The following is a 55738-nucleotide window of genomic DNA, read 5'->3' as shown; positions in this document are numbered from 1 at the left end:
CAATGTGGCGATTACCAAGACAATCGTCGAACTGGGCCATGCGCTGGGCTTCAGGATCATTGCCGAAGGCGTCGAAACCGAAGAACAGCATCACTTCCTGCGCAAGATCGGCTGCGACCAGGCTCAGGGTTACCTCTACGGACGCCCGATGCCGGCGCAGGACTTCGAACGCTGGCTGAATGCACGTCACTGCGCCCTGTGAGCTGGCGTAGACGCCAGACGGCACTACACTCTCCTCGTCCTCAACTAAAATGACTTCTGGAGCCAAGGCCGGCTCCAGCCGTTCGCCTGTCGGACGCAAAACACACGCACATCAACGGGTTACCAGGGAGGCAACAACGACCGCCATGCGACTGTACGACTTCATTCCCAAACACATGGAGCAGATTTTGTCGGCCTGGGAGAAATACGCCAGGACGATCGACACCGCTTTGCCGACGCTGGACACCAAAGGCTTGAGAGACCACGCGCAATTCATCCTGGAAACGGTGGCGCGGGATATGCGCGGCGCCCAGACCGAGCAACAACAGATCGCCAAGTCCGAAGGACGTGGCCCGCAGACCGAAGGCGACTCGCCCGCCGACACCCACGCCCGGACACGCCTTGTCGCCGGCTTCTCCATGGATCAGATGGTGTCGGAGTACCGCGCGCTGCGCTCCAGCGTGCTCCGGCTCTGGCTGGCACAGAACCCGCTCGATGACACTTATCGGGTCGATGACATGATCCGCTTCAATGAAGGCGTCGATCAGGCCCTTGTCGAGTCGATCAAGACCTACGGCGAGGCGGTCGAGGCGACACGCAAGACCGTCCTGGGCGTCCTGGGGCATGACCTGCGCTCCCCCCTTGGCGCAGTGATGATGGCCAGCGACCTGTTGCGTGAAAGCGCCCACCTGTCGGATCGCGAACGCAGGCTCGCAACGCAGATCAGCACCAGCGTGCGGCGCGCCGATTTGATGGTCAATGACCTGCTCGACCTGGCACGGGTCAATCTGGGCACGGGGCTGCCGGTAAACCTGGAGCCCTGTGAGTTGAACAGCCTTTGCACCTCGGTCATCGAGGAACTGCGCACCGGATTCCCCGAGGTGCAGATCGTGTGGCATGCGGGTGAGCCGGTCAGCGGTCAATTCGACCCGTTGCGCATGGAGCAGGTATTTACCAACCTGATTGCCAATGCCATTCGCCATGGCGATGCGCAGCAGGCGATCCACGTGACGCTCGAGCGCGACGACGGCCAGACGGTGTTCAGCGTGCAGAACAGCGGCGAACTGATTCCCGCCAATATCATGCCCTACCTGTTCAACCCCGAAGGCCGATATTCCAGCTATGCCAGTGGTGAAAAGGGCTCTTCGGCCGGGCTCGGGCTGGGGTTGTTCATCGCCGCGCAAATTGTCGAGGGTCACGGCGGCAACATCGAGGTGCAATCAACGCTCGATCACGGCACGACCTTCAAGGTGCTGCTGCCCTCGACCTGAAAGCGGCCCTTGCGCGGTTTCCATCAGCAGATGATCGACCACTTGCGAGAGTGCCTGGCGGGGCTGGCGACCGCTGCTGATGGAGGCTTGATAGACCACCCGTTGCCGTCCTGCGCTGGTGCCTTCGCGAATGACGTGCCGCAGGGCGCTGAACACCCCTTCCGCACCCAATGCGCCGGCTGTCGCGCCCAGCGTTTGCTCGGCCATGCGCAGCCATTGCTCTACGGACAATGGTTGCTCATGGCCTTCCATCAGGAACGCGGCGTTGATGCCTGATCTTTTCGCTCGCCAACGATTCTCCATCACTGTCCATCTTGATTGTTCCGAGTAACCCGCGCCCGGATGAGGCTGTGCGATGGCGTGGGCGACCATCACGCGGAACAACGACGCCAGGCTCAGGGCATCATCGAGCCGCGGACAGGCGTCGGTCATTCGCAACTCCAGCGTCGGATAGCTGGCCGACGGGCGCACGCCCCACCAGCAGCCGCTGGCTTTCCTCATGGCGCCCCTGGCGATGAGAAACGCGACGTACGCCTCGTACGCCTGCTGATCGGCCAGCAGTTCCGGCACGCCCATGCGCGGCCACTCATCACAGGCAGTCTGCCGGTAACTGGCAAAGCCGCTGTCGGCCCCCTGCCAGAATGGCGAAGAACAGCTCAGCGCCAGCAGCAAAGGCGTCCAGGGCAACACCTCGTTCATCACCCGGATGCGATCCAGCCCGGCCGGGACTTCCACGTGCACGTGCAGCCCCGAGACCACGCTGCGTTGGGCCACGTATTGGTAATCGTCGAACAGGTGCCGAAAGTGTGGCTGGTCAGTGGCGTGCTGGTCGCGCCAGTCTGCCAGGGGGTGGCTACCCGCGCAGACCAGGCCCAATTCAAAGCCGCGCAAGGCATGCTGCAGGGCGCCGCGAGCGTTGGCCAGGTAATCGGTGGCCTGTGCGAGGTGGGTGAATATTGGTGAGGCCACTTCGATCTGGGCCTGGAACATTTCGAAGGCGAAGTGTTGGCCCAGAGCGGCCTGGCACCGGTCAATCGCCGCCCGGGGGATCTGTCCGGGCATCTGGCGGGTGGCCAGGTCGGTGATGAAATATTCTTCTTCGATGCCGAACTTGAGGGGTTCGTTCATGGCGGTGGCCAGACACTGGGGTGTTTGGGTATGGAGCGTTTTTGGGGGTGGGAGGTTCAGGGGAAATGATGAGGTGTGTAGTGTTTGTGCGATCGCTATCGCGAGCAGGCTCGCTCCCACAGGGGATAAGTGAACCACACAGATCCAATGTGGGAGCGAGCCTGCTCGCGATGAGGCCCGCACAAACACTCAAGATGCTGGTTGATGCACCAGATGCCCATGCAACCGCTCAATATGCTCCGGCCCAATCCCGCAGCACCCGCCAACGATACTCGCGCCCGCCGCCACCCAGGCTTTGGACCAGTACAAATACGCCTGCGGCGTCAGATCCGCGCGAATCTCCAGCAGCGTGCTGTTGGCCTCAGCCTCGGCACTGACCGGTGGAAACGCATTGGCATAAACGCCCAGTTCAATCGCCTGCCCGAGGCTCTGGATAACCGACCGAGCCTCAGCCAGCGCCGCGGCCATCACCTCCGGCTGACTGCAGTTGAACAACACCGCTGAGGCACCCAACCCGGCCGCCACTTGCACCGCCTGCGCCACCGATTCGCCGGAGCGCAAGCGCGGCGCGCCGTCCACTTCATCCAGCAGCGTGTAGGACACCCACAAGGGCTTGGGCTGCGTGCCCAGGGCTTCGGCCACCGCTCGTACTTCGGCGATGGAGCTTTGCGTTTCCGCCAGCCAGACATCGACCTGATCGCGCAGGCCCTCGATCAACTGGCGGTGAATGGCAACGCTGCGCGCATGATCGAACAGGTCTGGCCGGTAGGAGCCCAGGGCCGGCGGCAGCGAACCGGCCACGGTGACCGGTTCGTGGTGCTCGCTGGCCGCCTGGCGCGCCAGGTTTCCCGCGCGTTCGGCCAGGGCCAGGCCCTGTTCGGCGAAACGCTGCTCGCCGAGGTGAAACGGCACCACCGCGTAGCTGTTGGTGGTGATGATCCGGGCACCGGCGGCGATGAACGCACGGTGCGCCTGCAAGACGAATTCCGGCGCTTCGATCAGCGCCAGCGCCGACCATTCCGGCTGACGGAACGGCGCGCCGATGCGCTGCAACTCGCGGCCCATACCGCCATCGAGCAAACGTACGCTCATCAGTGGGCACTCGCGGTCTGCGCCGGACCCGCCAGCCACTGATCGACGATGGCCGGGTTGGCCTTGACCCAGGCCTTGGCGGCGACATCGGCCGGTTGCTTTTCCTTCTCGATCTTGAGGATCAGGTCATTGAGCTGCGACGGCTGGATGGCGACGTTTTGCAGGAATTCGGCGATCTTTGGCGCACGCTTCTGCAGGGCGACCGAGGACAGCACGTAGACCTTGGCATCGGGGAACGCGCAGGTGATCTGGCTCTTGTTCAGCCAATCCGGGTCGACCGTCGGGCTGATGAATTTCCAGCAACCGTCAGCCTTGTACAGCGGGTCGCCTTTCTTGTTGTCCTGGGCATAACCGTCGAAGGCCGGCTCTTCCAGGCGACGCAGGTCGAAGGCGGAGAAAATCCAGTCCGGGGTGTAGGCATAGAACACCACGCCACGACCGGCCTTGTAAGCGGCGGCCAGTTTGGAATAGGTCACCGAGGCCTCGGTGGAGATCGACTCGAATTTATCGGCGAACTGGTAATCCTTGGCCTTGATCTCGCCGATGTAGGTCGACTCCCAACCTGCCGGCCCCACCAGCAACTGCGCCTTGCCGCCGCCCAGCGGTTCGAAGAGCTTGGCCACTTCCGGTTTCTTCAGGTCGTACACCGACTTGATCCCGTACTTGTCCTGCAAATAGCCGGGAATGTAGAAGCCCTGCTCACCGACGTAGGGCTGCTTGTTCGGCACCAGCGATTGGGTGCCGCCGGTGACGTACTTGGCCCAGGCGGCAGATTGGTTAGGCAGCCAGATGTCGGTCAGCACATCCACCGAGCCGTCGCCCTTGGACGCCGCACTGAACAACACCGGGACGTCGCCGGCCAGGTAGGAAACGTCAGCGCCCAGGCGAGTTTCCAGCACCTCGCCGAGGATGTGCTGGATGGCGATGGCGCCGGTCCAGTTCTGTTCGCCAATGACGATCTTGTCCTTGGCCATCGCAGGAGCGATCAGGGATGCCAGCAAGGCCGCGGTGCCGAGGGTGCGCAATAGAGGTGTCTTCACGATAAGTCTCACTTTCACTGGTAGAGGTGGCCTTGCTTGCGCAAGCTCGATTGAATGATTCGGTCGGGGATCAGCGCACACACGACAATCGCGATGCCGGCCAGCACGCCCTCGCCGCCCTTGATGTTGCGCAGCGCGGTCATCACGTCGTAGCCCAGGCCGCCGGCACCGATCAGCGCGGCGACCACCACCATCGACAGGCTCATGACGATGGTCTGGTTGATGCCCAAGAGCAGCGAACGGCGCGCCAGTGGCAGTTGCACCTTGATCAGCGTCTGCCAGGGGCTGGCACCGTGGGCGACGGCGGCTTCGACCGCGTCCTTGGGCACCTCCTGGATGCCCAGGAGGTCAGGCGGATCATCGGCGCCAGGGCGAAGATCACCGTGGCGATCACCGCCGGGGTCTTGCCCACCGAGAAGAACGCCACGGCGGGAATCAGGTAGACGAAGGTCGGCAGGGTCTGCATGACGTCCAGCAACGGCGTGAACAGCCGACGCACCAGTGGTCGCTTGGCCAGTACGATGCCGGTGGGCACGCCGATCACCAGGGCGATCAGCACCGAGGCCCCCACCAGCGCCAGCGTGGCGATGGTGTGCTCCCAGAAGCCGAACAGGCCGATGTACGCCAACGCCGCCGCACTGGTCAGCGCCAGGCCCCAACCCGCCGAGCGCCAGGCGAGGAACACCAGGGCCAGCGCCGAGACCGGCCAGGGCAGCCAGCCGAGGATGTTTTCCACGCCTTCGATCACCGTGCGCACAGCGACGATCACGCCGACAAAGGCGCCTTCGAAGGTGATCTGCGACCAGCCGATAAAATCGTCGATGCTTTGCGCGGTCAGCAGCATGGCCTGGCGATTGATCGGGAATTGCAGCAGCGCATGGCTGGTTTCCGGGGTGATCACCCGCCACACCACCAGCGCCTGGGACGCCAGCACCACCGCCAACGGCAGCAGCCAGCCTGAGGCCTTGGCGCGCAGGGCATGCCGGCTCAGGGTGATCGCGGTGAAACGGCTGGTGGCCAGCACCAGCAGCGCGACGATCACCGGCCACGCCGAGGCGCTGGCAACGCCCTGCCCCAGCGCGGCCAGGGCGCCGAGTTCAGCGGCGAAGGTGGCCCAGAACGAGGCGCCTTTGCCCCGAGCGGCCAGCGCCGCCGGCCCGAGCAACAGCGCTTGCCACCAGGGCAAACCGGCAAGGGTCGGCTGCTCGCGCAGTTCTGGTTGAGTGCTTTCAATGGCCGTGTTGCTCACAGCCACTGTTGCGATTGGGGCGGGCTGGCAGTCGCGGAAAAAGTCCGCCACTTCGGCGTCGGCGGGTTGTTCGAGCAATTGTTGCGGCGTGCCCAGTTGCACCAGTCGGCCGCGCCGCAGCACGGCGATGCGGTCGGCCAGGCGAATGGCTTCGGCGGGGTCGTGGGTGACCAGCAAGGTGGTGATCCCGCGCTCGCGCACCAGATCGAGGAAATGCGTTTGCAGGTCGCGGCGGATCGTCGGGTCCAGGGCGCTGAACGGCTCGTCCATCAGCAGGAAGTCCGGCTCGGTCACCAACGCCCGGGCCAGACCGACACGTTGCTGCATGCCGCCCGACAGCTCATGGGGATAATGTTCGCCCCAGCCTGCCAGGCCCACGGCCTTGAGCTGCACGGCGGCGGCCGCCAGCCGGATAGCCTCGGGCTCGCCGCACAGCTCCAGCGGCAAGGCGACGTTCTCCAGCACCGTGCGATGGGGCAACAGGCCGAAATGCTGGAACACCATACCGATACGCCGCGACCTGAGCGTGCGCAACGCGCTGCTGCTCAAGCCGCTGATGGCCTGGCCTTCGATCAGCACTTCACCCTGGGTCGGCTCGATCAGGCGATTGATATGGCGCAGCAGGGTCGACTTGCCGCTGCCCGAAGTGCCCATCAGGCACAACACTTCACCACGGCGCACCTCGAGGCTGACATCGCTGACCGCCGGCAGGGTCGCCGCGCCCTTGCTGCGCGGATAAGCCTTGGTGACGGCCCGCAACTCAAGCACCACATCAGCTGGGACAATGGACCTTTGCGCAGGCTCAAGGCCTGTCGCCAACGGGGTTTGAATAACTGACACGGCCGCTCCCTGCACATAATCTGACGCAAAAAAAAGCGCCTGGCTGGGCAGCGAGGCGCTCTGCATGGGCATAAAGCTAAACGATCTTAAAAAATTGAAATAAATAATATTTTGGAATTAGCTTAGTCGACGGTGAACCTACCGATCACCTCGTCCCACCCTGTAGGAGCGAGCTTGCTCGCGATGGTGGCCCAGACACCGCAGGGCGTCAGGCAGCCCTCATCATCGTTCACGACCATCGCGAGCAAGGCTCGCTCCCACAGTGGGCCAGGCCAGCCGCAAAATGTGTGACCGACACAAAACCCTGTAGGAGCGAGCATGCTCGCGATGGAGGCCCAGACACCGCAGGGCATCAGGCAGCCAGCGTCATCGTTCACGACCATCGCGAGCAAGGCTCGCTCCCACAGGGGGCCGGGCCAGCCGCAAGATGTGTGGTCGACACAAAACCCTGTAGGAGCGAGCATGCTCGCGATGGAGGCCCAGACACCGCGGGGCATCAGGCAGCCCGCATCATCGTTCACGACCATCGCGAGCAAGCCCGCTCCCACAGTGGGCCGGGCCAGCCGCAAGATGTGTGATCGACACAAAACCCTGTAGGAGCGAGCTTGCTCGCGATGGTGGCCCAGACACCGCGGGGCATCAGACAGCCAGCATCATCGTTCACGACCATCGCGAGCAAGGCTCGCTCCTACAGGGGGCCGGGTAAGCCGCAGGATTTGTGGTCGACACAAAAACCTGTAGGAGCGAGCTTGCTCGCGATGGTGGCCCAGACACCGCAGGGCATCAGGCAGCCAGCGTCATCGTTCACGACCATCGCGAGCAAGGCTCGCTCCCACAGTGGGCTGGGCCAGCCGCAATACATGTGATCGACACAAAAACCTGTGGGAGCGAGCCTGCTCGCGATGGAGGTTCAGGCGCCGCAGGCGTTCGGTCTGTACCACCACGTATCCACCCCGCCAATGGCTACCTCAGGATACAAAACACCCCACCGCTCGACACGCCGCCGACACACCCCGCCCGCCTAATGAGTTCACCGCACAGGCGCTGCACTCCTCGCTTCGCCGTGCCCTTACCGGAGAACAACAATGTCTCGATTCAAGACTGCTGCCCTCGCTACCGTCGTCGCACTCGGCGCCCTCGCTGGCATCGCCCATGCCGAAGAAACCAAAAGCTGGCAAAGCGGCCTGCACCGCACCGACCTGCTGCGCGCCGATCTGGGGGCCGCCGACCGCGAGGTGATCCAGGTGCGCGTGGACTTCGATGCCGGCGTGGCTGCGCCGAAGCATTCCCACCCTGGCGTGGAGATCGCCCACGTCGAGAGCGGCACGTTCGAATACCAGCTCGAAGGCCAGCCACCGGTGACGCTGAAAGCCGGCGACTCGCTGTTCATTCCCGAAGGTGTCGCGCACACGGCGAAAAACGTGGGCTCGACCACAGCGTCGGAACTGGCGACCTACGTGGTGAAGAAAAACACCCCGTTGCTGATCCTGTCGAAATAAGCGCCAACGCCCTGACGGGCCCACAAGGTGTGTGGCCCGTCGGTTGACCCGTCACATCAGAAATCGGTGATGCTCGATCCGGCGATACTCTCGGCGAACCCGCTGCCGAACAGCTGGGCCGGCGTTGCAAAGCCGGGACGACGCTCGCCACCCAACACCCGACGCGCAGCTTGCACCGCCGCCAACGGCGTATAGGTGTAGCCGTTGACGGTCTCGATCAGTGAACGCGCCACGCGGCCATCCGCCCCAGTGACTTCGGCCACCGCCCTGGCGCGATGCGCCGCACGTTGCTCAGCGCTCGGCCCCTCGGGCAATTGCGCTAAATCCCCCTCGGGAAAGGCCTCCCCGGTAATGTGCACGAACATGGCGATGTCAGGGATGCCAGTGGAGTGCCAACCCGTGACCAGGTCACCGAAAGACAGCGGCGCACACAAGACCGGGCCCTCGCCAAAATCAAAATGCCGGGGTTGCGCATCGGGCGTTGCCACCAGCGCTCCACCCACTCGCGCCAGCAGCCCCGCGCCGATGATCTCGCTGACACTCAGGGCCGATCCCCGAGACATGGAGCCTGCAACCTGCAGGGCCACCTTCAACGACTGCGGACCCTGCACACGCCGGGCGACATGCACCGCCAGGCAATCGGTGGGCACCACGTCCCAACCGACCCCGGGCAGGAGCATGACACCGGCACTGGCGGCCTCGGCGCCCAGTTGTTCCGCCAGCCGGTAGACGTTGATCTCGGCAGTGATGTCCAGGTAATCGACACCACACTCGATACAGGCACGCATCAGGGCGTGCGCCGTGCGGGCGAATGGCCCGGCGAAGTTCAGCAGTACATCGACCCCCTCCAGTGACTGCGAGGTCAGCTGATCGACCGCGAAGACCCGATAAGCAACCCCCAATCGGGCAGCCAACGGTCGCAGTGTTTGCTCGGTACGTCCGCCAAGCACCAGTTCCAGCCCCAGCGCCTTGGCCTGCTCTGCCGCCATGCGCCCGGTGTAGCCGGTGGCGCCATAGATCATGAGTTTTTTCATAGTGTGTGCTGCCAGTTCTTGTAGACGAATTCCAGGCTGTAACCGTCCGGATCGAGGACGTTGGCCGCGTAGTAATCGGGGTCGTAGTGCAGGCGTGCACCTGGCGCGCCGTTGTCGACGGCACCATTGGCCATGGCCGCCCGATAGGCCGCATCGACCTCGGCCTGGCTGCTCGCCACGAACCCGATATGCGCCGCCCGCCCTTCCACGACGCCCTCGCGCAACCAGAAAAACATCCGACCATTGGCGCCAAAGCCCTTGAGGTCCGGATGGCCTGGCGGGCCGTCCTTGCCGTCGTAGTCGAGCCGTGCGGTGATGCCCAGCGGCGTCAGGGCCGCGGTGTAGAAACGGATCGAGCGCTCGACGTCGCTGACCGAAATGAAGACATGATCAAGCATGGGAATTACCTCGCAGAAATCAGATGAAGTAGCCACCCGCGACTTCGATGGATTGCGCGTTGATCCAGCCTCCGTCTTCAGACAGCAAGGTGGTGATGACCCGCGCGACGTCCTGCGGTTCGCCGACCCGGCCCAAGGCCGTTTGCGCAGCGAGCAACGCTTCGAACTCATCATTCAGACCACCACCCAGCTCCGTGCGTATGGCCCCCGGCGACACCGAATTGGCGCGGATACGGCGTTCGGCAAACTCCTTGGCCATGTAGCGCGTCAGCACTTCAAGGCCGCCCTTGAACGCCGCATAAGGGGCCACGCCAGCCGTGGCGACGCGGGTCGTGGCGCTGGTCACGTTGACGATGCTGGCGCCCTCTTCCAGCAGCGGCAGCAGGGTTTGCGTGAGGAAGAACGGGCCTTTGAGGTGGACGTTGAGCAAACCGTCGAACTGTGCCTCGGTGACCGATTCCAGTGGATTGAACAAGCCATGGCCGGCGTTGTTCACCAGGCCACTCAGGGTGGTGACACCCCAGGTCGCCTGCAGGGTCCGGCGCACCGACTCACGGAAGCGCCCGAAACCACTGACATCGGCAACATCCAGCTCAAGCGCTACGGCCTTGCCACCAGCCAGCTCGATACGCTCGACCACGGCCCTGGCCGATTCGGCATTGCTCTTGTAGGTCAGGATCACGCCCATGCCGTTGCGGGCGCAGTGTTCGGCGGTGCTGGCACCGATGCCCCGGCTGCCGCCGGTTATGACGATTACGCTCATTCGCTGCTCCGTATCACTGGGTTGAGCCACCACAGTAACCAGCGCCCTTGCCGCGGGCGCAGCCGTTCCTGCCCGATTCCTGCCTGTTTCTGCTTTTTGCTTGCGCAGGCCTGTGCGCCTGGGTTCAGATGGCGGGCATGGAAAACTCACTGATCGAACTTCGCGCGCTGGCCGCACAGGCCGAAAACCGCCGTACCGAAACGGGCATCCCGCGCGTGGCCATGGTCCAGGGAAAAATCCCCGAGCACCTGCTGGCCGCGGTCTACGAACCGATGATCAATCTGATCCTGCAAGGCAGCAAGTCGATGACCATCGCCGATCGCACCTTGCACTACGATCCGGCGACCTATTTCGTCATGTCCATCGGCCTGCCCGCCGTGGGTCAGGTCAACCCCGGCGCCAACGGTGAACCTTACCTGGCAGTCAGCCTGACCCTCGACCCGATGGTGCTGGCGACGCTGCTGGCGGACCTGCCCGAACCTGCCGGGGCTCACGAACAGGACAGCGGATTCTCGGTGGCCGCCGTCACACCCGAACTGATGGACGCCTGGGTGCGCATGTTGCGCCTGATGCACCGTCCCGATGACATCGCGGCCCTGGCGCCCGCTTATGAACGGGAGATCCTGTACCGTGTGCTGCAAGGACCCAATGGCTGGATGCTGCGTGACATTGCTGCCCCCGACAGCGCCATGGCCCGCGTCAACCTGGCCATCCAGCGCATTCGGCAGGATTTCGCCGAACCGATCCGGGTCGAAACCCTGGCCCAGCTTGCGGCGATGAGCGTGTCGGCGTTCCACCGTCACTTCAAGGCCGTCACTGCCTTGAGCCCCTTGCAGTACCAGAAAAGAGTGCGTCTGTTGCAGGCGCGCACCTTGCTCGTGGCCAACGCGAAAAGCGTCACCCACGCGGCCTTCGAAGTCGGTTATGAAAGCGCGACCCAATTCAGTCGCGATTACGCGCGGGTATTCGGCCTGCCACCGTTGCGCGATGCGGCGCGGATCAACGGGCTATCGCGCGGAGCTTGAGTCAATCAGGCGTTCGCCCCGCTGCTGCCTCTTCCCGCAACACCCTGCCCACCTCGATCTGAATGGCATAGGCCGGCTCTTCCACCGCGTTGAAATCCGCGGTGTAGCGCTGGGCAAACCCGCCGACACCCCACTCCTGATACTGCTGCACGTGCTTGAGCTCATGGGCCCACAGCCCGATGTTCTGTTCGGCGTCTTCGGCGCTGCGAAAAATGATGATGTCGATCAACGTCACCGCGCCGATGTCGGGGTTTTGCAGCATGGCGTTGGCGGCGTTGAGCTGGCCATCGTCACTGATCTTGTAGCTCACGGCGTCGAGCACGCTGGCGTCGTACCAGCGCAGCAGCCGCTCACGCACAGGCGCCGGGATCGGTTGCACGCCGGCGCTGGCCGCTTCTGCGCGCGACTGCGTCAGCCACAGCGCCAGGGCGGGCGCGGCTACCTGATAAATACCGTCTGGGACACCGGCGATCTTGCCCAGGTCCGGGAGGCAGATGCAGCCGTTGAGGCACAGCTGTTTTTCTCCCGCCGGGCAGGCGCTGTCCTGCGCCGCCACGGAAAAGCTCAGGCAAAGCACCAGCAACGCGGCCAGGCGCAGGTGAATGGGCGGCATTGACGTTCCTGTCATGGAAATTGGCGTGCCTTCAAGCGTAGCCCTCACGCCGTCAATCGACGGCGAGTTGACAGTCAAATGACTAACTCATAATCTGCACACAACCATGCACACACAGATGTGTGGTACTTTGTTTTACCTTTCTGCCTACAACAATCAAAACAGTGAGGTCAAAAATGGTCAGGTTCTTCCCAGCGTCTCTCAAAACCCTGTTTGTCTGCGCCAGCCTCTGTGGTGCCTTGCTCGGACAGTCGGCCGCGCAGGCCGCCGAAACCTCGGTATGGCAAGACATTCAGAAAGCCGGCGTGCTGCGTTGCGGCGCGGCAGTGGCAGCGCCCTATGTCATGCGTGATGCCGGCTCAGGCGATTACAGCGGCTACTTCGTCGACCTGTGCAAGGACTTCGGCGAGAAGGTACTGAAGGTCAAGGTGCAGTTCGTCGACACCAGTTGGGACAACCTCGTCGCCGGCCTGCAGAGCGGTAAATGGGACCTTGCGATGGCCCTCAACCAAACGCCCGAGCGTGCGTTGGCGGTGGGTTTCAGCGCACCGGCCACCGACTATCAGGTGTCTTTGCTGGTCAACAAGGACAACCCCAAGGTGGCCAACGTCGCCGATGAAATCGCCGCACTCGACAAACCCGACATGACCTTCGCCGTCATGTCCGGCACTGCACAGGACAAGGCCATCACCTCGGCCATTCGCAACGCCAAGATCATGCGTTTGCCGGGCATGGATGAAACGCGGCTGGCGGTGATGTCCAAGCGCGCCGACGTGCTGGTCGATGCCAGTGATACCAACCACCTGTTCGCCCTGGCCAACCCCGACTGGGCCCGTGAAATCCTGCCCAAACCCGCCCTCGCCAAGCAGGGTGTGGCGTTCGGCATCCGCCGCGACATCTCGCCGGCCGATATGGAGGTGCTGAACATCTACATCAAGCAGCGCCGCGATAACGGCGAGATCCAGCAACTGGTGGACAAGGCTTCCCTACAGGTCAACGCCGCCAAGTAACCCGCCACCGCGATGAGCCGCTTGTGTTGAATCAACAAGCGGCATCGCGTTTCGCTTGCACACGGCAGCAGTGGCTGCCAGAGAGGGTCTGCCCATGCAAAGGTTTGAAAACAAGGTCGCCATCGTCACTGGCGCTGCTGGCGGGATCGGCTCAGCAATCGCCGCAAGACTGGCAGCCGAGGGGGCGACAGTGGTGGTCACTGACGTCAACCTGCAAGCGGCTCAAGAGGTGGCGCAGCAGATCGGCGACAATGCCCATGCCCTGGCCGCTGACATTTCCAACGGCGAAGCCTGCCGGACGCTGGTTGCACAGGTTGCCGCACAGTTCGGGCACATCAATGTGCTGGTCAACAATGCCGGCATCAACCGTCGTGGCAACCTGCTGGCCTTGAGCGAAGAAGATTGGCACACCAGTTTTGCCGTCAACCTGGATTCGATGTTTTACCTGTGCCGGGCGGTGTTGCCCATCATGATCGAGTCAGGGGCTGGCGCCATCGTCAATACCGCCTCGCAATGGGGCCTGTACCCCGCACCGGGGCACATCGCCTACAACGTCACCAAGGCGGCGGTGGCTTCATTCACCCAGAATCTGGCACGTGATTATGCGCCCCACCATATCCGCATCAATGCCGTTTGCCCCGGTGAAATCCATACGCCGATGCTGGAAGCAGGTGTGCGGCGCTCAGGACGGACCATCGAGGACCTGGACAAAATGGTGCCGTTCGGCCGTATTGGCAAGCCGCAGGAGGTAGCGGCACTGGTGGCCTTCCTGGCCAGTGACGAAGCCGCGTTCATGTGCGGCTCCCTGGTGGAAATCACCGGTGCACAGGCCGTGGCCTGATCAGGCCACAGCGGCCCGCCGGCCTTGCGCGCTCATGGTCCAGGCGACGCCACCCAACACCAGCAGGATGCCGATCGCCTCGTTGGCACCGGGCAACGCCCACAACATGAGGTAGCCATAAACCAGCGCACACAACGTTTCGAAGACGATCATCTGCCCGCTGAGCCCCAGCGGCAGGCGTTGTGCTGCGCTGTTCCACAAGCCGTTGGCCAGCCACGACCCGCAAATGGCCAAAAACAGGATCACCAGCACGAACACGGTCATGCGCCCCCCACTCAACGCCGTCGGCAGAATCTGCGGATTGAACAGGCACACGCCGATGCTGGCAAACAGCGCGACGATGCCCGTGGTCACGCCCTGCAGCGTCGACCATTCACTGGGGCTGAAGCGCAGCGTCTTGAGGTGCCCGGCATTGCGCAAGGCGAACCACGACCAGGACAGCACGCCCAGTCCTGCGAGGAATGCACCGAACGCCTTGTCGCTGTTGCCCTGGCCATGGAAGATGTCCATGATCGCCGGCACGTTGATCCACGCCGTGCCGACGCAGATCAACGCGAGCGAGATGTACATCGACCCGCTGCTGCCACCGCTGGTTTTCCTGCCCATGAGCATGATCGCCACCGGAATCAGCCCATTGATCAGGGAGGCGATCGCCACCCCGGCATACTGCACCGCCGCGCTCAGCAGGATGAAATAGACCAGGTTGCCGGTCAGCGCCAGCTCCAGCAACATCAGCACATCGCTCTTGCGCAGGCGCCCCAGGAGCTGCCGGGCACGAGGCAGCGCCACCAGCACGGCGAACAGACCATACACCAGGAAACGCGCGCAACTGATCACCACCGGGTGCACATCGGGGATCAATGAAGGCGTGACGATCACCGCCCCCCATAACGCACCCGCCATCATGGCGTGGACTACTGCTGTTCGCATCGCGGCTACCTTTCGAAGAATGTCACGATACTAGGAGAAATCCTTGCGTCGATGTAACGAAAACGCCGCATACTGACATTCCTTTTCGGCATACCTTGGGCACTCGAATGGCTGGACGTTTTCGGCATATGCCACCCCTCGACACACTGGTCGCCTTCGAATCGGTGGCCCGCCTGCAAAGCTTCACCCGCGCGGCCGCCGAGCTGTGTGTCACGCAGAGCGCCGTCAGCAAACAGATACGCACGCTGGAGCAGGCGCTGGGCGTCGAGCTGTTCACTCGCCAGGCGCGCGGGGTCAAGCTCAGCCCTTCGGGCCTGATGTACCACGATGAAGTGCTGCCCGCGTTGCACCGCATCCACACGGCCGGCCAGCGCGTCAGTGCCACCCGCGCCGCCAATACCGTCACCGTGCTGGCCACGCACGCCGTGTCGCAGTTCTGGCTGTTTCCACGGCTGCTGGGGTTCAGTGCGATCCATCCGGAGATCACCGTCAACATCAACGCGACCAATGACATCCTGCCGTTCATGGTCCCGGACTGCGACCTCGCCATTCTCTATGGTAACGGTGACTGGCCGGGCCTTGTGTCCACCTCGATGATTGCCGAGGTGATATACCCGGTCGCCCTGCCCGGCAGCCCCGGTACACAAGCCTCGACGCTGGATGAGCTGGCGAACCTGCCGCTGATTCAACTGACTTCGGCCTGGGACTGCATGGAGTGGAAAGACTGGTTCGCCCACTTCAACCACGCCTATCAATCACCGAAATCCGCCCCGACCTTCAACCAGCTGACCCTGACCTACGCGGCCACCCTCCAGGGTGCCGGCATCAGCCTGGCGTGGGATTTCATGGCAGCCGATACCGTGCGCAAAGGTGAACTGGTCCGGGTGACCGAGTTTGCGGCGGTCACCGGGCTTGCCGAGTATGTGGTTCACGATGCGGGCCGCCCTCTTTCGCCCGCCGCCACGTATTTCAAGGAGTGGCTGTTGCAGGAAAGCGCCAGGACAGGGTGATGGATCTAGCGGGTGCTCTCGTCAGCCAGCATCAACCCGGCCTGATCATGGCCGAGCAGATCGCAGAGTGCCTGGACGATGATCTGGTGATCCTGACGGTCTGGCAGGCCCGAGACCGTCACGCTGCCAATGATCCCAGCACCTTTGACGATGACGGGAAAACCACCGCCGCAGCTGGCGTAATCGGCCGGTGAAAGATGGTAGCGCTGTGAAATGTCCTGCTCCTCCACGGCAAGTTGATGGGCGATGCGATAGGAACTGCGCAGAAAACGCTGCACGGTGTTGGTCTTGCGCCGCACCCAATCCAGATTGTCAGAGGTCATGCCAGGCCTGGCAGCAAAAAACAGCGGGCGGTCGAACCGCCTGACGTCGATCACCAGTGGCCACCCTTCAGCCACGGCTCGCTCGTGCAAGGCGCAGCCAAGCTGCCACGCGGTGTTCTCGTCGAAATGCTCAAATTGCAGGGTTTGTTCCTGGCGAACCATCACGGCCAGATCATCTTGCAGGTTCATTGTGATTTCCTTGAGGGTGCGGGGCGAACGTCGCGAAGAGTTCGCCCCTGGGGTTCAGCGGATGTAACTGCCTCCGTTGACGTCCAACGTGGCGCCATTGAGCGAAGCCTGGGACTTGCGCAGCACGAAAGCCACCAGCTCGGCGACCTCCCCAGGCTGGGCAATTTCACCGATCGGAATGTCCGCGACGGCGGCCTGCTTGCCATGTGTGGCAATGAACTGCTCAGCCATGTCCGTGTGCACCCAGCCGGGAGCGATGGCCACGGCGACCACGCCGTCAGGTCCGAAGGAACGTGCAATGGACTTGGTCAGGTTGATCAGCGCCGCCTTGGTGGCGCCATAGGGCAACGCTTCGGCCGCGTAGCCGCGCTGGCCGGCACGGCTGGCCATGTTGACGATGCGCCCGCCCTCGAACTGCTGGAAATGGCGGATCGCTTCCTTGCACAGGTCGGCGGCGGCGAAGAAGTTGACCTGGAACTCCTTCTGCCAGGCAGCGGACCATTGCTCCGGCCCGGCGTCGATGGAAATTTCGGTACGAATACCGGCGTTGTTGACGAGCCCATGAATCCGCCCGGCGACAGCGATCGATGCGTTCCACAACTCGAAGGCGCCCAACGGTGTCGAAAGATCACCTTGTACGACGAACCCGTTGCCGCCAATGCGCTCAAGCAGGCGTTCAGCCGCGACCTTGTCCCGCCCGTAATGAATGATCACCCGCGCGCCTTCGCCAGCCAGTTGCGCCACGATCGCCGCGCCGATACCGCCTGACGCCCCCGTAACCAGGACGGTTTGTCCTTGCAGTGGTTGAGCCATGTGTACCTCCATCAATTCGTTCAGGAAAGGCAGCGCAGGAACCCCGCCATGCGCTGCCGATTCAATCGGTTACTTGATGTACCAACCCCACGGGGCATCGCTTGTGTATCGGGTGATCTGCTTGGTCTCCAGGTAGTTGTCCAGGCCCCAGCGGCCCAGCTCGCGACCGATGCCGGACTCCTTGTAGCCGCCCCACGGCGCCTCGGTGAAGGTCGGCTGCGAGCAGTTGATCCAGACAATGCCCGCCCGGAACGCAGCGGCCACGCGTTCAGCCCGCACATCGTCCCTGGACATCACCGCAGCGGCCAGGCCGAAACGTGAATCGTTGGCCAGAGCGACGGCCTCTTCCTCGGTCTTGAACGGGCGAACGCAGACCACCGGGCCAAAGATCTCCTCGACCCAGGCGGCGCTGTCCAGCGGCACATCCGTGAGCACGGTTGGTTGCAGGTAGTAGCCCTTGTCGAAGCCCTCGGGGCGTCCACCGCCGCAGGCTACTGTGGCACCCGCCGCGCGTGCGGCGTCGATGGCGGCGATTACTTGCTCGTGCTGGCGCCTGGAAACCAGCGGGCCGAGCAGTACACCTTCGTCCATGCCGTTGCCAATCCTGATACGGCGGGTTTCTTCCACCAGCCTGGCGAGCAATTGCGGGTAGAGGCCTTCCTGCACCAGCACGCGCGAGGTGGCGGAGCACACTTGGCCCTGGTTCCAGAAAATGCCGAACATGATCCACTCGACAGCCTGTTCGATGTCGGCGTCGTCGAACACCACGAACGGCGACTTGCCGCCCAATTCGAGGCTGACCCGTTTGATGTCGCGCGCCGCGGCCGCCATGATCTTCGAACCCACAGGGCCAGAGCCGGTGAAGGCCAGCTTGTCCACGCCCTTGTGATCGATGATCGCCTGGCCAGCGACAGAACCGGCGCCCGTCACCACGTTGAGCACACCTGCCGGCAGGCCGACATCGTCGGCAATCGCCGCCAGTTGCAAAGAGGTCAGCGACGTCACTTCCGCGGGTTTCAACACCACGGTGCAACCGGCGGCAAGCGCCGGGGCCACTTTCCAGGCGGCCATCAGCAACGGGTAGTTCCAGGGAATGATCGCCCCCGCGACACCGATGGGTTCCTTGACCGCTTTGGAGGTAAATCGCCCGTCGGGCAAGTCGATGTTTTCCGTGCCACATCTATCGAGTTGTTCGGCCAGGCCGGCGTAATAATCAAAGCAGCCAGCCGCATCGCCGATGTCCCAATTCGCTTCCGGCAGCGGCTTGCCGTTATTGATGACCTCCAGCGTCGCGATCTCATCCTGGCGATCGCGAATGCCCTGGGCGATGGCGCGCAGGAACTTCGCCCGTTCGGCACCCGAGCGTTTCGGCCAGCCGTCCTTGTCGAACGCGCGTCGGGCAGCCTTGACGGCCAGGTCGACATCGGCCTCGGTGGCGGCGGCAATTTCCTGCACCACCTCTTCGGTGGCCGGGTTGGTCACGGTCTCGAAACCGCCGTTGACCGGGGCTACCCACTTGCCGTCGATGTATAGCTTGCTGCGCATAGCGATCACCTGTCTTTGCCTATTGTTGTGATTAGAAACGGTTGACGCGGTACGGGGTCATGTCGACGGGCGGCTGCTGCCCGGTCATGAGGTCGCTGATCAGACGTGCGGTCGTGGCCGCATACGTGAGACCCAGGTGCCCGTGGCCGCAGGCGTACCAGACATTGCGCCGGGTCGCCGAACGGCCCATCACCGGCACCGTGTCCGGCAACGCCGGGCGATGGCCCATCCATTCGGAGGTGTCCTGAACCTGCAGGTCCGGCAGCGCCTGGCGGGCGCGTTTGACCAGGACCTGTGCCCGGCGATAGTCAGGTTCGGCGTCCAGGCCCGCCATTTCCACCGTGCCGCCGATGCGAATGCCACCAGCGGTCGGGGTGACCATGAAGGCCTTGGCCGGCCAGATGATGGAGTGCTGCATGGAAATGCCCGGCGTCATCACCTGGGTGTGATAGCCGCGTTCGGTCTCCAGCGGGATGGGTTCATCGATCAGCCTGGACAACCTGGCGGTGTAGGCACCGGCGGCCAGCACCACTTCTTCGGCTTCGATCAGCCGGCCGTCCTTCAGGCGAACCCCGGCGACGTGGCCATCGCACTGGTCAAAACCTACCACCTCGCCCTTGTGCTCCACCCCGCCCAATGCCTTGAAGCGCTCGAGCAGTTGCATCACCAACTGATAAGGGTCGGAGATCGAACGATTCTCGGGAAACAGCACCGCTTTGCCAATCTGCCTGGCCAACGCCGGTTCAAGCGCCTGAAGCGCCTCGCGATCGAGGGTTTCGTGGGCGAAACCAAAGCGCTCCAGCACCTCGATGTGTTCACGATCGGCGCGGTATTCGGCTTCGTCGGTGTACAGGCTCAGGCACCCCTGCTCACTCAGCATGTGCTCAAGGCCAGCGTCCTTGAGCAACTGCGCGAGGTCTTCATGCACACGCAAGCACAGCGCCGCGCCAGCGGCCTCCAGCTCGCGCACCTTGGCCGGACGGCTGGCCGACAGGAAGCGCAGGAACCATGGCATCAACTTGAATAGGTAACCCGGGCGAATGCAGATCGGCCCCTCGGGATCGAGCAGCCACTTGGGCATCTGCGACCAGATGCCCGGCCGGGACGCGGGCATGAACTCGGTCACGGCGATGCTGGCCATGTTGCCAAAGGAGGCGCCCTTGCCGGGCTCCGCTTTATCCAGCAGTACCACCCGCTTGCCGCGGCGCTGGAGTTGGTAAGCGATGGTGGTGCCGACGATTCCGGCACCTACAACGACGATCGGCCGCACAGGTCTTCCTCACTGTTGTTGTTTCGCGAATCTACCAGACGCCTGCATACCCCTCGATGTACCGAAGGTCGCCGGCCAATGCCCGGTTGTTGATTGCCCGTTGACAACGATCATAAGCCCGCCCTAATCTGAATGCAACGCTGCATACAACACAACACACAAGCATGCGTTAAACATTGATTTGCCCTTCTGCCTACAAGAACAAGTTCAACGGAGAGGTAAAAAATGGCTGGTTATCAATCGCTGTCGCTCCACAAGGCATCGGCTTGCGCCTCTGCGCTTACCGCTGGTCTGTGCAGGAACTCGGGCGCCCGTGCCGGGGATACATCGCAGGACAAGGCAAACGCCCGGCTCACTGCCCAGACCAGTACCCGGTAAACCCTCGATGACTGACCGGGGGCGGCGTTACGTGCGCCCTCGTGGAGACGACAATCATGAACACTCCCCGCTTGGTGGCTTCCCAGCCACAGGTTCCGCTCATCCCGAATTCGGCCAACACCGGCGATTTCATCCAGTTGCATGAAGTCCGCAAGGCCTACGGCGACCAGTTGGTGGTGATGGACCGGATGAACCTCAACATGAGTGCCGACGATCGCCTGGTCATCATCGGTCCTTCGGGCAGCGGCAAAAGCTCGCTGCTGCGGGTACTGATGGGGCTGGAAGGCATCCAGGGCGGCAGCATCCAGTTCCAGGGCAAACCCTACATCGACGGGACTCGCAAACAGGGCAAACCACTGGATGAAGTCCTGCACAAGCAGATCGGCATGGTGTTCCAGCACTACACCCTGTTCCCGCACCTCTCGGTACTGGGCAACCTGATCCTCGCGCCGGTCAAGGTGCATGGCCTGGGCAAGGCCGAGGCCACGGAAAAAGCCCGCGCCTACCTCGCCCGTCTGGGCCTGGAAAACAAGCTTCATGCCTACCCCAATCAGCTCTCCGGCGGGCAGAAGCAACGTGTCGCCATCGCCCGGGCATTGATGCTCGAACCACGCCTGATGCTGTTCGATGAAGTCACCTCGGCGCTCGACCCTGAAATGGTCATCGAGGTGCAGAACGTGATGATGCAACTGGCCGAACAGAAGATGGCGATGATCATCGTCACCCACGACATGCACTTCGCCCGGCATATCGCCACCCGCGTGGTGTTCTGCGCCAACGGCAAGGTGGTCGAGCAAGGCCACCCCGACCAGTTGTTCACCTGCCCACGGGAACCGCGCACCCGCGAGTTCCTGGAAAAGGTCCTGCACCTGGATTGAGGGAATTGCCATGAACTACCAATTCGACTTCCACTTCCTCAACGGCAGCCTGCCGGCGCTGCTCGACGGGCTCAAGGTCACCCTGGAACTGGCGCTGGTCGCCAACCTGATCGGTCTGACCTGCGGTTTTCTGCTGTGCCTGATGACCATGAGTCGCTGGTTCTTCATCCGCTGGCCGGCGCAACTGTTCATCGAGTTCTTTCGCTGCACCCCGGCCTTACTGCAGATCGTCTGGTTCTTCTACTGCGTGCCGATGCTGTTCAACGTGTTCATCGACCCGATCGCCATGGGCTTCCTGGCCCTGGGCCTGAACCTCACCGCCTTCAACGCCGAAGCCTATCGGGCCGGCGTGCAGGCGGTGCCGCGTGAGCACCTGGACGCCTGCGTGGCACTGGGTCTCAAGCCGTGGCAACGCACGTTGTACGTGGTATTGCCGCAGTCGCTGCGCAGCGCCCTGCCGGTACTCATCACCAACGGCATAGGCACGCTGCAACAGAGTGCACTGGTCGCCATCGTCGCCGTTGCGGACCTGATGTACGTCGGCAAGAGCCTGGCCACCGAGGCCTATCGTCCGCTTGAAACCTACACCCTGATCGCACTCGTCTACTTCGCCCTCTCGCTGCCCATCGCCCAATTGGCGCAATGGTTCGAGCGGCGCCAAGACCTCGCTGTGCAGCGCTGAGGACTGAGCCATGCCAATCAATTTTTCCGTCGTACTGCATTACTGGCCGGTGCTGCTCAAAGGCCTTGGCCTGACACTCGGCTTCACCCTGGTGTGCGCCGTGCTGGGCAGCCTGATGGGGTTCATCGTCAGCCTGTTGCGCCAGGTACGCACGCCACTGGTGCGCCTGCCACTGACTCTCTACGTGGAGTTTTTTCGCGGCACGCCGCTGCTGATCCAGCTGTTCTGGGTGTTCTTCTGCTTCCCGGTGGTGTTCGGGCTGGACGTTCCACCCTATGCCTCGGTGTTGATCGCCCTGACCCTGTTCATGGCGGCGATCACCAGCGAGACCTTTCGTGGTGCGCTGAAATCCATCGCCAGCGAACAGCATGACGCCTGCATCGCCCTGGGCCTGTCATCGCGGGTCAAGGTGCTCTACGTGGTGTTCCCCCAGGCGCTGCTGCGGGCGGTTCCACCGTTGCTGTCGAACATGGTCAGCCTGTTCAAGGAGAGCGCGCTGATTTCCTCGGTCGGGGTCGCCGACCTGATGTTCGTCGGCCAGAACATCTCCAACAGCACCGCCCGGCCGGTCGAGTTCCTCTCGGCCGTGGCCGTCATCTATTTCCTCGTGGCATTCCCCCTTACCCGCCTGGTCGGCGTGGTCGAGGGACGCCTGCTGCGCCGTTACGCCTACTGACTTTCATCCCACCGGAGACATCACCATGAAACTGAACGGTATCCTGCCTGCTCTCGTTACCCCCTTCGACCAGGCCGGCAAAGTCGACCACGAGACCCTGGCGACCATCCTCGAAAAACAACTGGCGGCAGGGGTCAGTGGCTTCGTGCCACTGGGCTCGACCGGCGAATACTACGCACTGACCAATGATGAGCGCCGGCAGATCCTGGCCACCGTCAAGGAAGTGGTGGGCAACCGTGGCACCTTGATCGCCGGAGCCAACGGTTCCTGCACCCGCGAAGTGCTGGAGCAGATCAGGCAGACCGTCGACGCCGGCTACACCAACCTGCTGATCGCACCGCCCTACTACGCCCTGCCATCCCAGGAAGAATTGCTGGCGCACTACCACACCATTCTCGAGAGTTTCCCCGAGATCAACGTGGTGCTCTATAACTACCCGATCCGTACCAACGTCGAAGTGGGCATGGACGTGGTTGCCGCACTCAATGACCATCCACGGGTGATCGGCATCAAGGAGAGCAGCGGCAACCTGCTGCGGGCCATCGAGATCGGCGAGCATCACAAGGGCATCCAACTGTCCTGCGGCTCTGACGATCAGGCCCTGGACTTTTACCTGTGGGGCGCCAGCAGCTGGATCTGCGGGCCGGCCAACATCTTCCCGGAGAAGGTTGTGGACTTTCATCGCAAATTCACCAGCGGCGACATCCACGGCGCGCAGGACGTCATGCGCAACCTGTTCCCGGTCATGGCCAACCTGGAAAGCGGCAAGTTCGTGCAGAAGGTCAAGTACGGTACCGAACTGTCCGGGTTCAAGGTCGGCAACGCGCGTGCCCCCTTGCTGCCGTTGACGGATGATGAGAAAACCGAGTTCCGTCGTGTCTTCGAAGCCTGCCAGGGCTGACGGACAAAGCGTTGACCGCCGGGCCGTTCCACGCATTAGCGCACAAGGAACGGCCTAGGGCGCTCTATCAGATGAGGTAAGCCATGCGCTGGAAGAAAACCCTGCAACTCGCCGAAGTGCACTGCGAAGGCGAGATCGGCAAAGTCATCACCGGCGGTGTCCTGGGCGTTCCGGGCGCCACGATGCTCGACAAGATGAACTACATCAACGAAGTGGACGACAGCCTGCGGCGCCTGGTGACGCTCGAACCCCGGGGCTGCCTGCAGATGTCGGTCAACCTGCTGCTGCCACCGACACGCCCGGAAGCCCAGGCGGGTTTCATCGTGTTGCAAGCAGACAAGGCGCACCCGATGTCCGGCAGCAACTGCATTTGCGTGGTGACCGCGCTGCTCGAACTGGGCATGGTGCCAATGGTTGAACCCGAGACGACCGTGGTACTGGATACTCCGGCGGGCCTGGTGACCGCCAAGGCGCGTTGCACTGATGGCCGCTGCGAAAGCGTTTCGCTGGACATGGTGCCAGCATTCGTCGAACACCTGGACCTGGTCATCGAGACCGCCGAATTCGGCCCCTTGAAAATCGACGTGGCGTTTGGTGGCGTGTACTACGCGCTGATCGATGTCGAGCAGATCGGCCTGGACATTGCCCCCCAAAACGCACGTGAACTGGCCAGCGCCGGTGTCGCGCTCAAGGCGATCATCAATCGCCAGATCAACATCCAGCACCCATTGATGCCGTCGGTCAACGAGGTGGCTTACGTGATGTTCCGCAATCGTCTCGATGATCGCACCTACCCAGACATGCACCACGTTGCCGCCAGGGCGCGTCGATCGTTCACCCTGTGGCACCGGCAGTTCCGCCAACCTGGCAACACTGGCGGCACGGGGCCTGGTACAGAGCGGTGACCAGTTGACCTCGCAGTCCACCATCGGCGGACAGTTCCAGGTCACGCTGCTCGGTGCGACCGAGGTGGCCGGTCGCCCTGCCGTCCTGCCACGCGTGACGGGTCGAGCCTGGCTATATGGCTTGCAACAACTGGGTATCGATCCGGATGATCCGCTGGCTGAAGGCTTCATGCTCAGCGACACCTGGGGCAGCGGTTTCAACCCATGAACACAAGGGAATGGCATGTATACTCAGCGCCATTCCAACCGAGACCTGATGATGGCTGCAAAAACCGAAACCGAAAATGGTGCTCGCCGCCACGGCGGCCGCTATATCTACGAAGAGCTGCGCAAGCAGATCCTGACCCTCAAGCTCAGGCCCGGCGCGCAGCTGGACGAAGTGTCGCTCGCTGCGCAGTTCGGTCTGTCCCGTTCCCCTGTGCGCGATGCGCTGGCCCGCCTGATCGCCGAGGGCCTGGTGACCATCCTGCCCAACCGCACCACGTTGGTGACGCCCTTCGAGATCGAGGACTTCCCCAACTACGTCGCGGCCCTGGACCTGCTGCAGCGCACCGTGACGCGCCTGGCTGCCAGCCAGCACCGCCCTGAGGAGCTGGCCGCCATTCGCGAGGCGGACGAGTTGTACCTGCAAGCGGTCAACAGCGGTGATTTCCAGGAAATGTCCGAGCGTAACAAGGCCTTTCACATGGCCATCGCCCATGCCAGCCATAACCCTTATTTCACCAGTACGTACGAGCGTTTGCTGGGTGAAGGTCAGCGGTTGCTGCACCTGCATTTCGATCACGTCGTCAGCTCTGCCAGCGCACATCGACTGGGTCGCGACCACGACGAGATCATCGAAGCCATTGCCGCCCGTGATGCCGAAGCGGCGGAAAAGGCCGCGCATGAGCATACGATGTTGTTCCAGCAACGCTTCCTGGATTACATGCGCCAGAATCTGACCGCCGCCATCAAATTGTAGGTTCCCCTGTATGTCCATCGCCGACAACCTCCTCGCCTTCACCCTCGCCGCCACCCTGCTGACGCTGACGCCGGGCCTGGACACCGCCCTGGTCCTGCGCACCGCCACCGTGGAAGGCCGGCAGCAGGCGTTTCGCGCCGCACTGGGCATCAACGCCGGTTGCCTGTTGTGGGGGGCGGCCGTGGCGTTTGGCCTGGGTGCGCTGATAGCGGTGTCGGAGCTGGCCTTCAATGTCCTCAAATACTGCGGCGCGGCCTACCTCGCCTGGCTGGGCCTGAACATGCTGCTGCGCCCGCGCAGTTCATTATCGCCGGTGCAGGCCGACGCCAAGCCCAATGCCAACTGGTTCCTCAAGGGCATGATGGGCAACGTGCTCAACCCCAAGATCGGCATTTTCTACGTGTCGTTCCTGCCGCAGTTCATCCCCCAGGGGCACAACCTGGTTGCCTGGACCTTTGGCCTGGTGAGCATTCACGTGGTCCTGGGCCTGATCTGGTCCACCACCTTGATCGGTGCGACCCAGCCGCTGGCAAGCTTTCTGCGCCGCGAGAAAGTCATCAAGTGGATGGATCGCGCCACGGGGATGCTGTTCGTGCTGTTTGCGGCGCGGTTGGCGTTCAGCAAGCGTTGAAATAGGCGCTGAGGGGTGCCAGGTTTTCCGCATTATCGTTGACGAACATCGCGAGCAAGCCCGCTCCCACAGAAGATCAAAAGCATTACGCGATCCCCTGTAGGAGCGAGCTTGCTCGCGATGGTGGCCCAGGCACCGCGGGGCATCAGGCAGCCCACATCATCGTTCACGACCATCGCGAGCAGGCTCGCTCCCACAGAAGATCAAAAGCATTACGCGATCCCCTGTAGGAGCGAGCTTGCTCGCGATGGTGGTTCAGGCACCGTGGGCATTCAGACAGCCATCGTCATCGTTGACGACCATCGCGAGCAAGCTCGCTCCTACAGGGATCGTGTTTGCTTGCAGAAATCGGCACCACCGCGAGCCAGTCAAACAATCTTTGCTCATTGCCTGGCCAGCATCGTCCGATTCGATACGCTCTGTAGCCTCTGTGGAGACAATTTCCTCACGGCTGCCCAGTGTTTTCCTGGCAAAAAAAACCCACGCCGACATCGGCATGGGTTGAAAAATGGCTGGTTGCGGCCAACCAAAGGAGTTGCGCAAAAGCGCAGTCAGCCAAGGATCAGATGCAATCCTGCGCGACACGCTCAAAGCTCGAAGGCAGTACGTTCGAGGCCAGCAGTTGCGGGTCGTAGACAAATACCTTGCCGCCCTTGCCAGCCTTGTGCGCCTCCAGCACCTTGTCCGCCGAAACCTTGCTGGGCACCACAATCCGATAGCTGCGCTGGCTCTGCGAGACGGTCGGCGTCAGTGCGTTGTCCTGCAATTTCGGCACAACGCAATCGGCGTATTCGGCCGGAGTCTTGCGGGTCTGCAAGGTCAGGGTCGGGTCGTTCGGTGCGCAGGCGCAACCCGTGAGCATCACGGCAGCACACGCCATGGCCGCCATCGGTAAAACACCCATTCGACTGATCCTCAGCAAGTCGCGTCGCCAGGTGCCTGGCGACGCTGCAGCGATACGCTGTACGCCGCGCTGCGCGACAGCAGCACCGGATCGTCCGACGGTTCGATGCCATCCGGCAGGCGCATCGGGTCGAACACCCCTGGGTTGCACAAGCTGTCCGGTTCGACCGCCTGAACGCTCAGGCGTCCGAGTTCGAGGCGAGCGCTGTGGTTTTCGCTCCACTGTTGCGACGGGTCGACGAGCGAGTCGTTCGGCCCCGCCGGCTGAATGTACAAGCGAAACTGCGCCGTGCCGCTCTGCAGTCGCGCATCGAGTTCTGCGGCCAGGAACGCGTCAGGCAGGCTGGCCTCCTGTTCTTCACTGAGCAACACCGTACCTGCCACCGGTTCCATCACCAGCCGGCCCCATACACCTTCACCACGGCCGTTGACGAAGCGAAAGGCGTGCGTGGAAAAGTACGCGGTCGTGGCATAGGACGCCGGCGCCGGGTGCGACGCCAGCAGGCGTGGCTGGAGCTTGCCGTCGGGGAAGCTGGCTTCGTACGCCTTGATGTTTTCCGGATTGGGCTTCTTGGTGGCCGGGTCGGCCACCCGCGCTTGCAGGAACGCGACGAACGAAGCGGGCGTGGCGGCGAAGAACACCGGCTCGGAAATCATCATCAGGTCGTAGGCTTGGGCGCCGTCGTTCAGGTGCACCGACAGGCCGCGCACGGTGCGGCTCTTGTCAGAGACGTTGGGGTTGCCACCGCCCACTGAAAAACGCAGCACCGCGGGCACGCCACCCTGGGCAAACAGGCTCGACCTGACCCATTGGGGCGCGTCAGTGGATGGCGTGAATTCACCACTCGCGCAGACGCCCTTGGCATGAGAACTGCGCGCAGCTTGGTGTTTGCCGAACACTGCATTCAGTGCATCGACCATTTCGGCAGGACGGGTATTTTCGTGTGCGTTCATTTGTCTTGGCTCGGCAATCATCAGGCTTGGTTTTGGTTTTATCGCGTTGCCAGGCGAGTCTAGCTGCATTACGCGATTAATGACAATACCAATTGTCATTAATCGCCTTACCCCACTTTGCCGGAGGGATTGCTATGATCGGCACTTTTGGACCACAAGGATTTTTTCGTGACCACGAAAAACGACATCCTGCGCCTGTTGCAACGCGAACCGCTGACTGTCGTGCAGTTGTGCGAGCACCTGGACGTCACGCGCAATGCCATCAACGTGCAGTTGCGCCAACTCGAAGCGCAGGGCCTGGTCCGTCGCGCCACGCTCAGGCAACGCGGGATGCTCGGCAAACCACCGGTGGTCTATGAAGCGGCGCCGGGCAGCGAGGACATCGAGTCGAGCGCCTATCGGCTGTTCCTGCGCGGGCTGTTGAAAGTCATGCAGACGCGCATGGACGAGCGGCAGATCAGTGAACTGCTCGACGAGACCGGCCGCCACCTCGCCCGTGAAGCCGGTATCGCCACGCCCGAGGATTTTCAAAGCGGCCTGCAATCCGCCATGGCTGCTGCCAACGCGCTCGGCGCCAACACCGAAGCGCATGCCCAGGACGAAGGCATCATGGTGCGCAACTACACGTGTCCGCTGGGCGGCGCCGTGCACGACGAACCTTGCGTCTGCCGGGCAATGGCGTCGTTCTTCTCCGAAGCCACCGGCCAACCGGCGGCGGACCAGTGTCTTCGCGGAGAACGCCTGGTGTGTCAGTACCTGATCACCCGCCCCGTGGAGAGCGGCGCCTGACCTACACCGAAGCCAGCAACGGCGTGTAGCTGCGTTTGTAGAGCTTGTCGCCCAGCAGCTTGAGAATCAGGTTGCGGGCCGGCACCGGCAGCGTGCGCATCTTGTCCCGCGCCACGCATTGTTTCTGTACCCAGTCCACCCTCGGCTGACGCTTGGTGCTGTACGCCTGCAACGCCGCGTCCAGGTCCTGATGGGTGGCGATGGCGTCGGCCATGACCCAAGCATCCTCGATGGCCATGCCCGCACCCTCCGCCATGCTTGGCGATGAGGCGTGGGCCGCGTCGCCGATCAGCACGGCGCGGCCGCGATACCAGTGCGGCATGACCACTTGCTGGATGCTGCCGAAGTGGGTGTCCTGGCGTGTGTCGGCCAGCAGTGGAACCAGCGGCCCGGCAAAGTCACCGAACAGGCTTTGCAGTGAGGCGTGCCTGACGCGCTCGGATTCGTCTTCGGCCACCGCCATGTCGGCATAAACGTAGACCTGCTCGTCACTGACCGGGATGGCCAACAGCGTGCGGCCCTTGCCCAGCATTGCCGTCCAGCCTTCGATACCCGTGGTGTTCTGCGTGATGAAGCGCCAGCAGACGTTGCCGACATAGGATGGCTGGATCGCCGGAAAAATCATCCGGCGCACGGTCGAATCAATGCCGTCGGCGCCGATGACCAGGTCATAAGTGGCCGTGGTGTGGTCGGAGAACACCACCTCGCAGGCATCGGTCGCGGGCGTGATCCCGGTGATGGAGACGCCGAAGCGGGTGTTGGTGCGCTCGAGGGCGCCGCGCAGGATGGTGTGCAGCGCATCACGCGGCAGCGACAGGCACGAGCCGCAGTCACGCCAGAAATCCTCGGTGTCGGTGACTGTCAGCAAGCGCCCACGCTGGTCCATGATCCGTTGCGTCTTGATGAGCGCCGCCGCCTCGCGAACCGAGTCCAGCAGACCGAGTCGGGCGAGTGCGCGGCCAGCGTTGCCCGGCAGGTAGAACCCCATGCCACCGGGTGATTCATCGAGACGGCGCTCGACCAGTTCCGGCGCGAAACCCTTCAATTCCAGGGCCCTGGCCATGGCAAAGCCAGCGATGCCGCCGCCCACAATCAATATCCGCATTGCAAGGTCCTTGAGTCTTTGAACATAAGCAGTGGCGCCATCATAACCCGCCGAAATTACAGGGAGTGTCCCGGCGCGAACCGACACTCATAGAATCAGGCAAGTAATTCACAGGAATGATCTACAGGGCGTGCTGGGTTCGGCCACACAATGGGCATCCGATTGAATCACTCAGGAATCTCCCCATGCTTGTACACGCCTACGGTGCCCATGCAGGTGACAAACCCCTTGAGCCCCTGCAGATCAGCCGCCGCACACCCGGCGCCCATGACATCAAGATCGACATCGCCTTCTGCGGCATTTGCCATTCCGACCTGCACCAGGTGCGTGCCGAGTGGGCAGGCACCCAATTCCCCTGCGTGCCGGGTCATGAAATCGTCGGCCGCGTCGCCGCCGTCGGCGCGCATGTCGCCGACTTCAAAGTGGGCGATCTGGTCGGCGTCGGTTGCATCGTCGACAGTTGCAAACACTGCGACGACTGCGAAAGCGGCCTGGAAAACTACTGCGACGGCATGATCGGCACCTACAACTTTCCCACCGCGGACGCACCGGGCTGGACCCTCGGTGGCTACTCGCAGAACATCGTCGTGCATGAGCGCTATGTGCTGCGCATCCGCCATCCCGAAGCGCAACTGGCCGCCGTCGCGCCGCTGCTGTGTGCCGGCATCACCACCTACTCGCCGCTGCGTCACTGGAACGCCGGCCCCGGCAAGAAAGTCGGTGTGGTCGGCATCGGTGGCCTGGGCCACATGGGCATCAAGCTGGCCCATGCCATGGGCGCGCATGTGGTGGCGTTCACCACCTCCGAGTCCAAGCGTGAAGCCGCCCGCGAACTGGGCGCCGATGAAGTGGTGGTGTCGCGCAACGCCGAGGAAATGGCCGCGCATGCCAAGAGTTTCGACTTCATCCTCAACACCGTCGCCGCGCCCCATGATCTCGATGCGTTCCTGGTGCTGCTCAAGCGCGATGGCGCCTTGACGCTGGTCGGTGCCCCCGCCTCGCCGCACACCTCGCCGAACGTGTTCAACCTGATCACCAAGCGTCGCACGATTGCCGGCTCGATGATCGGCGGTATTGCCGAGACCCAGGAGATGCTGGATTTCTGCGCCGACAACGGCATCGTCGCCGACATCGAACTGGTGCGCGCCGATCAGATCAACGCGTCCTACGAGCGCATGCTCAAGGGCGAAGTGAAATACCGTTTCGTGATCGACAACGCCACGCTGGCTGGCTAACCCCCCCCGCTAAAAAAACAACCTTGTCGCGCCCCCGATCCAGGGGGCGCGATGCTTTGCGTTTAAAGGATTCAGACAATGACCCAACACCCCAAAACATCCTGGGGCGCGGTATTCGCCATGTCCCTCGCCGCCTTCGTGCTGGTGGCCTCGGAGTTCATGCCCGTCAGCCTGCTGACACCGATTGCCGCCGACCTGCACGTCACCGAAGGCCAGGCCGGCCAAGGCATTGCCGTGTCCGGCTTGTTCGCCTTGATCACCAGCCTGCTGATCGCCTCGATCGCAGCGCGGGTCGAGCGCAAACCGCTGCTGTTGTCGCTTACGCTGCTGATGATCGTGTCGGGCACGGTGGCGGCCTTCGCGCCGAACTACACGACCTACATGCTCGCTCGCGCCTTGATCGGCATCGCCATCGGTGGTTTCTGGTCATTGTCGGCGGCCACCGCCATGCGTCTGGTCCCGGAAGACCAGGTCACCCGGGCGATGGCCATCGTCAATGGCGGCAACGCCCTGGCGACGGTGATTGCCGCACCGCTGGGCAGCTTTGTCGGTTCGTTGATCGGCTGGCGCGGGGCGTTTTTCTGCATCGTGCCGGTGGCGGTCCTCGCTGCCGCATGGCTGATGGTGAGCATGCCCACACTGAAAAACAGCGGCGCCGCCAACAGCGGCAACGTGTTCAGGTTGATGGAAAGACTGCCGGTGGCGCTGGGCATGATCGCCGTCAGCGTGTTCTTCATGGGGCAGTTCATGCTGTTCACTTACCTGCGCCCATTCCTCGAAACGGTCACGCAGGTCAGTGTGTCGACGCTGTCACTGATGTTGCTGGTGCTCGGGTTGGCGGGCCTGGCCGGGACTTTCCTGATTGAAGCGTTCCTGAAATCCGGCCTGCACCGCACGCTGATCGTCATCCCGTTGCTGATGGCCGTGATCGCAGTGGCGCTGGTGTCCTTCGGCAGCTCGGCCATAACCACCACCGTCCTGCTGGGCCTGTGGGGCCTGGTGGCCACGGCGGCACCGGTGGGCTGGTGGACATGGCTGGCGAGGACCCTGCCGGACGACGCGGAAGCCGGCGGCGGCCTGATGGTCGCCATCGTGCAACTGGCGATCGCCTCCGGCGCCACCGTGGGCGGTTTGCTGTTCGACTTCAGCGGCTACCGTGCGACTTTCGAGTCGAGCGCGATGTTGCTCGGCCTGGCGGCTGCCCTGGCGTGGCTGGCAGCCCGCAGTGCTTCGCGGGAGGCGAATGGGGTGACGAACCTGGCGTGAAAGGGCTCCTCTGCTCTACTTCGCCGTTATCACTGACAACTTGGTGATCCCCGCCCGCTCAATGGACGCCATCGCCCGCGCCACCTCGCCATAATTCACGCCGTTGTCCGCCTGTAATTGCACGCGCACATCGGCGTTTTTATCCTTCGCGGCCTTCAAGTTGATTTCCAGCAGATCGGGCTGGATCTCGTCCTTGTTGATGAACAACCTGCCCTTGTCGTCGATGCTCACCACCAGCGGGTCTTTCTGCTCCGCCGGTGCCACCGCTTCGGTTTTCGGCAAGTTGATCGGGATCGAGTTGGTCAGCAGTGGCGCGGTGACGATGAACACCACCAGCAGCACCAGCATGACGTCCACCAGTGGCGTGACGTTGATTTCACTCAGCACTTCATCGCTGTCTTGCGTGGAAAAGGCCATCTCAGGAGGCCTCCTGCACGGCTTGCCCGCTCGCGCTAGCGACAGGCTTCCTGTGGGTCGGGTGCAGCAGCACACGGAAGGCGTTCTTCTGCGCCAGGCTGTAGAAGTCGTGGGCGAAGTCATCGAGGTCGGCGGCGGTCAGTTTCAGGCGGCGCAAAAAGTAGTTGTAGACCAGCACTGCCGGCACGGCGACGGCAATCCCTACGCCCGTGGCGACCAGCGCTGCACCGATGGGCCCGGCTACGGTTTCCAGGCTGGCAGAACCGGCAGCGCTGATCCCCTTGAGGGCCGACATGATGCCCCAGACCGTACCGAACAGGCCGATGAAGGGCGAGGTGCTGCCGATACTGGCCAGGATCGCCAGGCCGGTTTCCAGCGAGCGCCGCTCACGCACGATTTGCTGACGCAAGGCGCGTTCGAGGCGATCCTGGTGATTGATCGCCTGGCTCAGGTCAGTGGCGAGTGTGCCGTCCGGCACCTGGATCGCGGCATAGCCGGCCTGAGCCACCCGAGCGGCGGCGCCGGGCTGATCGTGGGCCAACTGCGCAGCAGAATCGAGACTGGAAGCGGCCCAGAATTGTTTGTGAAAACGCCGATCCTGATTCTTCAGGCGGGCGAATTGCACCCCCTTGAGCAGGGCCAGGCCCCAGGTCGCGACGGAAAAAATGATCAGCAGCCAGATGACCGCGTGCTCGATGGATTCGAAAGGCGAAGCGATGAGGTTCATGGGTGAGGCTCTCCGACAAGGCATTGAGTCAGTTGTAGCGATGCGCCTTTTGTCAGGTGGCCCGCGAGGTTACGGCATTAAGTGGGTTACTTGATTTTGAAGTCGATCGGCACGCTGACCCAACCGTCCTGGGCTACGTCGCCCTGCTTGGCCGGGACAAAACTCCAGCGTTTGACCGCTGCCAGTGCGGCGTCGTCGAGCTGATCGCGGCCGCTGCTTTTCTGGATCTGGATTTCCCCGGGCTTGCCGCTGGCCAGCACATGCACGCGCAACACCACCGTTCCTTCCCAGCCGCGCCGCATGGCCAGCGATGGGTATTCGGGCGCCGGGTTTTTCAGGTAGCCGGCGCTGGCCGAGGCCGGGGTCACCGGTTTTGGCGCAGAGGGTGCCGGTGGTGCGGGGGCGGCCACGGGTTGCGCGGGAGCCGGCGGCGCGGGTGGTTGCTCAACGGGTTTGGCGACGGGCTTGGGCACCGGTTTCACAATCGGCTTGGGTTTGGGGATCGGCTTGGGCGGTGGCGGCTTGACGGCCAGTTCATCTTCCACCGGCCGCGGTGGTTCGACGGCTGGCTGCACGACAGGCTCGGGTGGCGCAGGCTCCACCACCGGCGGCGCCGGCTGTGAGAACTCGATAGTCATTGGCGGGATTTCTGGCGCAACGACGGGCAGCGCCGGAGTCTCCTGATGGCTGACCCAAACGATCACCGCGCCGTGCAGCACGAGCGCGAAAATACCGAAGTAACGCCGCCTCTCGGCGGCTGAGAACCCGCTTGGGCGTACTGTGCAAACGCGATAACCCCAGCGGTTGACGCAGTACCCGACCGAGCTCGAGCAGCTCGCCCGCGGGCAACGCTGGGCGCAATACCTGGAGGATAGCGGACTCAGCCATGGGCAAACCGCCGTACCACATTGGGGGTGCGTTGCTCGGTCAAGGCTGCCGGCTCCACTTCCACGCCCAGCAGAGTCAACAGGCGTGCACGGATCGCCTGGAAGCCTGGCTGACCAGTGTCCCTGGCCCGTGGCAAGTCGATGGTCAGCTGTTCGGCGATCTTGCCATCGGCCAGTACGATGACCCGGTCGGCCAACAGGATCGCTTCATCCACGTCATGGGTGACCAGCAGCACCGCCGGCGTGTGTTTGCGCCACAACTCGATGATCAGTCGGTGCATGCGAATGCGCGTCAAGGCATCCAGCGCGGCAAAGGGCTCGTCCAGCAATAACAGCTTGGGTTCGCGTACCAGGCCGCGGGCCAGCGCCACACGCTGAGCTTCACCGCCCGATAGCGTGGCCGGGTAGGCGTCCAGCCGGTGGGCCAGGCCAACCTCGGTTAACGCCTGCACCGCACGCGCCCGGGCGTCCGGAATGCGCAACCCGAGGATCACGTTTTTCCAGGCACGTTTCCAGGGCATCAGCCGCGGTTCCTGAAACACCGCTGCCCGCGCGTTCGGTACCCGCAATTGCCCGCTGTCAATGCTGTCCAGCCCGGCCAGGCTGCGCAACAACGTCGTCTTGCCCGAGCCACTGGCCCCCAGCAAAGCCACGAACTCACCGGGAGCAATGTCCAGGTCCAGGCCATCAATGACCCGCTGTTCACCGAACTGGCGCACCACGTTGCGCAGTTGCACAGGTGCTGCCGTTGCACTGTCCAAAAGATCGATGTTCGACATGCTCAGTTCCTCACGAAAGTTGGGCGCCAGGCCAGGGCGAAACGCTCCAGCGTGCGGATCAGGCCATCGATCAACAAGCCGAGAACGCTGTAGATCAGCAGGCAGATCACGATGACGTCGGTACGCATGAAGTCCCGCGCATCGCTTGCCAAAAAGCCGATGCCGGCGGTGGTGTTGATCTGCTCGACGAACACCAGCGCCAGCCAGGAAATGCCCAGGGAATAACGCAGGCCGACGAAAAATGAAGGCAAGGCGCCCGGCAGGATCACGTGCCAGATCAGCTCGCGACGATTGAGGCCCAGGGTATTGGCGGCTTCGATCAGCTTGGGGTCGATGTTGCGAATGCCCGCGAACAAGTTCATGTACACCGGAAAGGTCGTGCCGGTGACGATCAGCGCAATCTTGGTAAATTCGCCAATGCCGAACCACAGGATGAACAGCGGCACCAGCGCCAGCGACGGAATGGTGCGCAGCATTTGCAGCGGCGAATCGAGCACCACCTCGCCGCGCCTGGACAGGCCGCTGATCAGGGCAGCCACTACACCGATGGTGACGCCGATGCCCAGGCCGATCAGCGCCCGTTGCAGTGACACCAACAAGTGTTTGCCCAGCTCACCGGACGCGATCATGGACCACAGCGTACCGCCGATTTGCGAGGGCGCCGCGATCACCCGCTGCGGAATCAGCCCCGCTTGGGATGCCAGCTCCCACAACACCAACAGCGCGATGGGACTGAGCAGGCGCAGCAGCACGTCAGGCGTGCGCCAGTTGAAGAGCCAGTTGGGCAGCAGCCGGGCAGCGTTCGATTGATCGGTCTGGCGGACAGCCTTGTTGACGGAAAACGAGCTGTCTGGGCTCGCGGTGTCGAAGGTCTTTTCGGTCATCAGGCTTCCTTCCTCGTCAAGAACATGGCCAGAGGTGCCACGCTTCAGCTTCGGTTTTCATGCTATTCACATAAAAAACCTCCGTGAAATTCTTTTTAGGAATAACCTAATATGATTAGAAATCAGCTATTGGATTTTTTCTAATAAATTATTTTCATAATAATGACCGCCCTTCCCGCTCTGCCCATGCCTGCTGGGCTGTCCACCCATAAAATGCTCATTTGTAATATTTATTCTGATGATCATTCTATTTTTTAATAATTAACATAGAACCAATCGGCATTTCACAGACCCGTCTCTCTGCGCCTACTTTTGCTCTCACAGACCGACCCCAACACCAGGTGGAGGCCTCTACCACGCCTATCCAACGACAAGGAACTCACCATGAGTGTTGAATTCATCGGCTTCATCGGCGGTCATTCAGCTTCGGAAACCCATCCTCGCAGCGGCCCGGTCCTGCAACCCGACTACGTGGAAAAAGTCGCTCGCGCCCATGAGCAAGCCGGATTCGACCGCGCCCTGGTAGCCTTCCATTCCAACAGCCCGGACAGCACATTGATTGCCTCCCATGCAGCCAGCGTAACCAGGAACCTCAAGTTTCTGATTGCCCATCGACCGGGCTTCGCCGCGCCGACGCTGGCGGCACGCCAGTTCGCCACGTTCGATGTGTTGAATGGCGGACGGACCGCCGTGCACATCATTACCGGCGGTGACGACCTGGAGCTGCGTGCTGATGGCAGCTACATCGGCAAGGACGAACGTTACGCGCGGACCGACGAATACCTCGATGTGCTGCGCCAGGAATGGACCAGTGAAAAGCCGTTCGACCATGACGGCACCTATTACCAGGTGGAAGGCGCGTACTCGGCGGTGAAGTCGCCGCAACAGCCGCACATTCCTTTGTACTTTGGCGGGTCCTCGCCTGCCGCCATCGAGGTGGCGGGCAAACATGCGGACGTTTATGCGTTATGGGGCGAAACCTACGAGCAGGTTCGCGAAGTGGTGAAACAGTTGCGCGCCGAAGCCGCCAAACACGGTCGTACCCTTCGTTTCAGCTTGTCGTTGCGTCCGATCCTGGCCGACACCGAAGCGCAGGCCTGGCAACGTGCCGAACGTATCCTCGAGCAAGCCACGGCATTGGCCGAACAGAACGGCTTCATACGCCGTGAACCGCCCAACGAAGGCTCAAGGCGCCTGCTCGCCGCAGCGGCTCAGGGTTCGCGACTGGACAAACGCCTATGGACGGGGATCGCCGGATTGCTCGGTGCGCAGGGCAACTCGACCTCGTTGGTCGGTACGCCGGAGCAGGTGGCAGAAGCGCTGCTCGACTATTACGACCTGGGTATCACCACCTTTTTGATTCGCGGGTTTGATCCGCTTGAAGATGCCATCGACTATGGCAAGCGGCTGATACCGCTGGTGCGTGAGCTGGTGGCCGAGCGTGAGCGGCTGGCGGGGGAAAAGGTGGCCTGACAGATTGGCCACCGAACAACTGTGGGAGCGAGCCTGCTCGCGATAGCGACCTTTCAGTCATCGTTGGAGTGATTGGAAGGCCCCATCGCGAGCAGGCTCGCTCCCACAGTGGATCGGCGCAAGTCAGGTGCAAACCTGCTTACGCCGCATCCCTGATCTTGCGCAACGACCCCGCCACCAGGTTGCCGAAGGCATCGACCGGCCCTTGCAGGTTGCCGAGGAACTGGGGATAGATCAGCCACAAATCCATTACCGGTTTGAAATCCTTGAGTGGCACGGCTGCCAACTGATCGACATGCGCGCTGCGCTCCAACAATGGCCGCGGTACCAGACCGAGGCCAAGCCCGTCAGCCACCAGGCCCAACTGCAACTCGGTGCCAAAGGCTTCCAGATTGACCCGCAGCGCCAGCCCCTGGTCAGACAGGGTGCGTTGCAGCCCGGCGCGGAAACCACAGCCATCAGGGTTGAGAATCCAACCACTCTCATAAACGTCCGCCAGTTTGCTCGGGCGCTTGGGCAGCTGTGCCTTGGCGCAGACCACCACCAGTTCCATCTTGCCGATCGACTCGCCAACGACGTTGTCCGGGAAGATCTTCCCAGCCGGGAACAACGCCGCAGCCGCATCCAGCTCACCGCGCTCGATTTTGCCGACCAGTTGACTGCCCCACCCCGTGGCCACCTGGGCACGCAGGTCGGGGTATTCGATGCGCAAATGTTTGAGTGCATCCAGCAACACCACATCACCAATGGTTTGCGGCACACCCAGGCGCAGCAGCCCGGTGGGCGGTGCATCAGTGGCGACCAGTTCACGCAAGGCATCCATCTCGCGCAGGATCACCCGGCACTGTTCATACACCCGGGTGCCGGTCGGCGTCGGCTTGAGCGGCTTGGTGTTGCGATCGAACAGCTCCACACCCAAGGCCTGCTCAAAGTTCTGCACTCGCCGCGTAATCGCTGGCTGAGTCAGCTGCAAGGACTCAGCGGCATGGCTGATGGACTGACAGCGAATCACTTCGACGAAGGCGTCGATATCATCAATTTTCATTTGGTATGCACATAGAAAGCAGTCCATAAGATGTCCGAAAAGCATAGTTCGATTGCATTGATCTGGATAGCCCGTCAGGGCGAGAACGACAGATCAATAGCGTCTGGCGCTATACAGCGCGGTTATAAATTACTTTCAGACATAAGCTAATCATTAAACAATCGCATATTAATCTAAAACATTATGCTTAAATCAAACCATCACAACGACCGATGGAATCGCCATGACCCAGGCCCGACACCCGGAGAGACTCAGAGCATTCATAGGTGCCCTGGCGGAATTGATCGACAGCCATCCCCGCGAAGGTGACCTGCTGCACCGTGGCGGCAAACTGCTTAGCCAACTGGTCAGCCATGACGACTGGCTGCCACAGGACTTTGCCCAGCCGGACCCCGAGCGCTACCAGCAATACCTGCTGCACGCCGATTCACGCCAGCGCTTCAGCGTCGTCAGTTTCGTCTGGGGGCCTGGGCAAAGCACGCCGATCCACGACCATCGCGTGTGGGGCTTGATCGGCATGTTGCGCGGAGCGGAATACTCGCAAGGCTTCCAACGCCAGGCTGATGGCTCACTGGTTGCCGCTGGCGATCGTGTCCACCTGCGTCCGGGTCAGGTCGAAGCCGTGTCGCCCAAGGTCGGTGACATCCACCAGGTCAGCAACGCCTTCGACGACCAGGTGTCGATCAGCATTCACGTGTATGGCGCCAACATCGGCGCGGTGCGTCGCGCGGTGTATCAGGCCGACGGCAGCGAGAAGCTGTTCATCTCCGGATATTCCAACACCCTCCTCCCCAACATCTGGGATTTGTCCAAAGAGAGCCCTGCCCTATGAGCACCGTACCGAACCGCTCCTACGCCGACATTCGCAAGGCCCTGCTCGCCCGTGAAGAACTGGCGCTGGTGGACGTTCGCGAAGAAGCGCCTTTCGCCGAATCGCACCCACTGTTCGCGGCCAACATCCCATTGTCGAAACTTGAGCTGGAGGTGTTCTCGCGCATTCCCCGGCGCAGCACCCAGGTGACGGTCTACGACAATGGCGAAGGCCTGGCGAGCATCGCCGCGCAGCGCCTGGTGGAGCTTGGCTACAGCCATGTGAGCCTGCTCGAGGGCGGGCTGGACGGTTGGCGCCGCGCCGGTGGTGAACTGTTCATCGACGTCAATGTGCCGAGCAAGGCCTTTGGCGAACTGGTGGAAAGCCGGCGCCACACGCCCTCCCTGGCCGCCGAAGAGGTACAGGCGCTGCTCGACAGCGACGCCGATGTAGTGGTGCTCGACGCTCGACGCTTCGACGAATACCAGACCATGAGCATTCCCACCGGTATCAGCGTACCGGGGGCGGAACTGGTGCTGCGTGCACGGGAGCTGGCCCCCGACCCTTCCACGCGCATCATCGTCAACTGCGCAGGCCGCACCCGCAGCATCATCGGCACGCAGTCGCTGATCAACGCCGGCATCGCCAACCCGGTGTCGGCGCTGCGCAACGGTACCATCGGCTGGACCCTCGCCGGCCAGCAGTTGCAGCACGGCCAGTCGCGGCGATTCGCGCCGACCCGCGAAGAGCACCGGCTACTGGCCGCCGCCGATGCGCGTCGTGTCGCCGATCAGGCACAGGTCAATCGCGCCACGCTCGCCGACCTGCAACGCTGGCAGCAGGAACCCGGACGCAGCACTTACCTGTTCGACGTGCGCACACCGGAAGAATTCGAGGCCGGGCACCTGCCCTCCACACGTTCCACCCCCGGCGGCCAACTGGTGCAGGAGACCGATCATTTCGCCAGCGTGCGCGGCGCGCGCCTGGTGCTGGTGGACGACGACAGCGTGCGCGCCAACATGTCGGCCTCCTGGCTGGCCCAGCTGGGCTGGGAGGTGCATGTGCTGGACGATGTCGAACCCGCCCATTTCAGCGAACAGGGTACGTGGCAGGCACCGGTGCCCGCGCCGCGTCAGGCTGAGGAAATCAGCGTTGAGACATTGGCGCAATGGCTCGCCGAGGGTGACACCCAGGTGCTTGATTTCACCAGCAGCGCCAACTACGTCAAACGCCACATCCCCGGCGCCTGGTGGGTATTGCGCAGCCAGTTGCAGCAAGCATTGACCCGGATACCGGCCGCAGAGCGTTATGTGCTGACCTGCGGCAGCAGCCAACTGGCGCGTCTGGCCGTGGCCGACGTCGAGGCGTTGACCGGCAAAACGGTGTTCCTGCTCAAGGGCGGAACCGCCAGTTGGATCGCCGCCGAGCGGCCACTGGAGGACGGCGAATCGCGCTTGGCCTCACCCCGCATCGACCGCTACCGCCGCCCTTATGAAGGCACCGACAACCCGCGCGAAGCCATGCAGGCATATCTGGACTGGGAATACGGCCTGGTCGAACAACTGGCCCGCGACGGCACCCATGGCTTTTTCGTGATCTGACCACAACCGCCCCTACGCCAACCTTGGCAAAGGGGCGTTACCACCCCCCAAAGCAACCACAACACAACCGACCCCTCTCCAGGCGGAGGCTGAACCCACAACCGAGAGGATTTGCATCATGTCCGCAGTTTTGCACTCCACCGATTCACTCTCCGCCAACACCCTGCGTGTCACCCGCCTGGAACCCACCATCGGTGCGGAAATCAGCGGCATCGACCTGCGCCAGCCGTTGACCCCGGCACTGCGCGATGAATTGCGCCGCCTGCTGCTGGAGCACAAGGTGATTTTCTTTCGCGACCAGGCCATCAGCACCGAACAGCAGATCGCCTTCGCCCGCGAGTTCGGCGAGCTGTACGTTCACCCCACCACCGAGCAGAACGATACGACCCAGCCCCATGCGCACCTGATCCAGGCGCAGGATGCACGCACCCTCTATGGCCCGAGGGTCAGCGGCCGTTGGCACACCGACACCAGTTGGCTGTTGCGCCCGACCCTGGGCGCCGTGTTGCGCGCCGTCGATTTGCCCGAGGTCGGCGGTGATACCTTGTGGGCTGACACGGCGGCGGTCTATCGCGCCTTGCCCGATGACCTGCGCGAAGAGATCGACGATCTGTATGTGGTCCACGACTTCAAGTCGTCACTGGACAAGGTCGGCCATGACTACCCGATTCTCGCCCACCCGCTGGTACGTACACATCCGGAGACCGGCGAGGACGGCCTGTTCATCAACTTCTCGCAAAACCCGTCGGTGATCGGCTGGCCACCGGAGAAGAGCAAGCAGTTGATCAGTCGACTGCTACAGGAATTCAGCAAGCCCGAGCACCAGGTGCGCTTCAAATGGCGCGAAAACTCGGTGGCGTTCTGGGACAACCGTTCGACCCTGCACTACCCGGTCTACAACTATGGCGATTACCCACGCCGCATGGAGCGAGTGCTGATCGCCTATGACGACATTCCGCATCGAGTGAAACGCGCCAACGCGGCCTGACACTCCCCTCTAAAAACATTCGATAGGGCACCCCCAAGGTATTCGCCGAACGACGCGAAGGGGGTCGCCTTTGCGTGAAGATCTTTCAGGAACCGGCACCATGAGCACATCCAGCCCACGAACCAAATATGACTATTACGCAGCCGCCGCCCTTAGCCTGCTGGCTGCGAGCAGTCAGGCCCACGCCGAAAACCCGGAGCCGGACAAGACGCTCAGCACCGTGGTCGTCACGGGTAACCGTGGCAGCCAGCCTCGCACCATCACCGACAGCCCCTCGCCCATCGACGTCATCAGCGCCGAGCAATTGCAGGCCAGCGGCAAGGTCGGCCTCAAGGAACTGCTGGCCCGCCTGCTACCTTCTTTCAACCTGCCAGCGATCAACGGCGGTGGTACGTCCTGGTCGGTGCGCGGCGTGACCATGCGCGGCCTGTCCGGCGATCAGGTCCTGGTGCTGGTCAACGGCAAGCGTCGCCACAATACCGCGCTGATCAACAACCTGGCGCGCATCGGCACCGCCGCCGTGCCAGTCAACCTGGACCTGATACCGGTGTCGGCCATCGACCATATCGAGGTACTGCGTGACGGCGCGTCCGCGCAGTACGGCTCGGACGCCATTGCCGGGGTGATCAACATCATCCTCAAGGAAAACGACAGCGGCGGCAGCGCCGAGACCTCGTTCGGACGCTACGGCAGCGGCGATGGCGACACGGTGCATCAGACGTTCAATTACGGCCTGAGCCTGCCCAACGACGGTTTTGCCAACCTGGCGCTGGACAGCAAGGAGCAGGAACCTTTCGACCGTAGCGGCAGCGCCACGGGCAACCTCTATTCACTACCCGGCTTTCCCGACAGTCGCGACCAGACCGTCGACCGTCATGGCTGGAACCCCAGCTATGGCCTGGGCCGAGAGAAAGTCACCAACGTCAGCTACAACCTCGAACTGCCGTTGCAGGATGACCTGCGGTTCTATTCATTCTCCACGGCCAGCTACATGGAAACCACCAAGGTCACCGGCAACTATCGGCCCAACGATATCTATTCGCTGGCGGGCGACCCGAACACCCCCTACCCCGACGGCGTGCATGCCCAGCGCCGCAACCGCACCAAGGACTTTCAGATTGCCGCCGGTTTCAAGGGTGAGGTCGCGGGCTGGAACTACGACGCCAGTTCGACCTGGGGCGAGGACGACTCGACGCTCAATGCCAGCAATACGCTCAACCCGTCGCTGGGCCCCTCCAGCCCGACGTCGTTCAACCTGGCCTCGCAGATCTTCGATCAGTGGACCAACAACCTCGACTTCAACCGCAGCTTCGACATCGGCCTGAAAAACCCGCTGCAAACTGCCTTCGGCTTTGAGTACCGCTGGGAGAAATACCAGATCGAGCCCGGCGACTACGACTCGTACACCCCCGGCAGCTATGTGATTCCCACAGGGCCATTCGCCGGTCGTACGCCCCTGCCCGGCCTGGCTTCCTACAACGGCACCAGCCCGGCAGATGCGGGTGAAATCAGTCGCAGCAACGTCGCCGGCTACGTCGACCTGGGCCTGGACGTGACAGACAAATGGTACGTCGGCACCGCGGCCCGTTATGAGCGCTACACCCAGGACATCGGCAGCACCTGGAGCGGCAAGTTTTCTACCCGCTACGCCTTTACCGATGCCTTCGCCGTGCGCGGCACGATCAACAACGGCTTTCGCGCACCGTCGCTTGCGCAGACCATTTATGCCTCGTCCACCTTCACCTCCGGGGGGGTGGTCAATGGCCAACAGGTGTCGGTGCCGGTCAAGGTGCTGCCGGTGGACACCGCCGAGGCCCGTGCCCTGGGTGCGGAAAAGCTCAAGCCGGAAAAATCCCTGAACTACAGCCTGGGTTTCACCTATGAGCCGACACAAAACTACCGGTTGACCACCGACCTTTACCAGATCGACATTCGCGATCGCATCGTGTCCACCAGCCTGCTGGGCGGCACCACGGTTTCCCAGGTCCTGGCCGCCAACGGTCTGTCTCCTGGCCTGTATGCCCAGTACTACACCAACGCGGTGGACACCCGAACCCGTGGCATCGACATCATCAACGAATACCGCCAGCAACTGGATGAATACGGGCAGGTGCGCTGGAGCGCGGCGTACAACTGGAACCAGACCAAGATCCAGAAGCTGCAGGACAACCCGGCGCAGTTGGCCGGCTCCGGCTTGCAACTGTTCGACCGGCGCCTGCAAAAGGACCTGACCGTGGCCACACCGCAATCAAAATTGATCCTGGCGGCGAACTGGAAGGTCACGGACTACAACCTCAACCTGGCGGTGACTCGCTTCGGCAGTTACGTCGAGGGTGACAACAACCCGGCCAACGATCGCAAGTTCAGCGCCAAGTGGATCACCGACATTGATGCCGCCTACGACCTGACCCAGCACCTGACCGTGGCGCTGGGGGCCAACAACCTGTTCAACGTGTACCCGGACAAGAACGGTATCCAGGACTGGGCGGGCGGCTACAAGTACGGACAGTTTTCACCGTTCGGGTTTGGTGGGGCGTATTACTACACGCGGTTGGCTTATAACTTCTGAGGTTAAGCCGATGTAAACAACCTGTGGGAGCGAGCCTGCTCGCGATGACGGACTGTCAGACGAATCGTTGGAACCTGATGCACCGCATCGCGAGCAGGCTCGCTCCCACAGTGATGCGACCCACCGAATCTGTGCAATCGAAATAAATGCAATATTTTGATAATACACAACAAGATGATCAGCTAACTTTATAATTAGCATATAACCATAAAGAATTTCACACGCAATTCTTATAGATATAACGTCAATCCCACACCGACCCCTTCTCCAGGCGGAGGTTATTCACAACCTCATCTGCCTGGAGTTTCCCATGTCAGCCAAAACCCTGCTGTTGAGCCTCGCCTGCACCCTGGGCATTGCCGCCGCCACCCAGGCCGCCGACCTGCAACCGCTGCTGGTGGCCAATCAGAAATCGTCGATCAAGGTGCTGCTGGAGGTGTCCGGCGAGCTGAAGAACGTACCTTATGAGATCCAGTTCTCCGAGTTCCCCGCCGCCGCGCCACTGGGTGAAGCGCTGAATGCCGGTGCCGTGGACATCGGCGCCCTGGGTGATGCGCCCTACGTGTTCGCCCTGGGAGCCGGCGCACCGATCAAGGTCGTCAGCATCGCGCACGCCGAGGGTCGCTACACCACCGCCATTCTCGCGCCCAAGGACTCGCCGCTGAATACCGCCAGCGACCTGAAGGGCAAGAAGATCGTCACCACCCGTGGCTCCATCGGCCACTTCCTGGCGATCAAGGCCTTGCGTGATGTCGGCCTGAAAACCAGTGACGTGCAGTTCATCTACCTGCTGCCGAGCGAGTCACGGATCCTGCTGGACAACGGCAGTGCCGATGCCTGGTCGACCTGGGATCCCTACACCACCATCGCCACCACTCAGCACCAGGCCAAGGTACTGGTCAGCGGCGAAAAGCTGCTGACCAACCATTTGTACTTCGCCGCCACCAGCCAGGCCATCGCCGGCAAACGCCAGCAACTGGACGACTTCATCGCCCGGGTCGATCGCGCCTATCGCTGGACCAACGCCCACCCCGAGGAGTACGCCGCCGCTCAGGCGCGTGTCACCGGCCTGCCGCTGGAAGTGCACGTGGCCGTGGCCAAGGCCACTCGCATTGACCCTGTAGAGATCGACGACCAGGTCATCGCCGGCCTGCAAACCACCGCCGACCTCTACCAGGAAGAGGGAATTCTGGGCAAACACATTGATGTCTCCCAGGGTTTCGACAAGAGCTTCAACGCCAGACGCCCCCAACTCGCCCAGGCCTCCCAATAACGATACGACGCATTCAGGAGCAAGATCATGAGCAAGCAACGCCAACTGAAACTCGGTGCAATGGTCCACGGTGTCGGTCATGGCTGGGGCGAATGGCGCCACCCGCAGGCCCGGCCCAACGCCAGTGTGAGCTTCGATTTCTACAAGCAGCAGGCGCAGCTGGCAGAGGGGGCCAAATTCGATTTCGTGTTCATCGCCGACAGCCTGCACATCCACGAAAAATCCAGCCCGCACTACCTCAATCGCTTCGAGCCGCTGACCATTCTCTCGGCCCTGGCCGCCACGACGCAGCACATCGGCCTGGTGGCGACCGTCACCGTGAGCTACACCGAGCCGTTCCAGGTCGCCCGCCAATTTGCCTCGCTGGATCACATCAGTGGCGGTCGCGCCGGCTGGAACGTGGTGACCTCATGGCTCAGCGGCACCGCCGACAACTTCGGCAAGAGCGAGCATCCGCCCCACGCCGTGCGTTATCGCATCGCCCAGGAACACGTGAACGTGGTCAAGGGGTTGTGGGACTCCTGGGAGGACGACGCGTTTGCCTACGACAAGCAAAGTGGCGAGTTCTTCACCCCCGGCAAGTTGCACGCCCTGGAGCACAAGGGCGAGTTCTTCTCGGTCAAAGGCCCACTGAACATTTCCCGCTCCAGGCAAGGGCAGCCGGTGATTTTCCAGGCGGGCACCTCCGAAGCGGGGCGTAATTTCGCCGCGCAAAACTCGGACGCGATCTTCGTCGGTTCCGAGGGGTTCGATGAGGCCCACGCCTATTACCAGGACCTCAAGCAACGCGCCGCCGGTTTTGGCAGGGACCCGCAGACGCTGTCGATCCTGCCGGGTATCCGCCCCATCGTCGGTCGCGACGCCGCCGAGGTCGAAAGTCGTTACCAGCAGGCCGTGGAACTGGTGACCATCGAAGACGCCATCGTCGCCCTTGGTCGTCCCTTCAATGACCATGATTTCAGCCAGTACCCGCTGGACGAGCCGTTCCCCGAGCTCGGCGACCTGGGTTCCAACAGCCAGAAAGGCGGTTCGGACCGGATCAAGCAACTGGCCAAAGATGAAGGCCTGACCCTGCGTGAAGTCGCCCTGCGCTTCTCCCGGCCACGCCGTGATTTTGTCGGCACACCTGAGCAAGTCGCCGACGCGCTGCAACAGTGGTTCGAACAGGGCGCGGCAGATGGCTTCATCATCAACTCATTGCTGCCCGACGGCTTGCAATACTTCACCGAACTGGTGGTGCCGGTGCTGCAACAACGCGGCCTGTTCCGTGAGCAATACAGCGGCCAGACCCTGCGTGACCACCTTGGCCTACAAGTGCCGGTCAACCGCCATGCTCGCGCGCCTCTGAAGGCCGAACAGGAAAGCGAGGCACTGGCATGAGCGAATCCCTCAACCGTTTGCTCGCGGACTTGCATGCCCAGCGCGTCGCTTCCTGGGAGCCCGCGGCATTGCAGGTGAACATCGACCAGCGCCAACGCCTGGTGGATGAAGCCCGCCACGAAGACTTCGTCAAGGTCGGTGACACCCTGGAGCCGTTTACCTTGCTCAAGGCCGAAGGTGGCAGTGTGAGCCGTGACGAATTGCTAGCCGCTGGGCCGGCCGTCCTGATCTTCTTTCGCTTCGCCGGCTGCCCTGCCTGCAACATCGCCCTGCCGTACTACCAGCGCCGGCTCTACCCACAACTGCACGCTCTCGGCGTGCCATTGCTGGCGGTCAGTCCGCAGGTGCCTGAGCGCCTGATGGAGATCAAGACCCGCCACGCGCTGGAACTGCAGGTCGCGAGCGACCCGGATAATCAGCTTGGTCGACGCCTGGGCATTCTCTACAGCTTCGACGAAGCCTCGCGCAACGCCGCCCTGGCCAAGGGCAACAGCATCGGCGACATCACCGGCACCGGCACTTGGGAGTTGCCACAACCCACGGTCGTGGTCATCGCCAGGGACGGCACTGTGGCTTTCGCCGAAGTCAGCCCGGACTGGCTGGTGCGCACCGAAGCCGACCCGGTGATCGCTGCCGTCGAACAACTGCTCGGGCATGTCCCGGTGCAAGTCGCCATCTGACCTTTTACCTATCGAACCTCGAGTGTGCCATGTCGAAAAACACTGCTTTTGCTCAAGCACGTCGCCCGCTACTGACCGGACTGGTCGTTGCGCTGGCCGCCCTGTCATTCACCCTGCCGACACAGGCACAGGAAACCCTGCGCATCGGCTACCAGAAGTCATCGACGCTGATCACCCTGCTGAAAACCCAGGGCACCCTGGACAAGGCCCTGGCGCAACAGCACATCGATGTGACTTGGCACGAATTCCCCAGTGGCCTGCCTCTGTTGGAAGCGCTGAACGTTGGCAACGTCGATATCAGTGCCGACGTGGCCGATACCGTGCCGATCTTCGCCCAGGCCGCCCAGGCCAAACTGACCTACTTCGCCCAGGAAGCGCCCTCGCCTTCAGCCCAGGCCATCGTGGTGCACAAGGATTCGGCACTGCAGCAATTGTCCGACCTCAAAGGCAAGAAAGTCGCGGTCACAAAGGCCGCCGGCTCTCACTATCTGTTGATCGCCGCCCTGAGCAAGGCTGGTTTGCAGTTCTCCGACATCCAGCCGGCCTACCTGTCGCCCGCCGACGGTCGCGCCGCGTTCGAGAACAACAAGGTCGACGCCTGGGTCACCTGGGAACCCTTCCTCACCAGCGCGCAGCGGCAACTGCCCACCCGCACCCTGGCCGATGGCGCAGGACTGGCCAGCTACAAACGCTACTACCTGACGACCACCAGCTACGCCAACAGCCACCCGCAGGTGCTCAAGGTGGTTTATGACCAGTTGTACAAGACCGGCAACTGGATCAAAACCAATCCTCGAGAAGCGGCGCAGGTGCTCAGTCCGTTGTGGGGCAACCTGGGAGTGGAAACCGTCGAGAGCGCCAACAACCATCGCAGTTACCAGGTGCAGCCAGTCAAGATCGACCAACTGGGTGAACAGCAGCAGATTGCCGATGCATTCTTCGCCGCCGGCCTGTTGCCCAAGGCCGTCGATGCGAAGGATGTCGGTATCTGGAAGCCGTGAGGCGACTCAGATCAGTCCCAGCGTCAGCGCCTTGAGCGTCGCCGCAGCCCGGGTGGTGCATTGCAACTTGCGGAACACGCTCTCGACGTGGGTACGCACGGTGCTCGGGCTGATGCCGAGCTGGCGTGCCACTTCCTTGTTGCTGCCGCCCATGCTGATGCACTGGAGGATCTGCGTCTCGCGCTCGCTCAGCGGGCTGTTGTTGGACTTGCACGGGGCCACTGCGCTCTCGCCCCGCGCGGCGGCGATCACCGCCTGACAGGCGCGCGGGTCGAAACGCCCCTGCGCGGCTTCGTCGAGCAGCAGGCGTTCGGCATCACTGTCGCTGAAGGCCGGCCGCCAGGGTCGTACACAGCGCAATGCCTGCCAGGCGAGCGCCGCCGCCAGCAAACGGTGTTCAGGTTGCAGGGCATCGCCGTCCAGCCCGCGGAAATAGCCGCTGCCATCGAGTCGTTCATAGGCGTTGGCGGCGATTTTTCCAGGTATTTCCAGTTCAGCAATCTGCTTGCAGGCCCGCGACGTCCAGTAAGGCACCAGCCGCACCTGTTCCAGATCGCCATCGAGTAATGGACCTGGCAGGTTCCAGATACGATTGGGTACCGCCGCCCGGCCCACGCCATGAATCAGCGCCGCCTTGCCCAACTGCTCGATGGCGGGTTCGGCGAGGCCCCACAGCTTGGCCGCGTCCCGTACCAGTTCGGCCGAGCGTCGGGAATAGCCCGCCAGCCAGGGAATCTTCAGGTCGATCACATCACCCACCAGCGTCAATGACACCGGTGCCTTCAGCACTGGCGGGGTCGATTGACTGGCTGGCGGCTCCCTCAAGGCCTCCAGCCAATCTTCGGCATTGCGCGAAAGCTCGGCCGCCAGCGCCGCCGGATAACGACGGTTGCCCTGCCCCGCAATCCACTCCAGCGCGGACTCGACCCCATGGACCCGCGAGAGAATTTCCAGGTCTCCGGCCAGCAGCACCTGATAGACCACCTCCGGCACCTCGGGATGGCGCAGGCCACCCGGCCGGCCTTCGCCGTCGAATTGCTCGAACACATGACGCAGCCCCAGTTCGACGGGCGCACTCAGGCCCAGCGTCTGCGCAATGTCACCCGCCACCTCGCAATGCACCTGCGCCTGGGGCGCGGTCTTGCGCATGGCGCGCAGGCCCGCCGGGCCCAGCGTCTGGCTGAGCATCGCGTTGCGCCCGGCGACGTCATCGCCCAACAGGCGCATGAAGTCCTCGGCATTGGCGGTGCAACCGGACCAGCGCAGCAGGGACACCTGGCGCGCCACTTCGATGTGGTCACCGGCGCCATCGCAGGTTTGCGCCAGCCACTGGGCCAGGCGCGCAGCGCGGCGTGACTGATCAGTGGGTTGACCCATGCTCAGGTCGCCGACCACCGACAGGCACAACATCGCACTTTCCAGCTCGACCGCGTCGGTCTCCCTCATCACGCTCTCCATCATTCACCTGATTTTTTACCCGCCTCGGATAAACGACCGATACCGGGCTTCACGCCGGTTACGCAAACTGGCCCCATCAACCACAGGAGATTCCACCATGTTCAAACCCAAGGCAATCGCCCTCGCCCTCGCCATGACCGCTTCCGTTTTCGCCGTTGGCAGCCAGGCCGCCCCCGCGCAACCTTCGGTCGTGATCGTCCACGGCGCATTCGCCGACGGTTCCGACTGGTCCAAGGTCGTGCCGCTGCTGCAAGCCGAAGGCATCAAGGTCACCGTGGTGCAGAACCCGCTGACTTCGCTGGCCGATGACGTCGCCGCCACTCAGCGCGTACTGAACAACCAGGACGGCAATGTGGTACTGGTCGGCCACTCCTGGGGCGGTACAGTAATCAGTCAGGCCGGCACTGACCAGAAAGTTCGTAGCCTGGTGTACGTCGCCGCATTCGCCCCGGATGCCGGCCAGGCCGTCAAGGACCTGGGCAAGCAATACCCGGCGCCGTCCGGCACCAAGGACATCGCCGCCGATAAAAACGGCTTCCTCTACATGACCCCGCAAGGCATGGCCACTGGCTTCGCCCAAGACCTGCCGGCTGCCCAGACCGCCGTCATGGCCTCGACCCAAGGGCCGATCCGCGCCGCCGCGTTCGAGGACAAAACCAGCGCCGCCGCCTGGAAAGGCAAGCCATCGTGGTACGTCGTGGCCCGTGAAGACCGCATGATCCAGCCGGACCTGCAGCGTGACTTCGCCAAGAAGATCAAGGCCCAGGTCACCGAAGTGGAATCCAGCCACGTGCCACAACAATCGCGCCCTGCGGATGTCGCCAAGGTCATCATTGATGCGGTGCACAACACCAAGTAAGTGGGTGACAGGCCCCTGACAGGCAATCAATGCCTGTCAGGGAGACCCCTACTCATCCCATCAGGGCTGTAAAATTGCCCGCCGATATGTCGATAATTGGGCAATCTTGTTAGCGACCGGCAGGCACTGATGGATCATCTACTTTCCCTTCTCTCCGAAACCATCCCCAAAGCGCAGAACCTCGAACAGTTGACGCGCCCATTACTGACGCTGCTCAGCCAGGTGACCGGGATGGAGTCGACCTACCTCACCACCATCGACACCGACCAGGGTATCCAGCGGGTCGAATTCGCCCGCAACAGCGGCGACATGGTCATCCCGGAAGGGTTGGTGGTGCCCTGGGGCGATACCCTGTGCAAGCGCGCCCTGGATGAAAACCGCCTGTACTGCGATAACGTGGTCGAAGCCTGGGGAGACTCCGAGGCCGCCGCGGCGCTGGGCATCAAGACCTATGTGAGTGCGCCGATCAAGGCCCAGGACGGCGAAGTGCTGGGAACCGTCTGCGCCGCCAGCTCCAACCAGGTCGCTCGCACGCCGGAAGTCGAACCGCTGCTGACGCTGCTCTCGGGCCTGTTGGGCTATTCCCTGGAACGCGAACGACTGGTCGAACGCCTGCAAATGCTCAACGCCGAACTGACCAAGCTGGCGCTGTCCGACCCGCTGACCGGCCTGTCCAACCGCCGCGCCATCCTCAGCGACGCCACGCGCCTGCTCGCCCTTGCCGAGCGCGAGCACAAGTACATCCTCATGGCCGTCGTCGACCTCGATGGCTTCAAGCTGGTCAACGATACCCACGGCCATCTCGCCGGCGATGAACTGCTGCGCGGCGTGGCCACGCGCTTGCAACAGGCGCTGCGAACCAGCGACATCATCGGCCGTACCGGCGGTGACGAATTCGTCGCGATTGCCCTGGGCACCCTGTCCGAAAACCCCGACCAGGCCCAGGACATGCAGCATGGCGCCGAACTGCTGCAAGAGCGCCTGAGCAAGGCGACGATCGGGCGATATGAACTGGGCGATGGCCTGGACGACTTCCACTATCCCGGCGCGAGCGTGGGGGTGGTGGCGGTCATGCCCCAGGGAATGACCGCGGATGAGGTGATCAAGCTGGCGGATCGGGAGATGTATCGGGTGAAGGTGGCGCGTAAATCCCAGCGTTCGTAACAGGCGACATGAGTAGGCGCCGGAACGATCTTCCGGCGCCCGCCCCTGTCAGTTGAGCCTCAGGCTACCGCGCCTTGGCAGACTTGATATCGCTGATGATCTGCTGGGCAATCGCTTCGACCTGCTCTTTGGTCATGGCCGACATGACCCCCTCCCAGGCAGACGATGAGGTGTCATAGGTTCGGGTGCCGATCAGTTGCCCCGACTTCAGGTCCGAATAGTCCGCACTCGAGTTGACCCAGGCGTTACCCACCATCACACCAGCACTGTAGCGAGCGCCTGGGGTGAGGTAGCGGAAGTTGGTCACGTTGATCTTGATGCCCACACCGTCTTTGTCGGTGGGGCTGGCAACTGGCGTGTCAGACAGGCTGTAACCGGCACGGGTAGCCTCATTGCGCAGCGCGTCATTCCATTCTTGCTTCAAACGCGGCCAATCTTCGTTTTGCAGCACCTTGCTGTTGCCCTGGAAGTTCACCACCAGGTTGTGTTTGGCCGCCTCGGGAATGGCGAGCGTCTGTGTCCCGCCGCTCTTTACCGAAGCGGCGCAGCCACTGAGCAGCGATACGGCAACAATGCAGGATGCGAGAAACAACGACTTGTTGGCTTTCATGGAATGTCCATATTCAGGGAAGTGCGCACCTAAAAGGCGCGGTTTAGTGAAGGGTGACCACCCGGCGGCTTTCGCCGATCCTGATTCGATCCAATGCCCGATTCAGCGCATCGAGCGCATCAAGCAGCGCTTTCGCCTCAGCCTCGCGCCCCTCTCCCCACAGGCGTTCAGCCATTTTGTTCAGGGCCAGGATGGACCGCTCGATGTCGGTAGCCGTCGTGGGTGGGCGGGTTTCAGGAGGTTTTTTTGGCATATTGCGGGCTTCCACAGGGCAGCACATTGTCTGTTTGATGAGTGCGAATACGCCGAACCGACTGACTGAGGTAGACCATTGCCGGGCGAAGCGAAAATTTATCACTATTAAAACGCCACTACGAGTCTCGACGTGAGCATTCACGAATTCTTTGGTGATAGGATCTGGCTGTATTCGGGGAAGAGCACATCATCAGCGCCTGCACGCTGCCGACGAAAATCACTTGGAGGTGATTTCCGACAGCACAAAAACAGGATAATCCGACCCCAGATGACCCTATCCAGGCGCGGGACTTCGGGTGTCGAACGCACTCAAAGTCCAAGTCTCTTTAGCCTGGAGCCAAGTGCTTTCCGGACTCGTGTAAACAAACAATGTACTGAGGAGCAAACGCCAAGTGGATGGGCCAGCAGAATATGACAGCTCTCAATTTAAAGTCACTTATGAAGACTTCACCCGCTTTGTAGAAGGCGTGAACGTGACTAACGTATGCGGGTCGTGTGGTGCCGATAATGAGTGGTACGTACACACGTCCAACTTCGAGCAAAGTGAAGCCGATGCCTGCGAACTGACGATCTATCGACTGGATCATGCTTCTTTGCAAGCGTTTCGCGCGGCTTTTATGGAGGGCTGCGAGAAGTGCGGAACGATCAGAACATACGACGCCACCGTGGTGACCGAATGGTTGAAGGTCAATCCCAAGAAGGTTTCGTGGTGGAAATGAGTCATCTGCTTGCACTTGATGCCGCTTAAAAGCCTGCTGATCAGCGGGCTTTTTTGTAAGCGTCAGAAAGGTGCGGGTCTTGTACTGGCATCACAACCGCCTTTGCTGGGTATTACTAGAATCACCCACCGTCTGGGTATGCCGGCCAGCGGAATTGAAGAGGTTGGCCATGGCCAAGAGCAACGCGGTATTGCAAAAGGAAAAGCGCGCCAAGGAGAGGGCTCTGCTCGACCGGATGGGCGCCGAGAAGCGCACGCTGATTGTCTCGAAAGCGATCGATGATGCGTTGCAGGTCCTGGGCGAGCGCCACGGCTTCGAGGAATGGCAGGAGACGGTTTCCACCCTGCTGATCAATCTGGCCGGAGCCACGACCTATGAGTCCGGCAAGTTCGCCACCATGTCGCGACCTGAATTCGTAGTTACCGAAAAGCAGTCGCGACAGCTTGAGCGGTTCGCAAAGACTGGAATCGAAGCGGGATAGTAGGTCGATTTAATTCAGGCAGCCTTCCTGGATTGAAATCCAACCACAAAATCAAAAACTCCGGTGTTTAGACCTTCAAACCTAACAGTGCATACAAGGAGAACAAACCAGATCATTGCTAGAAAAAAACCAGCATAGATAGGAATTCGACTTGAAGAAAATTTTCGCATAATAAATTCGTTAGTAAAGTACGCATAAGGCCTGCTCTCTTTAACGCTTTTTCGAACCCTGTCGTTATTTGAATCTTCTTCGAACAAATGAACCAATAATGCTCGGTTCTCGAGCTTAGCTTCGAGTTCTTTATCGAGTCTCACGCTACGCCTATTTAGCTGCCATCGTAAAATCCTGTGGTATTGAGTGATCTTGGTCATTGCTTGTTCTGAACGCTGTGTATTGATCTCCCAGTGCACTTGCCAATACTTTGCACCAGCAGCCATGCAGGCTTGCAGTAATGAAATGCCGAGTCCTGCCAGGCAAATCATGAAACTCACAATCGGAATTTGCCCTGCTGACTGGCAAATCCCCGCAAGTAATACCCCCTGAAAAACCATAAAGAAATTGTTTCTCTGTACAAGCTGAGAAATTTCAAAATTTCTTAACTCAATACAAAGTTTGTAAATAGCCTTCCAAGCAGCTAAATCGCCCACAGCAGCCGTCACTGCGTTCTCAGCAGCCTTTTGTTCTTCGACTCCTGAAAGCTTCTTTTTCGACCGCTTGGGCAAAAGCGTCCGCACATCAACTTCATCGCTCACCAACTGCTCCTTCCGGCTCCATGCCGGGCAGAACACAAATACCCCACTTCAACGAATCACGCCAGCCGGCGAGGCAGGCGCGCACTCAGGAGCAAGCCATGAGCATCCCAGCGAATGCTTTGAAGGAAGACGAGCTTTTCCACTACGCAACTCTTGAGCCGGGCGCCGCCGCCGAGCTGGCCCGCCGAATAGCCTCGGGCGACATCGACCCGAATGCCGGCCTTGAAGGCCTTCGCGAAGACATCCGCCTGCTTGAAAGCCAGGCAGACGACAGCGAGGACGAGTTGAACCTTCTGCGATGGGGCTGAAGAAGCCTGCGGCTACATCAAGCGCGCGATGAATCATGACGAAGATGAAGAGCTGTCGGTAAGCAAGCTCCTTCAAAAAGCCCTCGACTGCCTGGAGTAGAGCCATGACCACTTTTGCAGTGTTTGGAATGAGCGAGAACTGGGCCCGCGAAGAGGCCAAAGAACACACACCGACTTTCAAAAATGAAAACGGTAAGCGCGTCGACCTGACCGTTTCACAGTGGGAGGCGGAGGTTGAGGTTGAGGTTGAGGTTGAGGTTGAGGTTGAG

At 62.1% G+C, this 55738-nt stretch carries 55 protein-coding genes and 3 pseudogenes (2 of these 58 running past the window's edge); 32 read left to right on the top strand and 26 right to left on the bottom strand.

The window, feature by feature from the left end:
• Both ABVN20_RS02715 and ABVN20_RS02710 read left to right on the top strand, forming a co-directional pair.
• Positions 1 to 202 carry the 3' end of an EAL domain-containing protein gene (locus tag ABVN20_RS02715; RefSeq protein ID WP_368553869.1) on the top strand. The gene continues 2567 nt to the left of window position 1, outside the view, so the window shows 202 of its 2769 coding nt (coding positions 2568–2769); the start codon falls outside the window, past its left edge; its stop codon occupies positions 200 to 202.
• A 145-nt stretch (positions 203 to 347) separates the two neighbouring features.
• Complete coding sequence (locus tag ABVN20_RS02710) at positions 348 to 1472, top strand: ATP-binding protein (RefSeq protein WP_368553868.1); 1125 nt, start codon at positions 348 to 350, stop codon at positions 1470 to 1472.
• On the opposite strand, the gene ABVN20_RS02705 is transcribed toward ABVN20_RS02710, so the two are convergent.
• From ABVN20_RS02705 to ABVN20_RS02690, 4 genes and pseudogenes are all read right to left on the bottom strand, one after another.
• A complete protein-coding gene (locus ABVN20_RS02705; protein WP_368553867.1) occupies positions 1422 to 2600 on the bottom strand; it encodes a carboxylate-amine ligase in 1179 nt (392 codons plus the stop codon). The genes ABVN20_RS02710 and ABVN20_RS02705 overlap by 51 nt on opposite strands.
• 189 nt (positions 2601 to 2789) lie before the next feature.
• Positions 2790 to 3692: a homocysteine S-methyltransferase family protein gene (locus ABVN20_RS02700; protein WP_368553865.1), complete on the bottom strand. Its 903-nt coding sequence runs from the start codon at positions 3690 to 3692 to the stop codon at positions 2790 to 2792.
• Positions 3692 to 4666, bottom strand: a complete 975-nt coding sequence (locus ABVN20_RS02695) for a glycine betaine ABC transporter substrate-binding protein (protein WP_368554552.1) — start codon at positions 4664 to 4666, stop codon at positions 3692 to 3694. Before ABVN20_RS02695 ends, ABVN20_RS02700 begins: the two co-directional genes overlap by 1 nt.
• An 80-nt stretch (positions 4667 to 4746) precedes the next feature.
• A pseudogene (locus tag ABVN20_RS02690) lies at positions 4747 to 6887 on the bottom strand (ATP-binding cassette domain-containing protein).
• A 1019-nt stretch (positions 6888 to 7906) separates the two neighbouring features.
• Here ABVN20_RS02690 and ABVN20_RS02685 point away from each other — a divergent pair.
• Positions 7907 to 8320 (top strand): cupin domain-containing protein, encoded by a 414-nt coding sequence (locus ABVN20_RS02685; RefSeq protein ID WP_368553863.1) that lies wholly within the window; start codon positions 7907 to 7909, stop codon positions 8318 to 8320.
• Positions 8321 to 8376: 56 nt separating this feature from the next.
• Here ABVN20_RS02685 and ABVN20_RS02680 read toward each other — a convergent pair whose 3' ends face one another.
• The 3 genes from ABVN20_RS02680 to ABVN20_RS02670 are packed head-to-tail and all read right to left on the bottom strand — an operon-like array spanning position 8377 to position 10515.
• Positions 8377 to 9354: a trans-acting enoyl reductase family protein gene (locus ABVN20_RS02680; protein WP_368553861.1), complete on the bottom strand. Its 978-nt coding sequence runs from the start codon at positions 9352 to 9354 to the stop codon at positions 8377 to 8379.
• Positions 9351 to 9752 carry a VOC family protein gene (locus tag ABVN20_RS02675; RefSeq protein WP_368553859.1) on the bottom strand — a complete coding sequence of 134 codons (402 nt, stop codon included), beginning with the start codon at positions 9750 to 9752 and terminating at the stop codon, positions 9351 to 9353. Before ABVN20_RS02675 ends, ABVN20_RS02680 begins: the two co-directional genes overlap by 4 nt.
• Positions 9753 to 9771: 19 nt before the next feature.
• Positions 9772 to 10515: an SDR family NAD(P)-dependent oxidoreductase gene (locus ABVN20_RS02670; protein ID WP_368553858.1), complete on the bottom strand. Its 744-nt coding sequence runs from the start codon at positions 10513 to 10515 to the stop codon at positions 9772 to 9774.
• A 137-nt stretch (positions 10516 to 10652) separates the two neighbouring features.
• Between ABVN20_RS02670 and ABVN20_RS02665 the strand changes: the two genes are divergently transcribed.
• Positions 10653 to 11540, top strand: coding sequence for an AraC family transcriptional regulator N-terminal domain-containing protein (locus tag ABVN20_RS02665; protein WP_368553856.1), 888 nt, complete (start codon positions 10653 to 10655; stop codon positions 11538 to 11540).
• A gap of 1 nt (position 11541) precedes the next feature.
• Here ABVN20_RS02665 and ABVN20_RS02660 read toward each other — a convergent pair whose 3' ends face one another.
• Positions 11542 to 12153, bottom strand: a complete 612-nt coding sequence (locus tag ABVN20_RS02660; protein WP_368553854.1) for a DUF4157 domain-containing protein — start codon at positions 12151 to 12153, stop codon at positions 11542 to 11544.
• Positions 12154 to 12329: 176 nt separating this feature from the next.
• Here ABVN20_RS02660 and ABVN20_RS02655 point away from each other — a divergent pair, with 176 nt between their 5' ends.
• Positions 12330 to 13163 (top strand): transporter substrate-binding domain-containing protein, encoded by an 834-nt coding sequence (locus ABVN20_RS02655; protein ID WP_368553852.1) that lies wholly within the window; start codon positions 12330 to 12332, stop codon positions 13161 to 13163.
• A gap of 94 nt (positions 13164 to 13257) precedes the next feature.
• Entirely contained in the window at positions 13258 to 14004 is a 747-nt protein-coding gene (locus ABVN20_RS02650; protein ID WP_368553851.1) for an SDR family NAD(P)-dependent oxidoreductase, read from the top strand.
• Here the strand turns inward: ABVN20_RS02650 and ABVN20_RS02645 are convergent, their stop codons facing one another.
• Positions 14005 to 14934 carry a DMT family transporter gene (locus tag ABVN20_RS02645; RefSeq protein WP_368553849.1) on the bottom strand — a complete coding sequence of 310 codons (930 nt, stop codon included), beginning with the start codon at positions 14932 to 14934 and terminating at the stop codon, positions 14005 to 14007.
• 128 nt (positions 14935 to 15062) lie between these two features.
• Between ABVN20_RS02645 and ABVN20_RS02640 the strand changes: the two genes are divergently transcribed.
• Entirely contained in the window at positions 15063 to 15944 is an 882-nt protein-coding gene (locus ABVN20_RS02640; RefSeq protein ID WP_368553847.1) for a LysR substrate-binding domain-containing protein, read from the top strand.
• A 5-nt stretch (positions 15945 to 15949) separates the two neighbouring features.
• Here ABVN20_RS02640 and ABVN20_RS02635 read toward each other — a convergent pair whose 3' ends face one another.
• The 4 genes from ABVN20_RS02635 to ABVN20_RS02620 form a co-directional block, all read right to left on the bottom strand.
• The gene (locus ABVN20_RS02635; RefSeq protein WP_368553845.1) at positions 15950 to 16456 is read right to left on the bottom strand and encodes a heme-degrading domain-containing protein; all 507 of its coding nucleotides are present in this window, start codon (positions 16454 to 16456) and stop codon (positions 15950 to 15952) included.
• Positions 16457 to 16510: 54 nt separating this feature from the next.
• Positions 16511 to 17269 (bottom strand): SDR family NAD(P)-dependent oxidoreductase, encoded by a 759-nt coding sequence (locus ABVN20_RS02630; RefSeq protein WP_368553843.1) that lies wholly within the window; start codon positions 17267 to 17269, stop codon positions 16511 to 16513.
• A 69-nt stretch (positions 17270 to 17338) separates the two neighbouring features.
• Entirely contained in the window at positions 17339 to 18814 is a 1476-nt protein-coding gene (locus ABVN20_RS02625) for an aldehyde dehydrogenase family protein (protein ID WP_368553842.1), read from the bottom strand.
• 31 nt (positions 18815 to 18845) lie between these two features.
• Positions 18846 to 20084 (bottom strand): NAD(P)/FAD-dependent oxidoreductase, encoded by a 1239-nt coding sequence (locus ABVN20_RS02620; protein ID WP_368553840.1) that lies wholly within the window; start codon positions 20082 to 20084, stop codon positions 18846 to 18848.
• Positions 20085 to 20518: 434 nt separating this feature from the next.
• Here ABVN20_RS02620 and ABVN20_RS02615 point away from each other — a divergent pair, with 434 nt between their 5' ends.
• From ABVN20_RS02615 to ABVN20_RS02585, 7 genes and pseudogenes are all read left to right on the top strand, one after another.
• Positions 20519 to 21340, top strand: a complete 822-nt coding sequence (locus ABVN20_RS02615; protein ID WP_368553839.1) for an amino acid ABC transporter ATP-binding protein — start codon at positions 20519 to 20521, stop codon at positions 21338 to 21340.
• 10 nt (positions 21341 to 21350) lie between these two features.
• Entirely contained in the window at positions 21351 to 22022 is a 672-nt protein-coding gene (locus ABVN20_RS02610) for an amino acid ABC transporter permease (RefSeq protein WP_368553837.1), read from the top strand.
• Positions 22023 to 22032: 10 nt separating this feature from the next.
• The gene (locus tag ABVN20_RS02605; protein WP_368553835.1) at positions 22033 to 22698 is read left to right on the top strand and encodes an amino acid ABC transporter permease; all 666 of its coding nucleotides are present in this window, start codon (positions 22033 to 22035) and stop codon (positions 22696 to 22698) included.
• A gap of 25 nt (positions 22699 to 22723) precedes the next feature.
• Positions 22724 to 23599 (top strand): 4-hydroxy-tetrahydrodipicolinate synthase, encoded by an 876-nt coding sequence (gene dapA, locus ABVN20_RS02600; RefSeq protein ID WP_368553833.1) that lies wholly within the window; start codon positions 22724 to 22726, stop codon positions 23597 to 23599.
• An 83-nt stretch (positions 23600 to 23682) separates the two neighbouring features.
• A pseudogene (locus ABVN20_RS02595) lies at positions 23683 to 24712 on the top strand (proline racemase family protein).
• Between the two features lie 48 nt (positions 24713 to 24760).
• The gene (locus tag ABVN20_RS02590) at positions 24761 to 25465 is read left to right on the top strand and encodes a GntR family transcriptional regulator (protein WP_368553831.1); all 705 of its coding nucleotides are present in this window, start codon (positions 24761 to 24763) and stop codon (positions 25463 to 25465) included.
• 10 nt (positions 25466 to 25475) lie between these two features.
• Positions 25476 to 26096, top strand: coding sequence for a LysE family translocator (locus ABVN20_RS02585; RefSeq protein WP_368553829.1), 621 nt, complete (start codon positions 25476 to 25478; stop codon positions 26094 to 26096).
• A gap of 562 nt (positions 26097 to 26658) precedes the next feature.
• On the opposite strand, the gene ABVN20_RS02580 is transcribed toward ABVN20_RS02585, so the two are convergent.
• Both ABVN20_RS02580 and ABVN20_RS02575 read right to left on the bottom strand, forming a co-directional pair.
• Positions 26659 to 27000, bottom strand: coding sequence for a hypothetical protein (locus ABVN20_RS02580; protein WP_368553828.1), 342 nt, complete (start codon positions 26998 to 27000; stop codon positions 26659 to 26661).
• Positions 27001 to 27011: 11 nt separating this feature from the next.
• Positions 27012 to 27953, bottom strand: coding sequence for a catalase family peroxidase (locus ABVN20_RS02575; protein WP_368553826.1), 942 nt, complete (start codon positions 27951 to 27953; stop codon positions 27012 to 27014).
• Positions 27954 to 28121: 168 nt separating this feature from the next.
• Between ABVN20_RS02575 and ABVN20_RS02570 the strand changes: the two genes are divergently transcribed.
• A complete protein-coding gene (locus ABVN20_RS02570) occupies positions 28122 to 28742 on the top strand; it encodes a helix-turn-helix transcriptional regulator (RefSeq protein ID WP_368553825.1) in 621 nt (206 codons plus the stop codon).
• 1 nt (position 28743) lies between these two features.
• Here the strand turns inward: ABVN20_RS02570 and ABVN20_RS02565 are convergent, their stop codons facing one another.
• Entirely contained in the window at positions 28744 to 29847 is a 1104-nt protein-coding gene (locus ABVN20_RS02565) for an FAD-dependent monooxygenase (protein ID WP_368553823.1), read from the bottom strand.
• Between the two features lie 185 nt (positions 29848 to 30032).
• Between ABVN20_RS02565 and ABVN20_RS02560 the strand changes: the two genes are divergently transcribed.
• Both ABVN20_RS02560 and ABVN20_RS02555 read left to right on the top strand, forming a co-directional pair.
• Positions 30033 to 31082, top strand: coding sequence for an NAD(P)-dependent alcohol dehydrogenase (locus tag ABVN20_RS02560; protein WP_368553821.1), 1050 nt, complete (start codon positions 30033 to 30035; stop codon positions 31080 to 31082).
• A gap of 78 nt (positions 31083 to 31160) precedes the next feature.
• Complete coding sequence (locus ABVN20_RS02555; protein ID WP_368553820.1) at positions 31161 to 32348, top strand: MFS transporter; 1188 nt, start codon at positions 31161 to 31163, stop codon at positions 32346 to 32348.
• A 15-nt stretch (positions 32349 to 32363) separates the two neighbouring features.
• Here ABVN20_RS02555 and ABVN20_RS02550 read toward each other — a convergent pair whose 3' ends face one another.
• The 5 genes and pseudogenes from ABVN20_RS02550 to ABVN20_RS02530 form a co-directional block, all read right to left on the bottom strand.
• Positions 32364 to 32765, bottom strand: coding sequence for an ExbD/TolR family protein (locus tag ABVN20_RS02550; RefSeq protein WP_368553818.1), 402 nt, complete (start codon positions 32763 to 32765; stop codon positions 32364 to 32366).
• A gap of 1 nt (position 32766) precedes the next feature.
• The gene (locus tag ABVN20_RS02545; protein ID WP_368553817.1) at positions 32767 to 33492 is read right to left on the bottom strand and encodes a MotA/TolQ/ExbB proton channel family protein; all 726 of its coding nucleotides are present in this window, start codon (positions 33490 to 33492) and stop codon (positions 32767 to 32769) included.
• Positions 33493 to 33578: 86 nt separating this feature from the next.
• Positions 33579 to 34380 (bottom strand): annotated as a pseudogene (locus ABVN20_RS02540) (energy transducer TonB).
• Positions 34373 to 35158 (bottom strand): ABC transporter ATP-binding protein, encoded by a 786-nt coding sequence (locus ABVN20_RS02535; RefSeq protein ID WP_368553816.1) that lies wholly within the window; start codon positions 35156 to 35158, stop codon positions 34373 to 34375. Before ABVN20_RS02535 ends, ABVN20_RS02540 begins: the two are co-directional and overlap by 8 nt.
• Positions 35159 to 35160: 2 nt before the next feature.
• Positions 35161 to 36042, bottom strand: coding sequence for an ABC transporter permease (locus ABVN20_RS02530; protein ID WP_368553814.1), 882 nt, complete (start codon positions 36040 to 36042; stop codon positions 35161 to 35163).
• 384 nt (positions 36043 to 36426) lie between these two features.
• Between ABVN20_RS02530 and ABVN20_RS02525 the strand changes: the two genes are divergently transcribed.
• Entirely contained in the window at positions 36427 to 37515 is a 1089-nt protein-coding gene (locus ABVN20_RS02525) for an LLM class flavin-dependent oxidoreductase (protein WP_368553813.1), read from the top strand.
• Between the two features lie 139 nt (positions 37516 to 37654).
• Here ABVN20_RS02525 and ABVN20_RS02520 read toward each other — a convergent pair whose 3' ends face one another.
• The gene (locus ABVN20_RS02520) at positions 37655 to 38560 is read right to left on the bottom strand and encodes a LysR family transcriptional regulator (RefSeq protein ID WP_368553811.1); all 906 of its coding nucleotides are present in this window, start codon (positions 38558 to 38560) and stop codon (positions 37655 to 37657) included.
• A gap of 223 nt (positions 38561 to 38783) precedes the next feature.
• Here ABVN20_RS02520 and ABVN20_RS02515 point away from each other — a divergent pair, with 223 nt between their 5' ends.
• The 8 genes from ABVN20_RS02515 (at position 38784) to ABVN20_RS02480 (ending at position 48863) form a co-directional block, all read left to right on the top strand.
• Complete coding sequence (locus tag ABVN20_RS02515) at positions 38784 to 39392, top strand: cysteine dioxygenase (protein WP_368553809.1); 609 nt, start codon at positions 38784 to 38786, stop codon at positions 39390 to 39392.
• Positions 39389 to 40972, top strand: a complete 1584-nt coding sequence (locus ABVN20_RS02510) for a rhodanese-related sulfurtransferase (RefSeq protein WP_368553807.1) — start codon at positions 39389 to 39391, stop codon at positions 40970 to 40972. Before ABVN20_RS02515 ends, ABVN20_RS02510 begins: the two co-directional genes overlap by 4 nt.
• A gap of 118 nt (positions 40973 to 41090) precedes the next feature.
• Positions 41091 to 41960: a TauD/TfdA dioxygenase family protein gene (locus tag ABVN20_RS02505; protein WP_368553805.1), complete on the top strand. Its 870-nt coding sequence runs from the start codon at positions 41091 to 41093 to the stop codon at positions 41958 to 41960.
• Positions 41961 to 42060: 100 nt separating this feature from the next.
• Positions 42061 to 44529, top strand: coding sequence for a TonB-dependent receptor plug domain-containing protein (locus ABVN20_RS02500; protein WP_368553804.1), 2469 nt, complete (start codon positions 42061 to 42063; stop codon positions 44527 to 44529).
• A 310-nt stretch (positions 44530 to 44839) separates the two neighbouring features.
• A complete protein-coding gene (locus ABVN20_RS02495; RefSeq protein WP_368553802.1) occupies positions 44840 to 45802 on the top strand; it encodes an ABC transporter substrate-binding protein in 963 nt (320 codons plus the stop codon).
• A gap of 27 nt (positions 45803 to 45829) precedes the next feature.
• Entirely contained in the window at positions 45830 to 47182 is a 1353-nt protein-coding gene (locus tag ABVN20_RS02490) for an LLM class flavin-dependent oxidoreductase (protein ID WP_368553800.1), read from the top strand.
• On the top strand, positions 47179 to 47862 hold the full coding sequence (locus ABVN20_RS02485) for a peroxiredoxin-like family protein (RefSeq protein ID WP_368553798.1): 684 nt from the start codon (positions 47179 to 47181) through the stop codon (positions 47860 to 47862). Before ABVN20_RS02490 ends, ABVN20_RS02485 begins: the two co-directional genes overlap by 4 nt.
• Positions 47863 to 47891: 29 nt before the next feature.
• Positions 47892 to 48863 (top strand): aliphatic sulfonate ABC transporter substrate-binding protein, encoded by a 972-nt coding sequence (locus tag ABVN20_RS02480; RefSeq protein ID WP_368553796.1) that lies wholly within the window; start codon positions 47892 to 47894, stop codon positions 48861 to 48863.
• A gap of 6 nt (positions 48864 to 48869) precedes the next feature.
• On the opposite strand, the gene ABVN20_RS02475 is transcribed toward ABVN20_RS02480, so the two are convergent.
• Positions 48870 to 50309, bottom strand: a complete 1440-nt coding sequence (locus ABVN20_RS02475; RefSeq protein WP_368553794.1) for an HD domain-containing phosphohydrolase — start codon at positions 50307 to 50309, stop codon at positions 48870 to 48872.
• A gap of 109 nt (positions 50310 to 50418) precedes the next feature.
• Here ABVN20_RS02475 and ABVN20_RS02470 point away from each other — a divergent pair, with 109 nt between their 5' ends.
• Positions 50419 to 51180: an alpha/beta fold hydrolase gene (locus tag ABVN20_RS02470; protein WP_368553793.1), complete on the top strand. Its 762-nt coding sequence runs from the start codon at positions 50419 to 50421 to the stop codon at positions 51178 to 51180.
• 129 nt (positions 51181 to 51309) lie between these two features.
• Positions 51310 to 52344 carry a diguanylate cyclase gene (locus ABVN20_RS02465; protein ID WP_368553791.1) on the top strand — a complete coding sequence of 345 codons (1035 nt, stop codon included), beginning with the start codon at positions 51310 to 51312 and terminating at the stop codon, positions 52342 to 52344.
• Between the two features lie 64 nt (positions 52345 to 52408).
• On the opposite strand, the gene ABVN20_RS02460 is transcribed toward ABVN20_RS02465, so the two are convergent.
• Entirely contained in the window at positions 52409 to 52954 is a 546-nt protein-coding gene (locus ABVN20_RS02460) for a hypothetical protein (protein ID WP_368553790.1), read from the bottom strand.
• A 43-nt stretch (positions 52955 to 52997) separates the two neighbouring features.
• Positions 52998 to 53207 carry a hypothetical protein gene (locus tag ABVN20_RS02455; RefSeq protein ID WP_368554551.1) on the bottom strand — a complete coding sequence of 70 codons (210 nt, stop codon included), beginning with the start codon at positions 53205 to 53207 and terminating at the stop codon, positions 52998 to 53000.
• 394 nt (positions 53208 to 53601) lie between these two features.
• On the opposite strand from ABVN20_RS02455, the gene ABVN20_RS02450 reads away from it, so the two are divergent.
• Both ABVN20_RS02450 and ABVN20_RS02445 read left to right on the top strand, forming a co-directional pair.
• Positions 53602 to 53928, top strand: a complete 327-nt coding sequence (locus ABVN20_RS02450) for a hypothetical protein (RefSeq protein WP_368553788.1) — start codon at positions 53602 to 53604, stop codon at positions 53926 to 53928.
• Between the two features lie 169 nt (positions 53929 to 54097).
• Positions 54098 to 54409 carry a hypothetical protein gene (locus ABVN20_RS02445; RefSeq protein ID WP_368553787.1) on the top strand — a complete coding sequence of 104 codons (312 nt, stop codon included), beginning with the start codon at positions 54098 to 54100 and terminating at the stop codon, positions 54407 to 54409.
• Between the two features lie 14 nt (positions 54410 to 54423).
• On the opposite strand, the gene ABVN20_RS02440 is transcribed toward ABVN20_RS02445, so the two are convergent.
• Positions 54424 to 55161: a hypothetical protein gene (locus tag ABVN20_RS02440; protein WP_368553785.1), complete on the bottom strand. Its 738-nt coding sequence runs from the start codon at positions 55159 to 55161 to the stop codon at positions 54424 to 54426.
• Between the two features lie 98 nt (positions 55162 to 55259).
• On the opposite strand from ABVN20_RS02440, the gene ABVN20_RS02435 reads away from it, so the two are divergent.
• Together ABVN20_RS02435 and ABVN20_RS02430 are read left to right on the top strand one after the other, a co-directional pair.
• Positions 55260 to 55469, top strand: a complete 210-nt coding sequence (locus tag ABVN20_RS02435) for a hypothetical protein (RefSeq protein WP_368553784.1) — start codon at positions 55260 to 55262, stop codon at positions 55467 to 55469.
• Between the two features lie 104 nt (positions 55470 to 55573).
• On the top strand, positions 55574 to 55738 hold the 5' end (the start) of the coding sequence (locus ABVN20_RS02430) for a hypothetical protein (protein WP_368553782.1). It continues 249 nt past the right edge of the window; 165 of the gene's 414 nt are visible here — the first part of the coding sequence; the start codon lies at positions 55574 to 55576; its stop codon lies beyond the right edge, outside the window.

It is taken from the genome of Pseudomonas sp. MYb118, from assembly GCF_040947875.1.
Taxonomy (GTDB): Bacteria; Pseudomonadota; Gammaproteobacteria; order Pseudomonadales; family Pseudomonadaceae; genus Aquipseudomonas.
This window is presented reverse-complemented; position numbering and strand designations above follow the sequence as displayed.

What these genes read in the sequence shown, in the direction of transcription:
- ABVN20_RS02580 (WP_368553828.1), bottom strand. Translation starts at nt 27,000, where the DNA reads ATGGGTGTTTTACCGATGGCGGCCATGGCGTGTGCTGCCGTGATGCTC.
- ABVN20_RS02520 (WP_368553811.1), bottom strand. Translation starts at nt 38,560, where the DNA reads ATGAAAATTGATGATATCGACGCCTTCGTCGAAGTGATTCGCTGTCAG.
- ABVN20_RS02445 (WP_368553787.1), top strand. Translation starts at nt 54,098, where the DNA reads ATGGCCAAGAGCAACGCGGTATTGCAAAAGGAAAAGCGCGCCAAGGAG.
- ABVN20_RS02615 (WP_368553839.1), top strand. Translation starts at nt 20,519, where the DNA reads ATGAACACTCCCCGCTTGGTGGCTTCCCAGCCACAGGTTCCGCTCATC.
- ABVN20_RS02500 (WP_368553804.1), top strand. Translation starts at nt 42,061, where the DNA reads ATGAGCACATCCAGCCCACGAACCAAATATGACTATTACGCAGCCGCC.
- ABVN20_RS02625 (WP_368553842.1), bottom strand. Translation starts at nt 18,814, where the DNA reads ATGCGCAGCAAGCTATACATCGACGGCAAGTGGGTAGCCCCGGTCAAC.
- ABVN20_RS02530 (WP_368553814.1), bottom strand. Translation starts at nt 36,042, where the DNA reads ATGACCGAAAAGACCTTCGACACCGCGAGCCCAGACAGCTCGTTTTCC.
- ABVN20_RS02485 (WP_368553798.1), top strand. Translation starts at nt 47,179, where the DNA reads ATGAGCGAATCCCTCAACCGTTTGCTCGCGGACTTGCATGCCCAGCGC.
- ABVN20_RS02515 (WP_368553809.1), top strand. Translation starts at nt 38,784, where the DNA reads ATGACCCAGGCCCGACACCCGGAGAGACTCAGAGCATTCATAGGTGCC.
- ABVN20_RS02510 (WP_368553807.1), top strand. Translation starts at nt 39,389, where the DNA reads ATGAGCACCGTACCGAACCGCTCCTACGCCGACATTCGCAAGGCCCTG.
- ABVN20_RS02455 (WP_368554551.1), bottom strand. Translation starts at nt 53,207, where the DNA reads ATGCCAAAAAAACCTCCTGAAACCCGCCCACCCACGACGGCTACCGAC.
- dapA (WP_368553833.1), top strand. Translation starts at nt 22,724, where the DNA reads ATGAAACTGAACGGTATCCTGCCTGCTCTCGTTACCCCCTTCGACCAG.
- ABVN20_RS02475 (WP_368553794.1), bottom strand. Translation starts at nt 50,309, where the DNA reads ATGAGGGAGACCGACGCGGTCGAGCTGGAAAGTGCGATGTTGTGCCTG.
- ABVN20_RS02640 (WP_368553847.1), top strand. Translation starts at nt 15,063, where the DNA reads ATGCCACCCCTCGACACACTGGTCGCCTTCGAATCGGTGGCCCGCCTG.
- ABVN20_RS02585 (WP_368553829.1), top strand. Translation starts at nt 25,476, where the DNA reads ATGTCCATCGCCGACAACCTCCTCGCCTTCACCCTCGCCGCCACCCTG.
- ABVN20_RS02525 (WP_368553813.1), top strand. Translation starts at nt 36,427, where the DNA reads ATGAGTGTTGAATTCATCGGCTTCATCGGCGGTCATTCAGCTTCGGAA.
- ABVN20_RS02565 (WP_368553823.1), bottom strand. Translation starts at nt 29,847, where the DNA reads ATGCGGATATTGATTGTGGGCGGCGGCATCGCTGGCTTTGCCATGGCC.
- ABVN20_RS02705 (WP_368553867.1), bottom strand. Translation starts at nt 2,600, where the DNA reads ATGAACGAACCCCTCAAGTTCGGCATCGAAGAAGAATATTTCATCACC.
- ABVN20_RS02470 (WP_368553793.1), top strand. Translation starts at nt 50,419, where the DNA reads ATGTTCAAACCCAAGGCAATCGCCCTCGCCCTCGCCATGACCGCTTCC.
- ABVN20_RS02700 (WP_368553865.1), bottom strand. Translation starts at nt 3,692, where the DNA reads ATGAGCGTACGTTTGCTCGATGGCGGTATGGGCCGCGAGTTGCAGCGC.
- ABVN20_RS02575 (WP_368553826.1), bottom strand. Translation starts at nt 27,953, where the DNA reads ATGAACGCACACGAAAATACCCGTCCTGCCGAAATGGTCGATGCACTG.
- ABVN20_RS02490 (WP_368553800.1), top strand. Translation starts at nt 45,830, where the DNA reads ATGAGCAAGCAACGCCAACTGAAACTCGGTGCAATGGTCCACGGTGTC.
- ABVN20_RS02675 (WP_368553859.1), bottom strand. Translation starts at nt 9,752, where the DNA reads ATGCTTGATCATGTCTTCATTTCGGTCAGCGACGTCGAGCGCTCGATC.
- ABVN20_RS02465 (WP_368553791.1), top strand. Translation starts at nt 51,310, where the DNA reads ATGGATCATCTACTTTCCCTTCTCTCCGAAACCATCCCCAAAGCGCAG.
- ABVN20_RS02505 (WP_368553805.1), top strand. Translation starts at nt 41,091, where the DNA reads ATGTCCGCAGTTTTGCACTCCACCGATTCACTCTCCGCCAACACCCTG.
- ABVN20_RS02665 (WP_368553856.1), top strand. Translation starts at nt 10,653, where the DNA reads ATGGAAAACTCACTGATCGAACTTCGCGCGCTGGCCGCACAGGCCGAA.
- ABVN20_RS02710 (WP_368553868.1), top strand. Translation starts at nt 348, where the DNA reads ATGCGACTGTACGACTTCATTCCCAAACACATGGAGCAGATTTTGTCG.
- ABVN20_RS02435 (WP_368553784.1), top strand. Translation starts at nt 55,260, where the DNA reads ATGAGCATCCCAGCGAATGCTTTGAAGGAAGACGAGCTTTTCCACTAC.
- ABVN20_RS02660 (WP_368553854.1), bottom strand. Translation starts at nt 12,153, where the DNA reads ATGCCGCCCATTCACCTGCGCCTGGCCGCGTTGCTGGTGCTTTGCCTG.
- ABVN20_RS02480 (WP_368553796.1), top strand. Translation starts at nt 47,892, where the DNA reads ATGTCGAAAAACACTGCTTTTGCTCAAGCACGTCGCCCGCTACTGACC.
- ABVN20_RS02495 (WP_368553802.1), top strand. Translation starts at nt 44,840, where the DNA reads ATGTCAGCCAAAACCCTGCTGTTGAGCCTCGCCTGCACCCTGGGCATT.
- ABVN20_RS02560 (WP_368553821.1), top strand. Translation starts at nt 30,033, where the DNA reads ATGCTTGTACACGCCTACGGTGCCCATGCAGGTGACAAACCCCTTGAG.
- ABVN20_RS02645 (WP_368553849.1), bottom strand. Translation starts at nt 14,934, where the DNA reads ATGCGAACAGCAGTAGTCCACGCCATGATGGCGGGTGCGTTATGGGGG.
- ABVN20_RS02535 (WP_368553816.1), bottom strand. Translation starts at nt 35,158, where the DNA reads ATGTCGAACATCGATCTTTTGGACAGTGCAACGGCAGCACCTGTGCAA.
- ABVN20_RS02650 (WP_368553851.1), top strand. Translation starts at nt 13,258, where the DNA reads ATGCAAAGGTTTGAAAACAAGGTCGCCATCGTCACTGGCGCTGCTGGC.
- ABVN20_RS02680 (WP_368553861.1), bottom strand. Translation starts at nt 9,354, where the DNA reads ATGAAAAAACTCATGATCTATGGCGCCACCGGCTACACCGGGCGCATG.
- ABVN20_RS02695 (WP_368554552.1), bottom strand. Translation starts at nt 4,666, where the DNA reads ATGGCCAAGGACAAGATCGTCATTGGCGAACAGAACTGGACCGGCGCC.
- ABVN20_RS02610 (WP_368553837.1), top strand. Translation starts at nt 21,351, where the DNA reads ATGAACTACCAATTCGACTTCCACTTCCTCAACGGCAGCCTGCCGGCG.
- ABVN20_RS02605 (WP_368553835.1), top strand. Translation starts at nt 22,033, where the DNA reads ATGCCAATCAATTTTTCCGTCGTACTGCATTACTGGCCGGTGCTGCTC.
- ABVN20_RS02545 (WP_368553817.1), bottom strand. Translation starts at nt 33,492, where the DNA reads ATGAACCTCATCGCTTCGCCTTTCGAATCCATCGAGCACGCGGTCATC.
- ABVN20_RS02630 (WP_368553843.1), bottom strand. Translation starts at nt 17,269, where the DNA reads ATGGCTCAACCACTGCAAGGACAAACCGTCCTGGTTACGGGGGCGTCA.
- ABVN20_RS02655 (WP_368553852.1), top strand. Translation starts at nt 12,330, where the DNA reads ATGGTCAGGTTCTTCCCAGCGTCTCTCAAAACCCTGTTTGTCTGCGCC.
- ABVN20_RS02670 (WP_368553858.1), bottom strand. Translation starts at nt 10,515, where the DNA reads ATGAGCGTAATCGTCATAACCGGCGGCAGCCGGGGCATCGGTGCCAGC.
- ABVN20_RS02590 (WP_368553831.1), top strand. Translation starts at nt 24,761, where the DNA reads ATGATGGCTGCAAAAACCGAAACCGAAAATGGTGCTCGCCGCCACGGC.
- ABVN20_RS02635 (WP_368553845.1), bottom strand. Translation starts at nt 16,456, where the DNA reads ATGAACCTGCAAGATGATCTGGCCGTGATGGTTCGCCAGGAACAAACC.
- ABVN20_RS02685 (WP_368553863.1), top strand. Translation starts at nt 7,907, where the DNA reads ATGTCTCGATTCAAGACTGCTGCCCTCGCTACCGTCGTCGCACTCGGC.
- ABVN20_RS02550 (WP_368553818.1), bottom strand. Translation starts at nt 32,765, where the DNA reads ATGGCCTTTTCCACGCAAGACAGCGATGAAGTGCTGAGTGAAATCAAC.
- ABVN20_RS02460 (WP_368553790.1), bottom strand. Translation starts at nt 52,954, where the DNA reads ATGAAAGCCAACAAGTCGTTGTTTCTCGCATCCTGCATTGTTGCCGTA.
- ABVN20_RS02555 (WP_368553820.1), top strand. Translation starts at nt 31,161, where the DNA reads ATGACCCAACACCCCAAAACATCCTGGGGCGCGGTATTCGCCATGTCC.